Annotated in this window: 49 protein-coding genes and 1 riboswitch (1 of these 50 cut by a window edge); of the genes, 14 read left to right on the top strand and 35 right to left on the bottom strand. The window is 55.2% G+C overall.

The window, feature by feature from the left end; all coding sequences use genetic code 11:
- Positions 1 to 1,033: 1,033 nt before the first annotated feature.
- The 13 genes from bioB to AAC086_RS17610 form a co-directional block, all read right to left on the bottom strand.
- A complete protein-coding gene (gene bioB / locus AAC086_RS17670; RefSeq protein ID WP_339780670.1) occupies positions 1,034 to 2,038 on the bottom strand; it encodes a biotin synthase BioB in 1,005 nt (334 codons plus the stop codon).
- On the bottom strand, positions 2,038 to 2,637 hold the full coding sequence (locus AAC086_RS17665; protein ID WP_339780664.1) for a biotin transporter BioY: 600 nt from the start codon (positions 2,635 to 2,637) through the stop codon (positions 2,038 to 2,040). Before AAC086_RS17665 ends, bioB begins: the two co-directional genes overlap by 1 nt.
- A 274-nt stretch (positions 2,638 to 2,911) precedes the next feature.
- Positions 2,912 to 3,562: a GntR family transcriptional regulator gene (locus AAC086_RS17660; protein WP_339780663.1), complete on the bottom strand. Its 651-nt coding sequence runs from the start codon at positions 3,560 to 3,562 to the stop codon at positions 2,912 to 2,914.
- An 86-nt stretch (positions 3,563 to 3,648) separates the two neighbouring features.
- On the bottom strand, positions 3,649 to 4,395 hold the full coding sequence (locus AAC086_RS17655; RefSeq protein WP_339780661.1) for a proteasome-type protease: 747 nt from the start codon (positions 4,393 to 4,395) through the stop codon (positions 3,649 to 3,651).
- Between the two features lie 17 nt (positions 4,396 to 4,412).
- Positions 4,413 to 5,234 (bottom strand): transglutaminase family protein, encoded by an 822-nt coding sequence (locus AAC086_RS17650; RefSeq protein WP_339780659.1) that lies wholly within the window; start codon positions 5,232 to 5,234, stop codon positions 4,413 to 4,415.
- 1 nt (position 5,235) lies between these two features.
- A complete protein-coding gene (locus AAC086_RS17645) occupies positions 5,236 to 6,195 on the bottom strand; it encodes an alpha-E domain-containing protein (protein WP_339780658.1) in 960 nt (319 codons plus the stop codon).
- A 15-nt stretch (positions 6,196 to 6,210) separates the two neighbouring features.
- Positions 6,211 to 7,614 carry a circularly permuted type 2 ATP-grasp protein gene (locus AAC086_RS17640; RefSeq protein WP_339780657.1) on the bottom strand — a complete coding sequence of 468 codons (1,404 nt, stop codon included), beginning with the start codon at positions 7,612 to 7,614 and terminating at the stop codon, positions 6,211 to 6,213.
- Between the two features lie 174 nt (positions 7,615 to 7,788).
- Complete coding sequence (gene cobM, locus AAC086_RS17635) at positions 7,789 to 8,559, bottom strand: precorrin-4 C(11)-methyltransferase (protein WP_339780655.1); 771 nt, start codon at positions 8,557 to 8,559, stop codon at positions 7,789 to 7,791.
- A 3-nt stretch (positions 8,560 to 8,562) separates the two neighbouring features.
- Positions 8,563 to 10,494 carry a precorrin-3B C(17)-methyltransferase gene (gene cobJ / locus AAC086_RS17630; protein WP_339780653.1) on the bottom strand — a complete coding sequence of 644 codons (1,932 nt, stop codon included), beginning with the start codon at positions 10,492 to 10,494 and terminating at the stop codon, positions 8,563 to 8,565.
- Positions 10,491 to 11,240 (bottom strand): precorrin-2 C(20)-methyltransferase, encoded by a 750-nt coding sequence (cobI, locus tag AAC086_RS17625; RefSeq protein WP_339780651.1) that lies wholly within the window; start codon positions 11,238 to 11,240, stop codon positions 10,491 to 10,493. The genes cobJ and cobI overlap by 4 nt, the downstream gene beginning before the upstream one ends.
- On the bottom strand, positions 11,237 to 12,526 hold the full coding sequence (gene cbiE, locus AAC086_RS17620; RefSeq protein ID WP_339780649.1) for a precorrin-6y C5,15-methyltransferase (decarboxylating) subunit CbiE: 1,290 nt from the start codon (positions 12,524 to 12,526) through the stop codon (positions 11,237 to 11,239). Before cbiE ends, cobI begins: the two co-directional genes overlap by 4 nt.
- Complete coding sequence (locus AAC086_RS17615) at positions 12,519 to 13,217, bottom strand: precorrin-8X methylmutase (RefSeq protein ID WP_339780647.1); 699 nt, start codon at positions 13,215 to 13,217, stop codon at positions 12,519 to 12,521. Before AAC086_RS17615 ends, cbiE begins: the two co-directional genes overlap by 8 nt.
- A gap of 32 nt (positions 13,218 to 13,249) precedes the next feature.
- Entirely contained in the window at positions 13,250 to 14,311 is a 1,062-nt protein-coding gene (locus AAC086_RS17610; RefSeq protein ID WP_339780645.1) for a sirohydrochlorin chelatase, read from the bottom strand.
- Between the two features lie 233 nt (positions 14,312 to 14,544).
- Here AAC086_RS17610 and cbiB point away from each other — a divergent pair, with 233 nt between their 5' ends.
- A complete protein-coding gene (gene cbiB / locus AAC086_RS17605) occupies positions 14,545 to 15,600 on the top strand; it encodes an adenosylcobinamide-phosphate synthase CbiB (RefSeq protein WP_339780644.1) in 1,056 nt (351 codons plus the stop codon).
- Positions 15,601 to 15,614: 14 nt separating this feature from the next.
- On the top strand, positions 15,615 to 16,205 hold the full coding sequence (locus tag AAC086_RS17600) for a nucleotidyltransferase family protein (protein WP_339780642.1): 591 nt from the start codon (positions 15,615 to 15,617) through the stop codon (positions 16,203 to 16,205).
- 23 nt (positions 16,206 to 16,228) lie between these two features.
- Here AAC086_RS17600 and rfaE1 read toward each other — a convergent pair whose 3' ends face one another.
- Both rfaE1 and AAC086_RS17590 read right to left on the bottom strand, forming a co-directional pair.
- Positions 16,229 to 17,701, bottom strand: coding sequence for a D-glycero-beta-D-manno-heptose-7-phosphate kinase (gene rfaE1, locus AAC086_RS17595; protein ID WP_339780641.1), 1,473 nt, complete (start codon positions 17,699 to 17,701; stop codon positions 16,229 to 16,231).
- Between the two features lie 76 nt (positions 17,702 to 17,777).
- The gene (locus AAC086_RS17590) at positions 17,778 to 18,359 is read right to left on the bottom strand and encodes a D-sedoheptulose 7-phosphate isomerase (protein WP_339780639.1); all 582 of its coding nucleotides are present in this window, start codon (positions 18,357 to 18,359) and stop codon (positions 17,778 to 17,780) included.
- Positions 18,360 to 18,742: 383 nt separating this feature from the next.
- Here AAC086_RS17590 and AAC086_RS17585 point away from each other — a divergent pair, with 383 nt between their 5' ends.
- Positions 18,743 to 19,978 carry a hypothetical protein gene (locus AAC086_RS17585; RefSeq protein ID WP_339780637.1) on the top strand — a complete coding sequence of 412 codons (1,236 nt, stop codon included), beginning with the start codon at positions 18,743 to 18,745 and terminating at the stop codon, positions 19,976 to 19,978.
- A gap of 168 nt (positions 19,979 to 20,146) precedes the next feature.
- Here AAC086_RS17585 and cobT read toward each other — a convergent pair whose 3' ends face one another.
- Positions 20,147 to 21,250, bottom strand: coding sequence for a nicotinate-nucleotide--dimethylbenzimidazole phosphoribosyltransferase (cobT, locus tag AAC086_RS17580; RefSeq protein ID WP_339780635.1), 1,104 nt, complete (start codon positions 21,248 to 21,250; stop codon positions 20,147 to 20,149).
- 50 nt (positions 21,251 to 21,300) lie between these two features.
- On the opposite strand from cobT, the gene cobS reads away from it, so the two are divergent.
- Both cobS and AAC086_RS17570 read left to right on the top strand, forming a co-directional pair.
- Positions 21,301 to 22,191, top strand: a complete 891-nt coding sequence (gene cobS, locus AAC086_RS17575) for an adenosylcobinamide-GDP ribazoletransferase (RefSeq protein WP_339780634.1) — start codon at positions 21,301 to 21,303, stop codon at positions 22,189 to 22,191.
- A complete protein-coding gene (locus tag AAC086_RS17570; protein ID WP_339780632.1) occupies positions 22,191 to 22,847 on the top strand; it encodes a histidine phosphatase family protein in 657 nt (218 codons plus the stop codon). The genes cobS and AAC086_RS17570 overlap by 1 nt, the downstream gene beginning before the upstream one ends.
- A 160-nt stretch (positions 22,848 to 23,007) precedes the next feature.
- Here the strand turns inward: AAC086_RS17570 and AAC086_RS17565 are convergent, their stop codons facing one another.
- On the bottom strand, positions 23,008 to 23,679 hold the full coding sequence (locus tag AAC086_RS17565) for a hypothetical protein (protein WP_339780631.1): 672 nt from the start codon (positions 23,677 to 23,679) through the stop codon (positions 23,008 to 23,010).
- Positions 23,680 to 24,137: 458 nt separating this feature from the next.
- Positions 24,138 to 24,347: riboswitch (cobalamin riboswitch) on the top strand.
- A gap of 65 nt (positions 24,348 to 24,412) precedes the next feature.
- Between AAC086_RS17565 and cobU the strand changes: the two genes are divergently transcribed.
- The 9 genes from cobU to AAC086_RS17520 all read left to right on the top strand — a co-directional run bounded on the left by cobU (position 24,413) and on the right by AAC086_RS17520 (position 36,074).
- On the top strand, positions 24,413 to 24,940 hold the full coding sequence (gene cobU / locus AAC086_RS17560) for a bifunctional adenosylcobinamide kinase/adenosylcobinamide-phosphate guanylyltransferase (protein WP_339780630.1): 528 nt from the start codon (positions 24,413 to 24,415) through the stop codon (positions 24,938 to 24,940).
- 49 nt (positions 24,941 to 24,989) lie between these two features.
- The gene (gene cobW, locus AAC086_RS17555) at positions 24,990 to 26,030 is read left to right on the top strand and encodes a cobalamin biosynthesis protein CobW (RefSeq protein ID WP_339780629.1); all 1,041 of its coding nucleotides are present in this window, start codon (positions 24,990 to 24,992) and stop codon (positions 26,028 to 26,030) included.
- Positions 26,031 to 26,144: 114 nt separating this feature from the next.
- The gene (gene cobN, locus AAC086_RS17550; RefSeq protein ID WP_339780627.1) at positions 26,145 to 29,930 is read left to right on the top strand and encodes a cobaltochelatase subunit CobN; all 3,786 of its coding nucleotides are present in this window, start codon (positions 26,145 to 26,147) and stop codon (positions 29,928 to 29,930) included.
- Positions 29,917 to 30,753 carry an endo alpha-1,4 polygalactosaminidase gene (locus AAC086_RS17545; protein WP_339780626.1) on the top strand — a complete coding sequence of 279 codons (837 nt, stop codon included), beginning with the start codon at positions 29,917 to 29,919 and terminating at the stop codon, positions 30,751 to 30,753. Before cobN ends, AAC086_RS17545 begins: the two co-directional genes overlap by 14 nt.
- A gap of 319 nt (positions 30,754 to 31,072) precedes the next feature.
- Positions 31,073 to 31,753: a hypothetical protein gene (locus AAC086_RS17540; protein ID WP_339780625.1), complete on the top strand. Its 681-nt coding sequence runs from the start codon at positions 31,073 to 31,075 to the stop codon at positions 31,751 to 31,753.
- A gap of 220 nt (positions 31,754 to 31,973) precedes the next feature.
- Complete coding sequence (gene cobO, locus AAC086_RS17535; protein WP_339780623.1) at positions 31,974 to 32,627, top strand: cob(I)yrinic acid a,c-diamide adenosyltransferase; 654 nt, start codon at positions 31,974 to 31,976, stop codon at positions 32,625 to 32,627.
- A gap of 71 nt (positions 32,628 to 32,698) precedes the next feature.
- Positions 32,699 to 34,402, top strand: coding sequence for a cobyric acid synthase (locus AAC086_RS17530; RefSeq protein WP_339780622.1), 1,704 nt, complete (start codon positions 32,699 to 32,701; stop codon positions 34,400 to 34,402).
- A 185-nt stretch (positions 34,403 to 34,587) separates the two neighbouring features.
- On the top strand, positions 34,588 to 35,262 hold the full coding sequence (locus tag AAC086_RS17525) for a glutathione S-transferase family protein (RefSeq protein WP_339780620.1): 675 nt from the start codon (positions 34,588 to 34,590) through the stop codon (positions 35,260 to 35,262).
- Entirely contained in the window at positions 35,259 to 36,074 is an 816-nt protein-coding gene (locus AAC086_RS17520; protein WP_339780619.1) for a class I SAM-dependent methyltransferase, read from the top strand. The genes AAC086_RS17525 and AAC086_RS17520 overlap by 4 nt, the downstream gene beginning before the upstream one ends.
- A 154-nt stretch (positions 36,075 to 36,228) precedes the next feature.
- On the opposite strand, the gene AAC086_RS17515 is transcribed toward AAC086_RS17520, so the two are convergent.
- The 18 genes from AAC086_RS17515 to AAC086_RS17430 form a co-directional block, all read right to left on the bottom strand.
- Positions 36,229 to 36,888 (bottom strand): transposase, encoded by a 660-nt coding sequence (locus AAC086_RS17515; RefSeq protein WP_339780618.1) that lies wholly within the window; start codon positions 36,886 to 36,888, stop codon positions 36,229 to 36,231.
- 323 nt (positions 36,889 to 37,211) lie between these two features.
- A complete protein-coding gene (locus tag AAC086_RS17510) occupies positions 37,212 to 37,493 on the bottom strand; it encodes a YciI family protein (protein WP_339780617.1) in 282 nt (93 codons plus the stop codon).
- A 111-nt stretch (positions 37,494 to 37,604) separates the two neighbouring features.
- The gene (locus tag AAC086_RS17505; RefSeq protein WP_339780615.1) at positions 37,605 to 38,087 is read right to left on the bottom strand and encodes a rubrerythrin family protein; all 483 of its coding nucleotides are present in this window, start codon (positions 38,085 to 38,087) and stop codon (positions 37,605 to 37,607) included.
- Between the two features lie 268 nt (positions 38,088 to 38,355).
- Positions 38,356 to 38,793, bottom strand: a complete 438-nt coding sequence (gene irrA / locus AAC086_RS17500; protein WP_339780613.1) for an iron response transcriptional regulator IrrA — start codon at positions 38,791 to 38,793, stop codon at positions 38,356 to 38,358.
- A 220-nt stretch (positions 38,794 to 39,013) separates the two neighbouring features.
- On the bottom strand, positions 39,014 to 40,408 hold the full coding sequence (locus AAC086_RS17495) for a nitronate monooxygenase (RefSeq protein ID WP_339780669.1): 1,395 nt from the start codon (positions 40,406 to 40,408) through the stop codon (positions 39,014 to 39,016).
- 108 nt (positions 40,409 to 40,516) lie between these two features.
- Positions 40,517 to 42,640 (bottom strand): polyribonucleotide nucleotidyltransferase, encoded by a 2,124-nt coding sequence (gene pnp, locus AAC086_RS17490; RefSeq protein ID WP_339780611.1) that lies wholly within the window; start codon positions 42,638 to 42,640, stop codon positions 40,517 to 40,519.
- A gap of 213 nt (positions 42,641 to 42,853) precedes the next feature.
- On the bottom strand, positions 42,854 to 43,123 hold the full coding sequence (gene rpsO / locus AAC086_RS17485; protein WP_085578370.1) for a 30S ribosomal protein S15: 270 nt from the start codon (positions 43,121 to 43,123) through the stop codon (positions 42,854 to 42,856).
- A gap of 17 nt (positions 43,124 to 43,140) precedes the next feature.
- Positions 43,141 to 44,067: a tRNA pseudouridine(55) synthase TruB gene (truB, locus tag AAC086_RS17480; RefSeq protein WP_339780610.1), complete on the bottom strand. Its 927-nt coding sequence runs from the start codon at positions 44,065 to 44,067 to the stop codon at positions 43,141 to 43,143.
- Entirely contained in the window at positions 44,067 to 44,489 is a 423-nt protein-coding gene (gene rbfA / locus AAC086_RS17475; RefSeq protein WP_339780608.1) for a 30S ribosome-binding factor RbfA, read from the bottom strand. The genes truB and rbfA overlap by 1 nt, the downstream gene beginning before the upstream one ends.
- Before the next feature lie 17 nt (positions 44,490 to 44,506).
- Positions 44,507 to 47,299, bottom strand: a complete 2,793-nt coding sequence (gene infB / locus AAC086_RS17470; RefSeq protein WP_339780606.1) for a translation initiation factor IF-2 — start codon at positions 47,297 to 47,299, stop codon at positions 44,507 to 44,509.
- Between the two features lie 80 nt (positions 47,300 to 47,379).
- Positions 47,380 to 47,970, bottom strand: coding sequence for an RNA-binding protein (locus AAC086_RS17465; protein ID WP_339780604.1), 591 nt, complete (start codon positions 47,968 to 47,970; stop codon positions 47,380 to 47,382).
- A 19-nt stretch (positions 47,971 to 47,989) separates the two neighbouring features.
- Positions 47,990 to 49,549 (bottom strand): transcription termination factor NusA, encoded by a 1,560-nt coding sequence (gene nusA / locus AAC086_RS17460; RefSeq protein WP_339780602.1) that lies wholly within the window; start codon positions 49,547 to 49,549, stop codon positions 47,990 to 47,992.
- A gap of 9 nt (positions 49,550 to 49,558) precedes the next feature.
- The gene (rimP, locus tag AAC086_RS17455; RefSeq protein ID WP_339780600.1) at positions 49,559 to 50,098 is read right to left on the bottom strand and encodes a ribosome maturation factor RimP; all 540 of its coding nucleotides are present in this window, start codon (positions 50,096 to 50,098) and stop codon (positions 49,559 to 49,561) included.
- Between the two features lie 164 nt (positions 50,099 to 50,262).
- On the bottom strand, positions 50,263 to 50,871 hold the full coding sequence (locus AAC086_RS17450) for a biliverdin-producing heme oxygenase (protein ID WP_339780598.1): 609 nt from the start codon (positions 50,869 to 50,871) through the stop codon (positions 50,263 to 50,265).
- 152 nt (positions 50,872 to 51,023) lie between these two features.
- On the bottom strand, positions 51,024 to 52,418 hold the full coding sequence (locus AAC086_RS17445) for an HlyD family type I secretion periplasmic adaptor subunit (protein ID WP_339780597.1): 1,395 nt from the start codon (positions 52,416 to 52,418) through the stop codon (positions 51,024 to 51,026).
- Positions 52,415 to 54,202, bottom strand: a complete 1,788-nt coding sequence (locus AAC086_RS17440; RefSeq protein ID WP_339780596.1) for a type I secretion system permease/ATPase — start codon at positions 54,200 to 54,202, stop codon at positions 52,415 to 52,417. The genes AAC086_RS17445 and AAC086_RS17440 overlap by 4 nt, the downstream gene beginning before the upstream one ends.
- A gap of 133 nt (positions 54,203 to 54,335) precedes the next feature.
- On the bottom strand, positions 54,336 to 55,070 hold the full coding sequence (locus AAC086_RS17435) for a calcium-binding protein (protein WP_339780595.1): 735 nt from the start codon (positions 55,068 to 55,070) through the stop codon (positions 54,336 to 54,338).
- Between the two features lie 182 nt (positions 55,071 to 55,252).
- On the bottom strand, positions 55,253 to 55,489 hold the final stretch of the coding sequence (locus AAC086_RS17430) for a TonB-dependent hemoglobin/transferrin/lactoferrin family receptor (protein ID WP_339780594.1). 2,478 nt of this gene lie beyond the right edge of the window; 237 of the gene's 2,715 nt are visible here — the last part of the coding sequence; its start codon lies off the right edge, out of view — the gene reads right to left on this strand; it ends in the stop codon at positions 55,253 to 55,255.

Below are 55,489 nucleotides of genomic sequence, written 5' to 3'. Positions count from 1 at the left end.
AACGACACGCCAAAAACAAACAAAATGGGTCATATTAAAGGAAATGTGCTTTAAACATTCAGGTTCATGCGCCAGCGGGCAAGTAACCATTATATGCTGCCAGTCGCACCCTTCCCCTTTTTCTGATCCACGGCCCCATTATACGCTAACCCGCCTGTATTTTAGCTTGGGCGGGTCTTTGCTGTTTAACGGGCAGTCTTGCTGTTGTGGTGCCGGGAAAAGGGGCTAAACGCTGTTGATAAATTTGGGTCGGTTTGAGCCATCAGGCGGGATTTTTGCAGATTTTTTCCATCTGCGTGATGTGATCTAAAAAAACACCCAAAAACAGTGATTTATTTGTGTGAGTGTAGAAATTACTTCAAAAATTGAAACAATTTTCGCGCACAGCCCAAAATGCCGCACAGGCCGGTTTTGCTATGACGCTATGACAAAAAATGGTTTTTGCAGGTTGGCGAACCGGGCGTTGATGCCGGTGAAATCCGACAAAACATCGCCATTAATATAGGAGAATTATACTTTTTAATCAAAAACCTATCCGATTATCTTTGGTGGAGACTTTAAGGCAATAAAGTAATTCAAAACTTAAAGTAATTTCTCAATTATTTCCGATAACGATTCCGAAACGGCCTGTTGCGCGGTTGTGCGACGGGAACGTGCAAAGACCCGGTTTTCGTGAAAATTGCGGCTGCGGCGTGTCTGGCGGTTTTTGCCATTTTTCATATCGCGGTCTTGCGGGGCTGGCCTCGGGGACATTGTTCAAATTTTGTATTATTCTCAAGGTGATGATCCAGTTTTTTAAACAACTGGATTTTAAATTTCGCCTTAAAGCGGGGCGCATCGTCATTCTTTCGATCTGTTGTTTACAGAAACCACGCCCTGTCAGATGATCTGGAAGGGTGGGACAACAATCACGCTCACCACCCTGCCAAACCCTCCTTATCCCCTGCCCCGTCTCCCCGCGAAAAAGCCGCCTTTGGTCCCGATGCTCCGGCATTTTTCATTGGGTGGCGCAGGTTCGGGCGGGGAACGATGATCAGGCAGTCGTAACCGAAGCTTGAACCGGAACAGGTCCAAGGGCGGCAAAAAGGGCGGCATCGCAATCTTTTTCCGGGTTTGGCGTGGTCAGAAGTTTTTCGCCGTAAAACACCGAATTAGCCCCGGCCAACAGGCACATGATTTGGGCATCGCGGCCAAGATCGGTCCGCCCGGCTGACAGGCGCAGGGTGGATTTTGGCATGGTGATGCGCGCGGTTGCGATCATGCGGACCAGCTCAAGCGCATCGACGGGGGCGCGATTGGCAAGCGGTGTTCCGGCCACCGGCACCAGCGCGTTGATCGGCACACTTTCGGGATGCGGGGCAAACCTGGCCAGAACGTGAAGCATTGATGCACGGTCGCGGATGCTTTCGCCCATGCCAATAATTCCGCCACAGCACAGATCAATCCCGGCGCCGCGCACGGCGGCAAGGGTATCAAGCCGGTCCTGATAGGTGCGGGTCGAGATGATCTGGCTGTAATATTCCGGGCTGGTATCGAGATTGTGGTTATAGGCTGTCAACCCGGCCGCAGCGAGGCGTTCGGCATGGCGGGTTTCAAGCATGCCAAGGGTTACGCAGGCTTCCATGCCAAGATCGCGCACCCCGCGAACCATGTCGATCACCGCATCAAAGGCGGCCCCGTCACGCACGTGCCGCCACGCCGCTCCCATGCAAAAACGGTCCGCCCCGGCGGCTTTGGCATTTGCGGCCATTTTTAAAACGGCACCAGGGTCCATCAATTGTTCTTTGCCCGGTTTGACCTCGCGGTGGTGGGCCGATTGCGGGCAATAGGCGCAATCTTCGGGGCAGCCGCCGGTTTTGATCGACAGCAGGCTGGCCTTTTGCACCGCATTGGGGGCGTGATGGGCCCGATGGACCGCGCTGGCGCGGCCCATCAGTTCCAGCAGCGGCAGGCGATAAATCGCCTCGATCTCGTCCACGCTCCAGTCGTGACGCAGGGTGTGATCAATTGCCGGGTTTTGTGCGGGGGCACGGGTCATCATGCATTGCCCCCTTTGTTGTGTTTGACAAGGCGGGCGCAGGCTGCACTGCCAAGGGCAACAAGGGCGATTTTCAGGGTGTCGCCGAAAATAAACGGGGTAAAGCCATATTCGGCAACCTTTTCAAGCGGGACAAAGGCCGTAAGCCATGCCAGACCCAGAATATAGACCGGGATCATGCTGGCCATCATGATGCCAAAACGGGCCAATATACCGCGCCCTTGCGCAAGGCTTCCGACCAGCCAGGACGCGATGAGATAGCCCAGCAGATAACCGCCCGTCGGCCCGACCATATAGGAAAGCCCGATACCGCGTTCTGGCGTTCCGGCAAAAACCGGCAGGCCAACCGCACCCGCCGCCAGATAACCGAGAAAGGTTGCGCAGGCAATGCGCGGCCCGGTCGCCAGCGCAATCGCCATGATTGCCATGGTTTGCAGGGTCATCGGCACCGGCCAAAACGGAATGCTGATCTTCGCACTTGCAATCAGTACGGCAATCCCGGCCAGAACCATCAGGCTGTATTTCAGACCTGCTTTTGTTTCCGGTTTTGGTCCTGTCGTGATGTGGCTTTTTGCCGGGTTGGAAACGGTGTTGCTCATGGTGATTTTCATCCTCCGCTCAAGTCGGTTTAAAATTATAGATAAAAACGAATCTCATCTATTAATTACGCCGTGACGGAGGGTTAAAATCAATCTCAAAATAGATGATCGGGCTAAATTGGTGGGATTTTGCAGGGTAATCTTATTAGTGCATTGATTTATATGATTTATTTTTATCTATAAAATTTGCAATTTGCGCACAAAAAAGCCCCCGCACAGCCAGCAGGCAGGCAGATTTAACATCGGAGCGGAATTTCAGAGGCTAAAAAGGAGGTCAGGAGAGGGTTTTCAGGCGGGTTTTGGCACCCGGTTTGGTGCCAATCCATTTAACGTGGCGGGCAAGGGTTGCGGCGGCGACGTCAAATTGCCTGTCACGCAGGGCTTTCAGGATGGCGCGGTGATCCTGATCGGTCGGGGCACCCCATTCCATGCGAAAGCCTGAAAACAGAAAGCGCGCACTGGCGGCATGAAGGTCGTCAATTGTTGCCAGCAGGCGCGGCATGGCACAGGGGGTCAGGATCAGGCGGTGGAAAGCGCGATTGGCTTCTTCCCATGCCCGGACATCGACGGCATTTTCTCCGGCGCGATTAATCGCCTCGGCCTCGTCCAGAATGGCGGTGGTCAGGTGCGGGGCCGCGTGGCGCAGGGCAAGAACTTCGAGGGATGCGCGCATTTCCGCAACTTCGCGGACTTCGGCAATGTCAAAGCTTGCCACCCGAACCCCCCGGCGTGGTTCACTCACCACCAACCCTTGTGCTTCGAGGCGGCGAAAGGCTTCGCGCACGGGCACGTGGCTTGCACCGAATTCCTCGGCGAAGTAATCCTGTCTTAACTTGGTGCCCGGTGCGATGTGCCCGGCGATGATCCGGTCCGCCAGTGCGCGGGTGATCTTGCCGGTAATCGTATTGTCTTTGTCGTTTATCATGATTTTATAGATAATTTGCGCGCCCGAACTTGTCGAGCGCGCATATCGGTATCGGGTAAATTAATCGTGTGATAGCAGAAGGCGTGTTACCCCTCCGGCGGGCAATGTTCATCGGGCATACCGGCGAATGCTTCGCGCAAGGCCTGTGACCAGGCATCAGACAATGCTTTAAACCCGGCATCTTCGGCTTCGATGCGACGCCGTTCGGAAAACTGGCATTTGCCTTCAGGTAACACCGCCAGATCCAGCGGCATCCCGACCGACAGATTGGACCGCAGGGTCGAATCCATCGATAAAAGGGCGGCTTTCACCCCTTCTTCAATCGGGGTTTCTTGTGTAATCACCCGGTCGAGAATGGGTTTGCCGTATTTGTGCTCGCCAATTTGCAAATAGGGGGTGTCTTCGGTGGCTTCGATAAAGTTGCCCGCCGCGTAAATCAGAAACAGGCGCTGCGCCCCGCCTGCCCGCTGGCCCCCCAGAATAATACTCGCCCCGGAGCTTTCTTTGCGCTGCTCCAGGGTGTCGTGGTATTTATGCTGAACAGACTGCATGGCTTCGCCGACCAGTTCGGCAACGCGAAACATGGTCGGCGCGGTCAGAATGCTGTCATTGTCAGGCGTATCGGGGTTGTCGATGGCTTCGTGCAATACGCTGACGACAGCCTGGGTAATGGCAAGGTTACCCGCTGTCAGCATAACGATCGCGCGTTCACCAGGCACTTCCCAGTTAAACATTTTGCGATAGCGTGAAATGTTATCAAGGCCCGCGTTGGTGCGTGTGTCAGACAGGAAAACCAGCCCTTCATCAAGCATCAGGCCTACGCAATAGGTCATTGTTCTCTTACGTCCCGCTATTGTTGTGATTGCGCGACGATAACGGTTACATCCAAATCTTCGTCGGCTCCACCAGAATGTATGCCACGTATAGGTGAGGCGTCTCTGGCGTCAAGTCCAGACCCAAGGCGCACATAAAAATCTGTCGGACAACAGCGATTGGCCGGGTCAAACCCGATCCAGCCAATACCATCAATATAAAGTTCGGCCCAGGCATGGGCGGCTTCGTGCGAAACCCCGTCAGAATCGGCAAAAAGATAGCCCGATACATAGCGCGCCGGAATATCTATAAGCCGGGCGGCCGCTAACAGAACATGGGCGTGATCCTGGCAAACGCCCTGCCCGGCGGCCAGGGCATCGGCGGCGGTGGTGTGGGCGTGGGTTGAGCCAGGCACATAATCAATTTCGTCGCGGACGGCCTTGGCCAGGGCATGTGCCGATTCCAGAAGGCTGGCATTGGCGCCGACTGATTTGGTTGCCGATATGGCCAGTTTGCGAATCGCGGCACTGGGTTTGGTCATGGCTGTGGAACGTAAAAAAACCTGCGGCGATGCCTTTTCGCGATGCCCGGAAAGAACACCGGCCATATCGACGGTTTCGATCAGGCCGTGTACCACAATTTCAACTTCATCAATCGGCCCGTTGCAGGTCAGGGTACTGACGGTATCGCCATAACCATCGATGAATTCCGATGTGATGGCGCAATTTTCCGCCGTGATCGACCAGTCAATAATCCGTTGCCCGTCACATAGGGACGGGGTCAGTTTCAGGCTTTGGGTAACGTAACGTGCGGCTGGCGCATAACGATAGCGGGTTCTGTGTTCAATTGTCAGGCGCATGTTACTGCCCCCCGAAATAATAGGTTTCGGCAATCGCCGAGGACAATGCCTGATAGCGTCGCAGGCAGTCACTTAGAAATTCGTGCAGACCACGGCTGAAAATTTCGTCCATGTCGCCCTGGGTCAGAATGGAATAGGTATCGACCGCCAAACTGTGAACCGCGCGGCGTTGGCCATATTGCCGGGCCAGCCGTTCGAGGTGGGCAGTGATATTTTCCACACAATGGGCCAGCGACCGGGGGCTGAACGGGTTTAAAATCAGGAAATGGGCAATGCGCCACGGCGAATAATCATCGCGGTAAACCCAGTGAAAGGCCCGCATCGAGGAGGCAGCCCGTAACACCGTGGTCCATTGGTAATTATCCACCCCGTCACCCACCATGCTGGTTTCGGGCAGCAGCACGTAATATTTCACATCGAGCAGACGGGCGGTGTTATCGGCCCGTTCCAGGAATGTGCCCAGACGGATAAAATCATAACCGTCATTGCGCAAAATGGTGGAATCGGTCGCCCCGCGAAACAGCGCCCCCTGGCTTTTGACCCAGTCGATAAAACCGGGCAGATCGGTTTTGGCCAGGTTGCGCATGGCGGTGCGGCGCAGTTCCATCAATGCGCCATTTAAGGCTTCCCACATTTCCTGGGTGATGGCGGTGCGCATGGCACGGGCATTGGCACGGGCATATTCAAAACAATTAATGATCGATGACGGATTGTCGCGGTTAAAAATCAGATAATCCGACACGGTGGCCTGGGTCAGTTCGGTGTTATCGGTGTTGGCGGCATCAAACCCTTCGGCACAGCCTGCCGCCGACAGGACCGATCGCCATTCCGACCGGTTGCCATTACCCGCAGCAGGCATTAAGGCCATGCGATAGCCCATTTCCAACAGGCGGGCCATATTTTCTGCGCGTTCTACATAACGCGACAGCCAGAACAGATTTTCAGCAGTACGACTAAGCATGGTCTGTCTTCCCGTTTATTCTGCCATGATCCAGGTGTCTTTGACACCCCCGCCCTGGGATGAATTGACCACAAGCGATCCTTCGCGCAATGCAACCCGCGTTAGTCCGCCCGGTGTCAGGCGAATATCATCGCCGACCAGGCAGAAAGGACGGAAATCGACATGGCGCGGGGCGATGCCGCTTTCAACAAAGGTTGGGCAGGCCGAAAGGGCCAGGGTGGGCTGGGCAATGAAATCCGACGGGTTGGCTTTAATGCGTTCGGCATAGGTCGCGCATTCTTCTTTGGTTGAGGCCGGGCCGACCAGCATCCCATACCCGCCAGAGCCGTGAACTTCCTTGACCACCAGTTCGGGCAGATGCTCCAGCACATATTTCAGATCATCCTGACGGGCGCATTTCCATGTCGGCACATTGTTCAGGATCGGTTCCTGACCCAGATAAAACCGGATCATGTCGGGGACATAGGTGTAAATTGCCTTGTCATCGGCCACACCGGCCCCTGGTGCCGAACAAATGGCAACCCCGCCAGAACGATACACATTCATCAGGCCCGGCACCCCCAGGACCGAGTCGGGGCGAAAGCATAGCGGGTCGATAAAATCATCATCAATGCGGCGATAGATAACATCTACCCGTGCCGGTCCGCGTGTTGTGCGCATGTAAACCCGGCCTTCAGAGACAAAAAGATCCTGCCCTTCAACCAGTTCAACCCCCATCTGGTCGGCCAGAAAGGAATGTTCGTAATAGGCGCTGTTCATGGCGCCGGGGGTTAGCACGACAATATTGGGGTCGTTTTCACATTTGAGCGGCGCAATGCTTTTTAACGTTTTCAAAAGCAGGTTGGGGTAACTGTCGACCGGTTCGATCCGCAATTTGGAAAACAGTTCGGGAAACATCCGCATCATGATTTCGCGGTTTTCCAGCATGTAGGAAACGCCCGATGGCGTGCGGCAGTTATCTTCCAGCACATAAAATTCATCGGGGCCAACACGCACCACATCCACGCCCACAATGTGGCTATAGACACGGCGGGGTGGATCAATGCCGATGACGGCGGGTTCAAAGGCGGCGTTGCGGTAAACCAGATCGGCGGGGACAATCCCGGCGCGAATGATTTCGGCATTGTGGTAAACGTCATACAGAAACGTGTTGAGCGCCCGTGCCCGCTGTTTGACACCGCGTTCAAGCTTGCGCCATTCGGTGGCGGTAAAAATGCGCGGGATCAAATCAAACGGAATAAGTCGTTCCGGGTCGCCGCCTTCGCCGTAAACGGCAAAAGTAATGCCAATTTTGCGAAACAGCGTTTCGGCTTCCAGCCGTTTCTGGGCCAGGATTTCCGGCCCCGTGGCATCCATCCAGTCAACCAGCGCGCGATAGGGTTCGCGCACCTGATCGTTCATTTTCATCTCGTTGAACATGCGCCATTCCCTTCTTTTCCGGGTCGTTTTCCGACCTTGGTATAGATTAAAGGCAGCGGATCAGGCGGGGGTCAAGGATGTTTGGGGGTAAAGTGAATGTTTTTTATACGTTTTGGCCGGGTGATGAAAAATTATGCTGCATCTGCGAAAAGTCTGGGCAAAAACCGGTGGTTATTATTTGGCCGCCGGTTTTTTGGGGCGCAGCACATGATGATGATCGGCGGCATACAGCCGGGAATCGGTAAAATCGTGGCGGCCAAAAACTTCGCCAACCATAATCAGCGCGGTGCGGGTAATGCCGCTGCCCTTCACCCTGGCGCGGATATCGCCGAGCGTGCCATACAGGTATTGGGCATCGGGCCAGGTGGCGCGATAGGCAATGACAACCGGGCAGTCGTCGCCGTAATGCGGCACCAGATCGCGCACCACATTTGCCAGGTTATTGATCGATAAATGAACCGCCAGGGTCGCGCGCGATTTGCCCAGTTCGGCCAGACTTTCCCCATCGGGCATAGAGGAAGATCTCATGGCGGTACGGGTCAGGATCACCGTTTGCGAAATGTCCGGCAGGGTCAGTTCAGCGCCGATTTCAGCCGCAACTGCGGCATAGGCCGACACCCCTGGCGTAATGTCATAAGGAATATCAAGCTCTTCAAGGCGACGGATCTGTTCGGCAATGGCCCCGTAAATTGACGGGTCGCCGGAATGCACCCGCGCCACATCCTGCCCGGCATCGTGGGCGGTTTTAATTTCGGCGATAATTTCGTCAAGGTTCATCGGCGCGGTGTCGATCACGCGGGCATTTTGCGGCGCGCTGGTAACGATTTCTTCGGGCACTAGCGACCCGGCATACAGGCAGACCGGGCATTTTTCGATCAGGCGTAAACCCCGCACGGTAATCAGGTCGGGCGCGCCGGGGCCTGCACCAATAAAATGAACAGTCATGTTTTAGTCTTTCGTTGTCGTGGCGGTTTTGCCTGAAGGGGTGCTGCTATGAACCGGGGCCTTGGCAGCATCGGCACCCTTTTTGGCATAGCCGCGCGGGGTATACACCCATTCTTTCATGCCGCGTTTAATGTGCTTGCTGTTGCTGGACCCAACCAGAACGGTGGTCAGCATATCGACCATGTCGACTTCAAGTTTCGATAACGGAACGACCGTTATTTCCTGGTCCGGGCGACCCAACTGGCGGCCCAGAACAACCGGGGTATCGGCCGGGCGGTTCCCCAGCAGCATGTCGCGTGCCGTTGCCAGCAAATCGCGGCGGCGTTTGGAAACCGGGTTATAAAACGCAATCACAAAATCGCCCGCTGCCGCCGCAGCAATGCGGCGTAAAATATCGTCGCGCGGGGTTAACAGGTCGGACAGGGAAATGGCGCAAAAATCGTGCCCCAATGGCGCACCAATGCATGATGCCGCTGCTTGCAGGGCCGAAATGCCGGGCGATACCTGTATGGCGACCCGGTTCCAGGCGGCTTTGTTTTCGCGGTCCAGCAATTCAAATACCAGTGTTGCCAGCGCATAAATCCCGGCATCGCCTGACCCGATCAGGGCCACATCGCGCCCCTGGGCGGCCAGTTCCAGGGCATGGCGGGCGCGGGCTTCTTCAGCACCCAGGTCTGAATGATGCAATTTCTTGCCGGTAATCAGATCGCCCAATAAATCCAGATACATCTGATAGCCAACAATGTCGCTGGCGCGCGCGATTAACTGGCTGGCTTCGGGGCTGCGCCAGCTGGCCTGCCCCGGGCCAATGCCAACGATGGAGAGTTTGCCCTGCCCGCGCCCGGTTCGGGCCGGGGCAATGTCGGCACGCGACTGGCCAATGGCGCAGGTGGCGCGTTTTGATTTCTGTTTCGCAACGACCAGCGATCCATCTGCGCCAACTGTCGCAAGGGCCGCCCCCTCGGCAACACCATGGCAGCCGGTTTCGGCAAAGACGATGTCGGACGGGTTTTGCAGGCGGGGTGCCTGTGCTTCCAGCTCGTCGGCGGTAAAAAACCGGGCCGGAACCGCCAAATGTGCGGCCAGCGCATGAACAGCGGGTTCATCGGCCTTAAGGTCAATCGAGGTTACACAGGCAACTGCCTTGGCGCTTAACCCGGCATCGGCCAGGGTTTTTTCGGCTAAACTTATCAGTTCTTCCGGGTCGCAATTGCGTTCACAACCCACACCCAGTGCCAGCACCGGCGGATGGAAGGTGACCGGGGCCAGATCGCCGCTATGCTCGGCAATGTCGGCTTTAGGGGCGTACGGGGTGATGTGCAGGGCCACGGTGCCATTGTCATCACGGGGAATGGCGCTGTTGGTCAGCCAGGCGGCCGATCCGGCATCAATGGTTATTTTGGCACTGGCCCCGGCCAAAAGGGCGGCGGTGGCCGGTTTGACGGCGGCTTTATCGTCCAGTTTCCATCCTGCCGGGGGTTCGTCCAATGCCAGACCAAGTGCGGCATCGCCCGGCGTGGTAATGGCGGCGCGCGCACCCAGCCTTTCGGCCAAATCGCGGGCCAGTTTGTTGCCGCCATGATGCCCGCCCAATAGCGGAATAAAGGTTTCACCGGCTTCATCAACGGCAATAACGGCGGCGTCCTGCCATTTGCCCGCCAAAAGCGGGGCCAATGCGCGGATCAGAATGCCACTGGCACACACCCCAATAATCACGTGGTCGGCAGCAAATGTTTGTTGCAGATGCGCAATGGTATCGTCAAAGGCGACATCAACGTCGCGGGTGGAAACGCGGGTGCGCAACCCATGCAGGCTGGCCCCTTGCAGGGCCGATGCAATGCGCTTTGCCGTGGGCAGGGCCCGCTGGGTTAAACAGATCACCGCAATCGGGGCAATCGGGTCGGTCGGCAGGGGCGATGTGGTGGGGGTGCTCATTTCCATGCGTCTCCGCGACGGTGGATCAGGATCATTGAAAAATAAGGCGCGGTGGCATCATCGGGCAAGTCGCCCAAAGGCACCATTTTTTGGCTATCAAGGGTGGCCCGTTCGATATAGCGCGCACGGTCTGTCAGGCCCAGTTCGGCGATGACCTGGCGCACCTTGGCAAAATGGCGGCCCAGCTTGATGATGGCGGCGGCATCGGTGTCGGCCAGTTGGGCTTTAAGTCTTTCAGCCGGTAACGGGCCGGGAATAACCTGCAAAACATCGTTTTTGGCGGCCAGCGGCGCGCCCAGTTGGGCGGCACAGGCCATCATGGAACTAACGCCGGGCACGGTTTGCACCGGAAAGCCTGCTTTGGCCAAACGGCCATATAAATACATAAAGCTGCCATAGAAAAACGGGTCGCCTTCACACAATACCGCCACGGTACGCCCGGCGCGCAAATGTTCGCCAATTTCCAGGGCCGCGGCATCATAGATGCGGTCTGCGGGGCGGCCCATGGGAATGCGAATGGCAATTTCCGTGCGGCCTTCTGGCATATGCGGGGCAATAATCTGCCGGGCCAAACTGGCACCGTCTTCCAGTGCCGGATAGGCAATGACGTCGGCTTCTTGTAAGATCTTATAGGCTTTTAACGTCAGCAGATCAGCCTCGCCCGGGCCAATGCCAAGCCCATAAGCGGTGCCTTTTGTGGTGACGGGCGCGCTCGCGTTCGCGTTCGTGCTTTTGCTCGCGGTCATGATTTAACTCCGACATAGTGGGTGACCGGGGCCAGGTTGTGCCAGCCGGTAAAATTGCCGCGCGCCGCCAACCGCGAAACTGTTAGCCGCGACAGCGTGCCCCCAAATTTATTGTAAAACCGAAACAGTTCCTGTTCGCCTTCCAGCGTCACAGTATTGGCCACCAGCCGCCCATGGGTCGATAGCAGGTCCCAGCAGTGTTCCATCAGGTTGGGCGTGGTAATGCCCCCGCCAATAAAAATGGCATCAGGTGCGGGAAAATGGTGGAGGTCGGGGCTTGTTTTTGCTTTGTCCAAGGCATGGTCGATATTGGCGTGATGCACAATCAGATCCGGGGTGCCCAGCCGGGTGGCATTTTTACGGATCATGTCGCAGCGTTTGCCATCGCGTTCAATGGCAATGGCCTGCCCGCCCAGACGCATCCATTCGATGGAAATGCTGCCACATCCTGCCCCGACATCCCACAAAACCGCCCCTTTCCACGGGCCAAGCGAAGATATGGTTTGGGCACGAATTTCGGATTTCGTGATCATGCCGTCATGAACAAAAGCATCGTCGGGCAAGCCGGGGCCAAGGGGCAGGATGGTTGCGCTGGCATCGGCAACCAGATCGATCAGGATCACGTTAAGCGGGTCGATCAGGCAGTTTGCATTGGCACCCATGGCTTGACTTTGCCATTCACGGGCGGTTTGGGTGGTGATCTTTTCATGATCGCCGCCCAGCCTCTCGCAAACGGTGATGTTGCTGTCGCCGTATCCGGCCTCATACAGCATGACGGCGGCCAAGGCGGGTGTTGTGCCATCATGCGACAGGGCAATGATTTTGCCGCGCGGGCGTAAATGCGCCCGTAATTTTTCCGGGCTGCGGCCATGTAATGTCACCACATCGCACTCTGCCAGCGCCCAGCCGGTGCGCGCGCAGGCAAGCATGATTGACGAGGGTGCGGGGAAAATCGATATATTTTCGAAACCGAAATGATCAACCAGGGTATTGCCAACGCCAAAATACATCGGGTCGCCACTGGCAAGGATAACCGGGTTTTGGGTTATTGCGCTGGCGATGAGGGGCATATTGTCGTTAAACGGGCTGATCCACGGGGATTTTTGGGCGGAAATCTCGCCAGGCAGCATGGCCAAATGCCGTTTGCCGCCAAAGATTATCCTGGCCTGTTTTATGATGCGGCAGGCAGCCGGCGACAGGCCGGAAAAACCGTCTTCGCCAATGCCAATAACCGTGATTTTGCCGTTTTGGCCCCGGATTTTATTGGTGTATGCAGGTTCAGTCATGGGGGATGTGTCCGTCCGTGACCCTGACGGGGGCGGTGCCATCGGCATTTTCAGCGGGTTTGGCGATGCGGGCCAGGGCATTGACGGTGGCCGCTGTGACTGCACTGCCGCCAAAACGCCCGCGCAGGGTGATAAAGGGAATATCGCTATCTTGCGCATGGCGGATCAGGGCTTCTTTACTTTCCACGGCACCGACAAAACCCACCGGCATACCAATGATCAGGGCCGGTTTGGGTAAACGGCCCGATATGACGGCTTCTAGCAGATGAAACAAGGCAGTCGGGGCATTGCCAATGGCGATGATGGCCCCGCTTATCACATCGGTCCAGGTTTCAACGGCTGCGGCAGATCGGGTCGTGCCGATTACGCTGGCAAGGGCAGGAATATTTTCGTCATTTAACCGGCAAATAACCGGGTTTTGCACCGGAAGCAACCGCGCAATAATGCCGTTTTTCACCATTTCGGCATCGGTCAAAACCGGTTTTCCTGCCAGAAGTGCCGCGATACCGGCCTTGATGGCGTTATCGCCAAGCACAATATTATCGGCCATTTCCACCATGCCACAGGCATGAATGATGCGTATCGCAACGGGCCGCACTTCGGGGGAAAAACGGGCGAGGTCGGCTTCGGCTTCGATGGTGGCGAAACTTTGCCGGTATATGGCCTGCGGATCGCGCAGATAATCAAACATGACCCCGCCCTTTGGCTTGTCTTCGCTCTGCTTTATTTACCGGTTTTTTCGGCCGTATCGTGGCTATGACCATGATCGTGGGCATGGTTATGGCTGTGATCTTTATGACCGTGGTCATGGTCATGGTCATGGTCATGCGAATGACCATGGTCGCCATGGTGCCCGTGAGAATGGCCGTGGCTGTGGCCATGCCCGTGATCATGGCTGTGCCCGTCGGTGCCAATGCCCATCACATGGTGATGATGGCCGACCTGCGGGGTGGCGACATCGCCTTCATAACCAATGATCTGTTCGCGGTATTTGCATAGCTGGCAGTTCATATTGTTATCACCGGTATCAATTTCGGCCAGCCGTTCGGCAAAACTTTCCAGAACCAGCGGGTGGTCAGCCAGATAGGAGGCCTTGATAAATTCAATATCAGGGAACTCGGCGCTAACTTCGTCGGTATGGGTATAAATCCGGTCGACCAGAATGCCGACAAACAGGAAATACGGAAAGACAACAACCCGCTTATAGCCCAGCTTCATCGCTTCGCGCAGCCCGGCATTGACGCGCGGATGTGCAACCCCGGAATAGCTGACTTCAACCCGGCCAAAGCCCATGCCTTCTTGCAGTATGCGCGCCACTTTATAGACATTGGAATTGGCATCAGGGTCGTTGGTGCCCCGCCCGACAACCATCAAAAGCGTATCTTTGCGGGCAATGCTTGTATCGGCGGTTGCCAGCGCTTCTTCAATGCGATCGGCACTGGCGCGCAGCAATTTCGGGTCAATCGCCAGGTCACGACCGAATTTTACGATAATATCGGGGTTTTCACGATCAAAATTATTGACCTCGCTGGGCAGGTCATTTTTGACATGACCGGCGGCAAACAGCATACCTGGCAGCGCGTAGATCTTTTTATGGCCCAGGGCTTTGAGTTTTTCAAACCCGTCGCGCAAAATCGGGTGGGCAAATTCCAGAAAACCGCTTTCGACATCGTAATCGGCGAAATGGGTGTGTTTCATCTGTTCAACCATGTTGTTGAACTGTGAAACGGCCCGCTCGTCGCGCGAACCGTGGCCGCAAATCATTACCGCACCTTTGGGGGACATAAAGGCTGCTCCTTTTTCTCTCTCTCGCCAATGCGGTCTGAACCTGCCCTTATGGACATGGTGCCGCTCGATGTTCCTCACGTTTTCCCTGATTGAACACCCGATTGCAAGCAGCAGCTTTGGAAATTGTACTTTTGACTGTACAGGTTTTTTACAGGATGCTGGCTAAGTTATGAAAAATATTGAAAAATTATGAAAATAGTTAAGGGTGTGATCATCAAAGTCATATTGACGTGATCTCGCAAGCACCGCATCTTGCGGCGATGGAGCAGGCATTTTTCAGTTTTTTGGTCCCGGTACCGGGCATTTACGATTTTGGCGTTATTGTCATCATTCTGGGTTTGGCCCTGGATGGGCTGGCAGGCGATATGCCGTGGCTGTTTTCGCGCATTTCGCATCCGGTGGTCTGGATCGGCAGGCTGATTTCCTTTTTTGAAAAACGCCTGAACCGCCCGGAGCGCAGCGATGGTGACCGATTGTTTCGGGGTGCTGTTACCGTGCTGATTGTGTTGGCCGTTGCCGGTTTTTTGGGCGGGCTGGTGCAGTTTTGGGCGTTACAGGTGCCATCGGGTATTGTGGCGGAAATTTTTCTGTTAGGGGTGCTGATTGCGCAAAAAGGCCTGTATCAGCATGTTGCGATTGTGGCCGACACGCTGGAGCATGACGGGCTTGTCGCCGGGCGCATGGCGGTTTCCATGATTGTCGGGCGCGACCCGGCCAGTCTGGATCATGCCGGGGTGAGCCGGGCGGCAATTGAAAGCTGTTCGGAAAACTTTTCTGACGGGGTGGTCGCCCCGCTTTTCTGGTTTGTGGTGGCCGGGCCGATTGGCCTTTGTCTTTATAAGGCGATTAATACCCTGGATTCCATGATCGGCCATCGCAACCGGCGTTATCTTTATTTTGGCCGTTTTGCCGCCCGGCTTGATGATGTGGTTAATTTTATTCCCGCCCGGTTGGCAGGGGCGCTTGTGTGTTTGGCGGTGTTGATTTCACTGGGGTTTGGTGCGGGTAACCGTGCATGGCGCACCATGTGGTGCGATGCGCGCAAGCATAAATCGCCCAATGCGGGCTGGCAGGAAGCGGCAATGGCGGGGGGATTGGGTCTTTCATTGGCCGGGCCGCGCCAGTATGGCCGCGAAATTGTCCAGGACCCTTATATTGGGGATGGACGGCGCAATGCCTCGCCCGATGACATTCGTGCGGCCTTGCGGGTGTTTGTGCTGGCGTGCGTGCTAAACGGGTTATGGCCAGTTCTGATCTGGATGGCGCTGAACCGTTCGGTTTCGTGATCGGGGTATGCAGGATGCAACAGATAGAAAGCCGATTTTTGGCAATGGTGCGCCAAAACCCGAACAATGACGTGATCCTGAACCGGATGGCGACATTCGGGCTGGCGGACTGGTGGTTAACTGCAGGCTGTCTTGCGCAAACGGTATGGAACCTTCAGGCCGGGTTTGCGGTCGATGCCCATATTGCCGACTATGATCTGTTTTATTTCGATGACGATACATCCTTTGAGGCCGAAGATCGGGTGATTACGCAAATCGCCAGGCTGTTTGCCGATCTGCCGGTCCGGGTTGAAATTCGCAATCAGGCCCGGGTGCCGATCTGGTACGCGCCGAAATTTGGCTTTCCTTATGGGCCAGTTACCTGTGCCGCCGATGGCATTGGCCGGTTTGCCTATCAGACAACCGCGATTGGTGTTTTACAAAATTCGGCAGGGGAATGTTGTGTTTATGCGCCATTTGGTTTGGAAAATGTGATGGCGGGCCGAATTGTGCCTAATCCATTATTGCCGGTTGGCGATGTTTACCGCCAGAAAACCGGTCGCTGGGGCAAAATCTGGCCGCAACTTTCCATCCAGCCATGGCCGGACGATGGGTCGCTAAATTAATTCGATTTCGAAATAACCTTGGTTTAATCTGGCTTGCGGTTCATGCGCGCGATGGTTGATGTGGTTGAAAAACCATCGGCCAGTTGGGCTAAAAACACCTTGCCGCCATAGGCTTGGACGATATCGGCACCGACCACGGTTTCGATGGTGTAATCCGCCCCTTTGACCAGAATGTCTGGTTTTAAGGCCGAAATAACATCGCGCGGGGTATCTTCATCAAAAATGACCACGCCGCTGACGGTTTCAAGCGAGCCCAGCACGGCGGCACGGGCGGCTTCGGACTGGACAGGGCGGGTTTCGCCCTTTAGCCGCTTGACCGAGGCATCGGAATTAAGACCGATCACCAGCCGGTCACATTGTGAACGTGCTTGTTGCAGCAAACTGATATGGCCGGGATGAAGCAAATCAAAACAGCCATTGGTAAAGCCAACCTTGTAGCCCTTGCGCCGCCAGCGTTCGATCCGGTCCACCATGCGGTCCAGCTTCATCAGTTTGGCTTCACCAATCATAAGGTCATGGTGATGCAACAGCGTGATCAATTCGTCGGGGTAAACAATGGCAGTGCCGATTTTACCCACCACAATACCGGCAGCAACATTGGCAATGCGGGCGGCATCGGCAATGCTGCTGCCTGCAGCGATGCTGGCGGCAAGGCAGGCAACAACGGTGTCACCGGCCCCTGAAACATCAAAAACTTCGCGGGCTTCGGTGGGAAGGTGCAAGGCATCGCCATGGGCAGGCACAAGGGTCATGCCGTCCTGGCTACGGGTAAGCAGTACATTTTCAATACCGCAATTTTCAATGATGTGGCGGGCGGCGCGAATGGCGTCTTCATCATTATTCACGGCAATGCCGGTGGCGGCTTCGGCTTCTGCGCGGTTGGGGGTCACCAGTGTGGCCCCGCGATAGCGGCTGTAGTCATTGCCTTTGGGGTCAACAATAACGGTTTTGCCCGCCGCACGGGCCGCAGCGATGGTCGCGCTAACGATATGGGCATCGACCAGTCCCTTGCCATAGTCCGACAGGATAATGGCGTTCACATCCGGGGCAAGCTGTGCGGCCAGTTCGCCAACATGGGTTAATGTTGTGGCAGACGGCGGAAGAGTTGTTTCATTATCAGACCGTAATAATTGCTGTCCGCCGGCGATGAAGCGGGTTTTGATCGTGGTTGGGCGGTTGCGTTCGATCTGGATATAGGGTTCGACCAGTTTGTCGCCTGCGATAAATTCCATCACATCGCGCCCGGGTAAATCGTCGCCGACCATGGATAGAAATTTGACCGATGCACCAAGGGCGGTTGCATTGCGTACCACATTGCCCGCCCCGCCCAGCATGGCACTTTCGCGTTCGACCCGAATGATCGGAATGGGGGCTTCGGGCGAAATCCGCATGACAGAGCCATAAACAAAACGGTCAAGCATGACATCGCCGATGCACAGGATTTTGGCATTGCCTAAATCTTCGATCAGACGGGCAAGGTGGCTAAGATCGCTCATGGGGGCACTTTCGATGGCTATTGGCGGCTTGGTATGGCAGGTGACGCGAAGCAGGTGGAAATTGGCGGTGCGCAAACTAGTCGCGCAGGCCCAGCCGGTATTCCAGGATACCCACCAGCATCTGACCCAGCATGATGTGCATTTCCTGAATGCGCGCGGTGGTCTGGCTTGGCACGATCATGACCGGATCGCACAATGCGGCCATGTCACCGCCCGAACGCCCGGTCCAGCCGGTGGCAATCAGGCCCATTTCGCGGGCTTTTGTCAAAGCCAGATTGACGTTTTTGCTGTTGCCCGATGTTGAAATGCCAATGGCAATATCGCCCGGCTTGCCCAAGGCTTCGATCTGGCGTTCAAACAAATGGTCAAAGCCAAAATCATTGCCGATCGCGGTAAGGGCCGAACTGTCGGTCGTGAGTGCGATGGCCGGAAGGGCGCGCCGGTTATGGACATAACGAACCGTAAATTCGGTCGCGATATGCTGGGCATCGCCCGCTGAGCCGCCATTGCCGAAAAACAGCAGTTTGTTGCCAGCGTTAAAGGCATCGGCACACAGGTCAACCAGCTTGATAAAGGGGGCGCGGGTGGCCTCGCGGGTTTTGTTGACCAGGTCAAAATGCTCGTCAAATTCGGCATCAAAAAACGTGTTAATGTCCATTTTTCGGCTCATATCTTAATTTATGAAAGTTCGGCCACATCACGCGATCAGGCCACGGAAACAGTTCTGGATCAGGATGATCAAATGGCGGACGTCTTATGGGGGACCAGGATGGCGGCATGCCAGGAAATTTGACAGGACCGGTTATCAGGATGCACTTGCGTCGCCATATATCAATCCACAATCTCTCACGGTTATGATCGCGGCGAAACTAGCACTTTGATTTCTGTGTGGCTATGGCTTATCAGGCCGAACGTGATGGCAGAATTCAAGAAAATATTCGACAATTTGCGGGTGTTGGATACATATGCTGTTAATGATGAAACATTATGTTAATTCAGAATCCGTATTTTCGGATCAAATGTGCAAACAACCGGGTAAATATGTCTGATAATTCACTGCCCTCACCCGAGGCGTTTCTGGTTGATTATGTCCGGCGGCTGGAACGTCGGCGACAGGGTGTGGGTGCTGTACATGTGCATATTTCAAAATTGCAAAATTATAACCGTCGCGACCACCACATACGCACCTGCCTGACGGCGTTCGAGGAACTGGTGCCGGTTGCAACGGGGCGGCTGTTTTTCCTGTCCAATCAGGATATTATTTTTATTTATGACCAAACCCGCGTTGATGAAGTCAATGCGGCCATTTTTCGCCTGAAATTTCTGTTTAACGATGATCCGTTGTTAAGCGATGGTATCGACCCTGACGGCCAGCCCGGCAGTTTCACAGATTTTTTTGATGTTGATAAGGAATACAAGGACTTCCTGCATCTGACTCAGCGTCTGGTGCGCAGCAATGCGGGCCGGGAAAAGGTTGTGAGCGAAGCCGCACAGCGCCACAATGACGCCCCGGATCAGAATCAGGACGGAGCGCCGCTGACACCCAAAATTCTGAGCCGGATTGACGAAGCCCTGCGCCGGGCCGATTTATCGAACCTGATGCGTCGGCAGGCCATTTGTGCTGTGGTTGGTGATGCGCAACCGACCCCGGTTTTTCACGAGTTGTTTATTTCAATCCGCGATTTGCAACATACCTTGTTGCCGGATGTAAATGTGACATCCAATCGCTGGTTGTTTCAGCATCTGACCGAAATTCTGGACCGCCGGATGCTGGCATTGCTGTCACGGACCAATGACACCAGTGTTTCCGGCTCTGTCAGTATTAATTTGAATGTATCAACCCTGCTCTCGCCCGATTTTTTGACCTTTGACAGCAATGTAAAGGCCGGGCAGCGCGGAACGATTGTTCTGGAATTGCAGAAGATCGACATTTTTGCCGATCTTGGGGCCTATTTCTTTGCCCGCGATTTTTGTCGGGATCGGGGATATCGCATCAGCATTGATGGCATCAGCCACTTGTCCCTGCCCTATATCAACCGCAACAAGCTGGGTGTTGATACCATCAAACTGATGTGGGCACCGGAAATGGCCGCGCTTTCGACCGAAAAAATTGATGAAATTCGCGATGCCATTAATGTGGCCGGGGATACCCGCGTTATCATGTGCCGCTGTGATGACAAGGCGGCCATCGATTTTGGCCATTCGGTCAATATCACCATGTTCCAGGGCCGCTATGTTGAACAGCTTTTGAACGAATATGCACGGCCTAAAAAATAGGCCAGGATCTGGCCATGCGGCCTGTCCTGGCGCGGGCTGTAAAATGAAAACACCGCCAGAACAGGATCTGGCGGTGTGAAAATTCCCAAAACCTGACGATGTTTTTGTCGAACGTTTCGGGCTGGGGTTTTTGCCCAAACGCGGCCAAAGGCCGATTATGAGTTGCGATCAGTTATCTTCGCGCGGGCTGACATGGGCGGTTTCAAACGTTGCCATACCGTTATGACATTCGGCAGCTGCGCGCAGCAGCGGCAATGTCAGGGCCGCTCCGGATCCTTCGCCAAGGCGCATCCCAAATTCCAGTAACGGTTTTTTACCCAGTTTTTCGATCAGGTTTTTATGGCCCGGTTCGGCGGACATATGCCCGATCAGGCAATGATCCAGGGCGTCTTTGCGCATTTTAAACAAAATGGCCGCCGCCGCACAGGACACATACCCGTCCAGCACCACGGGCACGCGCAGGAACCGTGCTGCCAGAATTGAACCGGCCATCGCCGCAATTTCGCGGCCGCCCACGCAGCGCAACACATCCAGTCCGTCGTGCATCTGGTTGCGGTGTAAAATAACCGCATCGCCAACCACGCGGGTTTTGCGTTCAAGGGTGGCATCATCTATGCCGGTTCCCCGCCCGGTCCAGTCAGCCGGGGTGCCATCAAACAAGGCGTGGGCAATGGCGGCCGCCGCAGTGGTGTTGCCAATGCCCATTTCGCCGGGCACAAAAATATCAATGCCGGTTTCAACCGCACTCATGCCAAAGGCCATGGCTTCGGCGCAGTCTTCGTCCAGCATGGCGGCTTCGTGGCTGAAATCATTGGTCGGAATTTCCAATGCCACTTCCATAACCCGCAATTCGGCATCAACCGCCTTGCAAATCTGATTGATTGCCGCACCGCCATTGATGAAATTTTCTACCATTTGCTGGTTTACACTGACAGGAAAGGCCGAAACGCCCTGGGCGCAAATACCGTGGCTGCCGGCAAAAATGGTCACACGCGGGCGGCTGGCACGCGGTTTGGCATTTCCCTGCCAGCTTGCCAGCCACAGGCTGATTTCCTCCAGTCGCCCAAGGGACCCTTCCGGTTTGGTCAATTGGGGTTCGCGCGCCAGAACAGCGTCACGCGCTGTTGTATCAGCCGCAGGAAGATCGGCCATCAGGGTGCGAATATCGTCCAGATTTTGCGGCGGTTGTTTGGGATCGAACATGAATTTGGTCTCCGGGCGGCAGGAAATGCCAAGGGTGAGGCAATGGGGCTTGGCTTTGGTGCGCACCATGATTAGTCTGCCGATAGCCAAATTGCCAGTTTGAAAATCGGAAATGACCGGTGCCCCAAAATCAGCCTTCCCATGAGACTCGCCCAAAAAACGATGCCGCACCCGATTCCGCAACGCCGCAAATGCAGGCCGGTGACGAGATCCAGGATCAAGAGACCGCTGAAAACGCGGGATTGTATGACCTGGTTTGCGGTGATTTTGGCCGCGCCCTGATGTTGTTGTCGCGCGTCCCTTGGGTGGGATCGATTAATTTTCAGCCCGCGCTTATTGCCCGTTCGGTCTGGTGTTGGCCGTTGATTGGCCTGTTTTTGGCCGGGATTGCGGCTCTGCCTGCTCTGGCTATCGGATGGTTAAGTGGAAATAACGGTCTTGCCAGCGTTTTTGCCATTCTGGCAATGGTGATCCTGACCGGGGCCTTGCATGAAGATGGCATTGCCGATTGCGCCGATGGTTTTGGTGGCGGAACAACCCGGGAACGCAAACTTGAAATTATGCGTGATAGCGCGATTGGCAGTTACGGGGTTGTTGCGCTGGTTCTGGTGTTTGCGACACGGTTATTTGTTGCCCTTCAGGCGTTTGAGATCGGCATTTTCCTGTCGGCCCTTATGATCAGCGCGATGTTTTCGCGCCTGGCGATGCCGGTTTTAATGATGGCGCTGCCCCCGGCCCGAAGCGACGGTTTGGGGCGCAGTGCGGGGCGTCCGGCCCTGATACCGTTTTTACTGGCCTTGTTTGCTGTTGTGATCGTGACCATGCTCCTGGGGGGGCCGGTGATGATGTTGGCTGGGTTGCTGGCCTTGATCTGTGCATGTCTGATGGTTGGGTTTATTGCCAAATGGCAAATTGGCGGTCACAGTGGTGATGTTTTGGGAAGTGCCCAGATTATCGCCGAGTTATTTGTTGCGATAGCGATCCTTTCTGTGGCGTCGCGGGGGATTTGATGAGCGGATTTGCCATAACCCGCTGGTGGATTATCCGCCATGCGCCGGTCGATAATCCCGGTGGGGTGATTTATGGCCGTACCGATTTGCCAGCCGTTTTCGCCGATAACGCTTTATTGGCACGCATTGCCGCAACCTTGCCAACCGATATTGTGCGGGTTGCCAGCAATTTATCGCGCAGTATTGAGACGTTAAAGCGGCTGGATGGATTGCGCGATGCCGACGATGAATGTGCGCGCGCAAGCGATGGCGCCGGTTTGGCGGCTGTTCCCGATATTCAAATTATTCCGGCTTTGGCCGAACAGGATTTTGGCGCCTGGGAAGGGCTGCGATGGGCCGATATTCCGGCCCGTCAGGTCGAGATATTTTGGGATGATTACGCCAATGCCGTGCCACCGGATGGTGAAAGTTTTAGCCAGCTTGCCGTGCGTGCGGGCACGGCCTTTAAAAGCCTGACCACAGAACATGCCGGACGAAATATTGTTGCTGTGCTGCACGGGGGCACGATCCGTGCCATTCTGGCATCAATATTGGATATTCCGCCTGCAGCAGCATTGACGTTTGATGTTGCGCCGTTGGGCATGACCCGGATCGATTATCTTGAGGCACCCGATAATCCCGGCTGGCGGATTGGCAGCGTTAATCTGACCCTGTAAGATATTTGCAGATGTTGCCGATTGTGCGCGCCCCTTTTGTTTCTGGCGGCACACTTTGTTTTGATATCGCTATGATTTTTGGGGCGGAAGGCCTGGTGTGAATGGCCCGCACGTGGCCCCGGACATTGCCCCGGATTATGGCAATGACCGGGGTGCCTGATCAGGCAGATTTGCGGTTTTCAGTCACATTATTATTGGCAATGAATCCTGACAAAAAACGATCAAGATTGTCGTGGGAAATGTGATGTTTGGTGGCGTGTTCGTTCAGGTCTGCCAGATAGGCTTTGTAATAGTCAAGCGGGCGGCTGCGCGCTTTGCCGCGCAAGCGATTGGTACGGGGGAAATCTTCGGCGAATTCGGTGCTTTCGATGACATTGGAAATGGCATCGTCAAGAATGGCTGCCGGGATACCGTTATATTTTTTTCCACAGGCAGACAGCATTTTGCTGGCGGTTGGCACCGAAATACCTGGCTGTCCCAATAAATGGTTCAAGGCTTCGTCGTCGAAATCGTCGCATTCGAATAAATTGACCAGGGATGGCAAGTCGCGGGCCAGCAACGACAAGGCGTTTACGCGAATGCCTCTGGCATGCGTCCATATGATGGCGGCAACCATGCCCCGTGCCGGGTCTTCCTTGTAAAGCGCACGCACCTGACGTCGACGCAGAACGACCTCGTGATCGTCTGCGTGCTGTTCCAGAAAGCTGACAAAACGCGATGTATCGTTTTGCAGTCGGTCGAGCAGTTTTGTCCACATGTCGCGACGCGACGTGGTTTGCCAGATCAAAAGTTCCTGAGCACGAATCTCATCGACATATTTTTCTAAAGCCATTGGGATAAACAATTTTGTTGTTATCTGGAATGATGGTTACAGACAGCGCTCGGACCCTCGACACCCGGGTTTTCCCGGTGTGTTTGATATCGGCAAGTTCCATTCCGTATTTTTGTTGGCTCAATGTTCACTCAAAGGGAACCGGCCCTCAATATATCAATTCTTACAAATACTGACCTTTCGTCTAGGAAGCCCTTATTCTTTAAGTGAAAATACTGAGCGCCTGTTTTTTTGAATGATGCTTAGACGCGGTATGCTTTGCGTGAAGTCCTTGGGAATGGGCCGGTTTTTGTGTTTTTCGCGGTTTTTGTTTTTGAGCGCGCGCATTGGCCTTGCTATTGCGGTTTGTCATTTCTCTAAGACGCTGATTTTATTGTAAATATCAACCTTTACGTTCTCTGTGATTCCAGTTCTCTCTTAATGGGGGAAAATTGTATCAACAAAGCGGCCTCTTCTAATCCAGAGTCTTTTGAGTTAGTGTCGCGTCGCTGTTTGGTGATGGGAAATCCGGTGCAAGGCCGGTGCTGCCCCCGCAACTGTATCGGGTCGGGTTATTTATGGCAGGACGTACCTGCCACCCACTGAAGGATAGGATTTGAAATCCTTTGGGAAGGGAAATAACCAACATGCCCGAAGCCAGGAAACCTGCCAGAAGCGGTCCCCGTGCGATAGCACGCAGGATCTATGCAACCGGGTCTCGGGTGGAGACCATAGCGCAAGGAAACGACGGGCCATGGCCCCAACTGTAATTGAAAACGGCGTTCACCTGATATTGGGGGGCGCGCGGTCTGGCAAAAGCAAATTTGCCGAAGACATGGTCATTGCTGCTGGCGGGGGCACCTATATTGCCACCGGTCGCGCGTGGGATGACGAAATGCGCGATCGCATCAGCCATCATAAACAACGCCGCGGCCCGCTTTGGGCCACAATCGAGGAACCGCATGACTTATGCGGGGTTTTGTCGCGGTTAGATCAGGACAGTGAAGGACCGGTACTGGTCGATTGTCTGACCCTGTGGCTGACCAACCTTATGATCAATGAAAACGACATTGATCAGGAAATTGATCAGCTGTGCGATCTGTTACCCCGCCTGGCTTTGCCGGTATTGCTGGTTTCAAACGAGGTCGGTTTTGGCATTGTGCCCGAAAATGCGATGGCACGGGCCTTTCGCGACCATGCCGGGCGTTTGCATCAGCGCATTGCCGCCCTTGCCAGCCGGGTGACTTTGGTGATTGCAGGCATTCCGATGGCGGTTAAATAATTTCATATCCGATGTTTGAACATCCGATTTTATCAAGGATTTAAAGACTATGGCGCATTTGGGTAAAATCCCCGCGACCGTGATTACCGGCTTTCTGGGCGCGGGTAAAACCACCATGATTCGCAACATGCTGCAAAATGCCGGGGGCAAGCGCATCGCCCTGATCATTAATGAATTTGGCGATGTCGGCGTTGATATGGAAGTCATCAATGGCTGTGGCATCGAAGGCTGTGCGAAAGAAGACGTGGTGGAGCTGGCCAATGGCTGCATTTGCTGCACGGTTGCCGATGATTTTGTCCCGACCATGCAAAAATTGCTGGATCGCGACACCCCGCCCGATCATATCGTCATCGAAACTTCTGGTTTAGCCCTGCCCAAGCCGCTGGTAAAGGCCTTTAACTGGCCGGAAATTCGCTCGCGCGTGACGGTTGATGGCGTGGTTGCCGTGCTCGATGCCGCGGCCCTGCGCGACGGGTTATTTGCCCATGACCATGCCGCCGTGCAGGCCCTGCGCGAAGCAGATGATAATCTGGACCATGAAAGCCCGCTTGAGGAACTGTTTGAAGAACAGCTCCATTGTGCCGATATGGTGGTTCTTAACAAGATCGACCTTTTAAGCAGCGACGAGCTGGCCAAGGTGGAAGCCGACATTCGGGCAGAGCTGAAACGCCCGTCGGTCAAGATCATTTCAACCGACCATGCGCGCATTGAAAATGCGGTTTTGCTGGGCCTTGGTGCGGCTGCCGAGGATGATCTGGAAAGCCGCCCGTCCCATCATGATGACGGGCATGAGCATGATCATGATGATTTTGAAAGTTTTGTCGTGACGCTGGATGACGTTAGCGATCCGGCGGCACTGGAACAACGCCTGATCGCGGTTGTTCGTGATTTTGACGTGCTGCGCATCAAGGGGTTTGTCAATGTGCCGGGCAAGGCCATGCGCCATGTGGTGCAGGGTGTTGGCGAACGGTTTCAGCGTTATTTTGACCGTCCGTGGCAGGAAGGCGAAACCCGCCAGTCGCGTTTGGTGGTGATTGGCTTGCACGATATGGACCAGGCCGCGATTGCCAAGGCCATTCTGGCCGCCTGAGAAAGTCAGAACGGGCGGGGAAATGCCATTGCATAACCCTGTCCTGTTTTTTGACCGGCAGGGTTTTACCTTGCCGGTGTTTCTGCGCCCATTTTACCAGACAGGTTGCGTTTTATGCATTTACTTGCCGCACAGCCGGGCACGATCACGGATGGCAGCGAAGCCGTCGATCTGGGGCAAAGCCCCGGTGATGTTGTTATTCTGTCGGCAGCAGAATCCGAGCTGGCCTGCCTGGCATCGGCGCAAACCGGTTTACACGCGGAATTTGAGGACAATATTCCGTCGCTGCGCCTGGCGAGTTTGTTGCAGCTGGGCCATAACATGTCGGTTGATCTGTATCTCGATGATGTGGTGTCCCATGCCCGGTTTATCATTGTCCGGGTGCTGGGCGGGCGCGGTTATTGGGAATATGGCATTGAACAACTTGTTGCCCATGCGCGCGAAAATGACATTCCGCTGGTTTTGTTGCCCGGCGATGATCAGCCCGACGGAGAAATGCTGTCGCTTTCAACCCTGAAAGGACAGGCATGGCAACAGATCTGGCGCTATCTGGTCGAAGGCGGGCCGGGCAATGCCAACAATTTGTTGCGATATGTTTATGAATACCTGACGCCTGATCGTGACTGGCACTGGCAACCGCCGGCTCCGCTGGTTAAGGCCGGTCTCTATTGGCCCGGCACAACCGGTTTGTCGCTGGCCGACATTGGGGCTAAATGGCACGCAGATCGCCCGGTAGCGGCAATTGTGTTTTACCGTGCGCTGGTTCAGGCGGGCAACCTTGATGTGATTGACGCCGTGATTGGCGCGCTTGATAAAGCCGGGATTAACGCCCTGCCGGTTTTTGTTTCCAGCCTGAAAGACCCGGTGGCCGCTGCCCTGGTGGCAGAATGGCTGGCGCAATCGCAATCGGACCTGATTTTAAATACCACCGGCTTTGCCCTTGCCGTGCCGGGTGTTGTGCGCGGTGAAAGCCCGTTTGATGCGGTGGATGCACCGGTGATGCAGGTGGTGTTATCGGGTGGTAGTGCTGCGGCATGGCGCGACGGGGTGAACGGGCTGGCCGCACGCGACATCGCCATGAATGTCGCCCTGCCCGAGGTGGACGGGCGGATATTTTCCCGCGCCATTTCGTTTAAGGGATCTGCCGGGCGCGATGCGTTAACGCAAATTGATCTGGTTAAATATATCCCGGTGGCCGACCGGGTGGGTTTTGTTGCCCAACTGGCGGCAAACTGGGTGCGGTTGCGCCAAACCCCGGTGGCCGAAAAACGGGTGGCCATGGTGATGGCCAATTACCCCAACCGCGATGCCCGTTTGGGCAACGGCGTGGGGTTAGATACGCCAGCAGGCATGATGGAAACCCTTCACGCCCTGCAGGCTGCTGGCTATGACATCTGCGACCTGCCCGACGATGGTGCTGATTTGATTGCCCGGGTCAAGGCCGGGCCAACCAACGATTTTAAATCGCTTGATCAGCGTGTTGTGCGTATCACCCTGCCCATGGCCGATTATCAAGCGGCATTCGCGGCTTTGCCCGTTGCCCTGCAAAATCAGGTCACGGATCGTTGGGGTGCCCCGGAAAAAGACCCGTTTTATCGCGCGTCACAGGGCGGGTTTGTTTTATCGATTGTGCCCATGGGCAATGTCGTGATCGGGCTGCAACCGGCACGCGGCTATAATATCGACCCGCTGGAAAGCTATCATTCCCCCGATCTGGTGCCACCGCACAGCTATTTTGCCTTTTATATCTGGCTGCGGCACAGCTTTGATGCCCATGCCATTATTCATTTTGGCAAACATGGCAACATGGAATGGCTGCCGGGCAAATCGCTGGCTTTGTCCGAAAATTGCTTTCCCGAGGCTGTTTTTGGCCCAACACCGCATTTATACCCGTTTATTGTCAATGATCCCGGCGAAGGCACACAGGCCAAACGCCGCGCCCAGGCCGTCATTATCGACCACCTTACTCCGCCCTTAACCCGTGCCGAAAGTTACGGCCCGCTGAAGGATATGGAGGCTCTGGTTGATGAATATTACGATGCCGCGGCCGTTGATCCGCGCCGGTTAAAGCTTTTAAAGCGCGATATTCTGGAACTGGCCGTGCGCATCGGGCTGGACCGCGATTGCGGCATTGCCCCGGGCGAAGACGAAGAATCGGCCCTGGCAAAACTCGACAATTATTTGTGCGAGCTGAAAGAACTGCAAATCCGGGATGGCTTGCATATTTTTGGCAAGGCCCCGGAAGGTCGCCTTTTGACCGACTTGCTGGTGGCCCTTGCCCGTTTGCCGCGTGGCAAGGATGCCGGGGCAACGGCGTCACTGCACCGTGCGCTGGTGCGCGACTTGTTGCCAGACCCTGAAACGGCGTTTGATCCGCTTGATTGTGTGATGGGCGATGTGTGGCAAGGCGACCGCCCGCAGGCCTTGCGCGATTATGACGCGGTCTGCGGCGCATGGCGCACCCATGGCGACACGGTCGAGCGGCTGGAATTGCTGGCAATGGATTTGGTGGCGGGGGAAAAAGCCGCCCCAGGGGATTGGATTCAGACCATCGATGTTATTTACGATATCGAAACATCCCTGCGCCCGGCGATAACCCAATGCGGGGCTGCCGAGATTAACGGGCTTTTGCGCGGGTTGGCGGGCAAGTTTGTCGAACCGGGGCCGTCAGGCGCGCCGACACGGGGCAGACCCGATGTTTTGCCGACCGGGCGGAATTTTTATTCGGTCGATACCCGAACCGTACCGACCCCGGCGGCGTGGCAATTGGGCTGGAAGTCGGCCGAATTGTTATTGGAACGCCATGTGCAGGAACATGGCGAATGGCCAGCGGCTCTTGGCCTGTCGGTGTGGGGGACCAGCAACATGCGTACAGGCGGCGATGACATTGCCCAGGCAATGGCGATGATGGGGGTAAAACCGACATGGGATTCCGCATCGCGCCGGGTGACCGGGTTTGAAATTATTCCGATTACGTTATTGGGCCGCCCGCGCATCGACATTACCCTGCGCATTTCCGGTTTTTTCCGCGATGCTTTTCCCGGCCTGATCGATTTGTTTGACAGTGCCGTGCGCGCGGTGGCTGCCCTGAACGATGAACCGACCGATATGAACCCGATTGCCCGACGGGTTCGCGCCGAAACAGCCAAGCTGACAGCCGATGGTGTGGATGCCGTTTTGGCGGCGCGACAGGCGGCGTTTCGTGTTTTTGGCTCCAAACCGGGGGCCTATGGGGCCGGTTTGCAGGCGATGATCGACGAAAAATTGTGGGAAAACGAGGCCGACCTGGCCGATGCCTATCTGGCATGGGGCAGTTATGCCTATGGCAACGGGGCCAGCGGCGAAGCGGCCCGCGATGTTTTTGAAACCCGGTTGGGGGCGGTGGATGCCATTGTTCATAATCAGGATAACCGCGAGCATGATGTGCTCGATTCCGACGACTATTATCAGTTCGAAGGCGGAATGACATCGGCGGTGCGCCATATATCGGGCCAGCAGCCGGTGGTTTATCATAATGACCATTCCCGCCCCGAAAGCCCGAAAATCCGTACTCTGGACGAAGAAATCGCCCGGGTGGTGCGGGCGCGTGTGGTGAACCCCAAATGGATCACGGGTGTTATGCGCCACGGCTATAAGGGGGCTTTTGAAATGGCGGCAACGGTGGATTATCTGTTTGCTTTTGCCGCCACCGCGCGCTGTGTCGCCAACCATCATTTTGATCTGGTCTATGACGCCTATCTGGGCGACGATGCGGTGCGCGATTTTATCGCCACCCATAACCCTGATGCCCTGAAAGACATTCGCGACCGGCTGGCCGAGGCGATTGACCGCGGATTATGGCAACCAAAGCGCAACAGCGTTGCCGCCAATTTAATGGAGGGGCGCGATGAAGCCCGGTAAAGCAATGTGGGTGGGAAAAATTGCCTTTTTTGCAAGGTCGTGCCTGATTTTATCAACTCTGCTGCTAATGTTGCCTGCAATTGCCACGGCTGCACCCCAAACGGCGGCGGCAACGTGGTCACCGGTCCCCAACGGGGCGCTGCATTGGCAATTGCAGGGCGATGTCGTGCCCGCGCCGGGAACAAAGGTTATTGATAGCGATGTGTTCGACACGCCCGCCACACAGGTGAAAAAATGGCGCGATCAGGGGCTTTATCCTGTGTGTTATGTCAATGTGGGGGCCTTTGAGGACTGGCGCGATGACGCCATTGATTTCCCCGACGACGTGATCGGGGCGGCTTATGATGGTTGGCAGGGCGAAAGATGGCTTGATATCAGCCATTTTAAGGCCCCTGCCCCGGTGATGGAAGCAAGGCTGGATTTATGCGCCGACAAAGGGTTTTTGGCCGTCGAACCCGATAACATTGACGGGTACGATAATGAAACCGGGTTCGATATCACCCGCGATGACCAGGTGGCATATCTGCACTGGTTGATTGGGCAGGCCCATAAACGCGGTTTGGCGATTGGGCAAAAAAACGCCCCTGATCTGATCAGTGATCTGGTTAACGAGATGGATTTTGCCCTGCTTGAATCGGCATGGCGGGATAACTTTTTAGCAGATTTCACGCCGTATCATCAGCAGAACAAGCCGGTTTTTGCGGTGGAATATCGCGAAGACGGGGCCGATTTGGCGGCGGTGTGTGCGGATATAAAGCAGTATGGCTTTATCGGTATGGTGGCAAATTATGACCTGGCCGGACAGGTTGAAAACTGCCGCTGACAGGCAATGTCTTTGAAGATGGTGTCAACCGATGCGCGACTGGCGGCACGGACAGGCCGGAATTTGAAATTTGGATCGATACAGAAACAACCCTGCTGTGCCTGTGCCGCACCTGTATATTGTAGCAGATTCGTTAATTGACCCCAAAAAGTGGTATTTTTGACCATTTTGGTAAAGTTTAACGTTTCGAAACCGGGTAATTTATGCGTTAATACATTATTAACCCTTGGTTGGGCGAAGAGTCACCCCATTTGGGGCCGGGACGCATCGGCGATAACAGCCGGTAAAAAATGCGCCAGGCCCAAGGCAGGAGGCCGCGATGGAGACTTTAAAACAGGTTCGTTTGCCCCATTATGCGCAAACACCGCCCCCCGCCCATAGCGGGCATGCGGAAATTATCGATTTTCTTTTATCCGGGCAGGATGTGCCCCAGTGGTTGCGCCATGACTTGCACGGTAAAGGCAATACGCGCCCGGCCCGTGGGGCGATTGGCGCGGTTTTGGCCTTGCGCGACCATTTCAATAAATGCCATCAACCGGTTAGCCAGGACCTGTTTCATGAAGGTTTATGTGAATTGGGCGGCCATTTCCCCCTGCCTGCAAACCAACACATCAAATCGCGCGAACGCATTTACTGGCGTTATTTGCAAGGCGTTGAAAAACCGGTGTGGCAGGCAACGGTGTCGCTGGCACATATTCGGCAAAAAACATTCCCCGTGGTGCGCGATCTCCGCAGCCTGATTGCCGCTGTGGTTGCCAGCCGCAACTGGGCCGAACGCCGTTTGGAACAGATTGAACAAAGTTTTCAAAAACCGGCAACAGCACCTAATGCAGGCATGGCAAAGGCGTTGGTGCGGTTGCGGCAAATGTCGCCCGGCGACCGGCTGCAATTGTTTAACAAGGCCCGGATGCGCCGCCCCGAACTGGCCAATACCGACATGCGCGAACCGGCAAAATGGGCCGATCTGGTCGCCGCCGACCTGGGTGTGGTGTCGCGTTAGGGACAGGTTAACGCGTGCTGATTGCTGTGTTTATACCGAAACGGTACGCCGTTGTGACATGGCGTACCGTTTTGCGTTTGTGCATGTCACGGTCGCCGGGCGGCAAGAGCCTTGTGCGGAAAATTGACAATCCTTCTTGATTGTCATCGGGCTTTGGCCGACTTTGGCATCATAAAAGGGACGCAAGATCGCCCGTATTTCAGCAAGGATGGAAAAGCCAATGACGGATCGTACCCAAACGATTGCAACGCCGACAGCGGCAACCGCCATAGACGACCAAAATGCCCGCCACGATGAAAAAATGAAAAAAATCAAAGCCGCGCGTGACCGCATGATGGCCGAGAAAATCGACAAAAAAGGCCTGGTGATTGTCCATACCGGCAAGGGTAAAGGTAAATCATCCTCGGCCTTTGGCATGGCGATGCGGTGTGTGGGGCATGGCATGAAGGTCGGTGTGGTGCAGTTTATCAAGGGCGGCTGGGAAACCGGCGAGGCAAAGTTGTTGGCACAATTCCCCGAGCTGTGCGAATTTCACGCCATGGGGGCCGGGTTTACCTGGGAAACGCAAAACCGCGCCCAGGATATTGCCCTGGCCCGCCAGGCATGGGAAAAAGCCCGCGAAATGATGCGCGATCCGTCTTATGCCATGGTCATTCTTGACGAATTGAACATTGTTTTGCGCTATGATTTTGTGCCACTCGATGATGTTCTGGCCGCCCTTGTTGACAAACTGCCTGATCAGCATGTGGTGATTACCGGGCGCAATGCCCCGGAAAAACTGATCGAAGCGGCCGATCTGGTGACTGAAATGACGATGGTCAAACATCCGTTTCGCGAACAGGGGATCAAGGCCCAGATCGGGGTCGAGTTTTAATAGGCAGCTTTCATCAGGCCGTTTTGATCGGGGCGTTTTGACCCGTCAGCACAGAAAGTTTCGGTTTTACAATGAAATTGCCAGGCGGTATTGCGGCGACCAAGACCACCACCCCGGCCCTGATGTTGCAGGGCACGGGGTCGGATGTGGGGAAATCCTTGCTTGTCGCGGGTCTGTGCCGGGCCTTTGCCCGGCGGGGCCTGCGGGTGCGCCCGTTTAAACCGCAAAATATGTCCAATAATGCTGCCGTCACTGCCGATGGCGGCGAAATTGGCCGTGCACAGGCCTTGCAGGCCCGGGCCTGCGGGGTGGATACCAGCGTGCATATGAACCCGGTATTGTTAAAACCGCAAAGCGACATTGGTGCGCAGGTGGTGGTGCAGGGACAGGTGTTAACCAACGCCCTGGCGCGCGATTATTACCGCCTGAAACGCGATTTGCTGCCCCGCGTGATCGACAGTTTCAATATTATTGCCAGGGATGCCGACCTTGTAATTGTTGAAGGGGCCGGGTCGCCGGCAGAAGTGAATTTGCGTGCGGCCGACATTGCCAATATGGGCTTTGCCGAGGCGACAAAAACCCCGGTGGTGCTGGTCGGCGATATTGACCGTGGCGGTGTGATTGCGTCAATCGTTGGCACCCATGTTTTGCTATCAGACAGTGATCGTCAGTGGTTAAAGGGCTATATCATCAACAAGTTTCGCGGCGATGTGTCGCTGTTTGAACCCGCACTTGATATTATTGCCGACCAGACCGGGCTTAAAAGTTTTGGTATTGCAACGTTTTGGCCAGGCGCGGCAAAATTGCCACCCGAAGACGGCGTGGCACTGGGCCAGACGGAACGGTATCGCCGGTCGGTGCGTACCGATTTGGCACATAGCGGTAAAAAGAATGGTTTGCGCGCGACGCGCGACGATATCGATGCTCATGCGGGTTCTGGTGCCGAGACTGGCGCGCCGTATACGGGCCATGTGCCTCTGGTGCGGGTTGCCGTGCCGCATTATCCTCAGATTGCCAATTTTGACGATCTTGACCCCCTGCTGGCCGAACCGGGCATTGATCTTGTTTTGGTGAAACCGGGCGAAGTGATGCCGGTGGATTGCGATCTGGTGGTGCTGCCTGGCAGCAAATCGACCTTGGCCGATTTGCGGTTTTTAAAGGCACAGGGCTGGGACATTGATATTAAAGCTCATTGGCGTAATGGCGGCCATGTCATGGGCATTTGCGGTGGCTATCAGATGTTGGGCAATATGGTCTGCGACCCTGACGGGGTGGAGGGCGCGCCGGGTGACGAGGCCGGGCTGGGTTTGCTCAATGTGGAAACCGTGATGGCGGGGCGCAAAACCCTGCGCCAGGGCAAGGCTGTGGTAGCGGGTAATGCCCCCCTATGCCCGGTGCCCGATGGCACAGCCCTTAGCGGATATGAAATTCATATGGGCCAAACCACCGGGGCGGACTGCGCGTTTGGCTGGGTTGTGACCACAGGCAATGAAGGTGGTTCTGTCGCCGGGGGTAAAAGTGCCGGTGAAGCAGATGGGGCAATTGGTGGTCTGGGCCGGGTGATGGGATGTTATTTACACGGCATTTTTGCCAGCGATGATTTTCGCAGGGCCTATTTGGCCGCGATTGCCGGGCAGGAAATATGGGGGCAAAGCATTGCCTTCGAAGCCGAAATTGAGGCCACACTGGATGGTCTGGCCGATCATTTGGAACAATGCCTGGACCTTGATGCCCTGTGGGCACTGGCGCAAACACGCAATAATGCGATGATTTAATTCGTTTTGTTAACGATTAGGCGTCATAATGGTGACATGTTAAACCGGCATGGCGGTCAGGCGCAGGGATAGCTTTACATCACACCCTGACACATGTTTTTTAAAACCATTGCAAATCGATCCCAAACCGGGTCAAAAGCCGTGAATTTGTCACATCTTCATTCTTGATCGGTAAGCTGCTGACCATGCGTCTATTATATCATTTCTGGCTGTCTCCATTTTCGCGCAAGGTACGGTTGGTTCTTGCGGAAAAGAAACTGGATTTTGACCTGGTTTCCGAACCGGTATGGGAGCGGCGCGAGGAGTTTTTGCGCCTGAACCCGGCCGGTCAAGTACCGGTCTTGCAGGAAGAAGACGGCACCGTCATCGCAGACTCGACGGTTATTTGTGAATATATCGATGAAGTTTACAACGATGATCCGTTGATGGGCAAAACCCCGGTGGAGCGCGCTGAAATTCGCCGCCTTGTGGCGTGGTTTGATGGCAAGTTTAACACCGAAGTCACCGATAATCTGTTGGGCGAAAAATACCTGAAACGTTATTTCGCCAAGGGGTCCACCCCTGATACCGGCTGCCTGCGGGCGGGCCGGGTCAATGTCGGGCATCATCTGGATTATCTGGGCTGGTTGTTTGAACGGCGTAAATGGCTGGCGGGCGACCGTTTGACGATGGCCGATATTGCCGCTGCGGCCCAAATTTCGGTTATCGACTATATGGGCGACATTAAATGGGCGCGCCATGAACGGGCCAAGGAATGGTATATGCGGATTAAAAGCCGCCCGTCGATGCGCGACATTCTGGCCGATCGCCAGGTTGGGTTTCCGCCCGCAGCACATTATGCCGATCTGGATTTTGAATGACCCCTGCCAACCCGTCAAAACAGCCCGGTTTTTACCCCGCTGGCGGGTTGAATGTTGCCAGTTATGATTTGCGCGCCGAACTGGACCGTAAACTGTTTGACGATCCCCTGCCCTTTTACCGTGATCAGGCGTTAAAATCCGGTGGTCCGGTGCTGGAGCTTGGCTGTGGCACCGGGCGGATCTGTGCTGAAATTGCCCAAAATGGCATTGCCGTTGAGGGGCTGGATTTATCCGAGGCGATGCTGGCCATCGCCCGGCAAAAATACCCTGCCCAGCGTTTTCACCATGCCGATATGTGCGACTTTGATCTGGGCCGTCCGTTTGCCCTGATCATAATTCCGTTTCGGGGCTTGCAGGAAATTGTTACCGCCCGCGGTCAGCGCGCCGCCCTGGAGCGCGCCTTTGCCCATTTGATGCCCGGTGGCAGGCTGGTATTTGATTTGATCGACCCTGATTTGCGCTATTGCCTGCCAGAAGGCGACCCGGAAATTGTGCCATTGCCGTTGTTTCCCATGCCCGAAAATATCGGCTCTGCGGGTAGCAAATTGCGCATTACCGCGATGGAGCGCACCAACAATCCGCTGACCCAGCAGTTTTCCGAACATTGGCGGTTTGAGGAAATCACCTCCGACGGGCATGTCTTGCACCGCGAGGATAACTGGCATCACATGCGCTGGGTGCACCGCGCCGAAATGGCCCTGATGCTGGAGCTTTGCGGGTTTGTTTCGATTTCGGAATATTCAGGATTTAACGATGAGCCGCCCAAATATGCCACCAATCAGGTGTGGATGGCACAACGCCCGCATCAATAATGTTGAGCTAAAGCATATTTCCTTTAATATGCTTTAAAACGAATGGTGACGATGGCCGACATATAAAGCGCCCGGCGGACGATAGCCCTTCCGCCCGTCACAAAGGCGCGTCCAGTCCTGCGTCATGACTGGCGGGTCATTGGCGCAAGGTCGCTTAGGGCTCGGCGGCCTTCTCGTCAAGCTCTCCAAGTTCCGGGATTTCAATGAGAAGGGCAAAGGCAGTGATCTGCGACAGCCCGGGAATAGAGACGAGAATATCGTATCTGGCCTTCAGGGTCTGATCGTTGCTGACCAGTGTCATAATCGACTCGGTGACGGCCTTTAACTGGCTTTCAATTTGTCTGAGGCGGGCGGCATTCTGCTTTTTAAGCAGCGGATTGACAAGGTTTTTGCTTCTGTTTTTGGCCGCCGTCCTGTCTTTGACAAGGGCTTGCCGTGCAGCATGCAATTCCTTCAACTCGCTGAGGATATGCGTTTGGGTTTGCAATATGCGTGGTTGCAGCAATTGGCCATAACGGGCCAAAAGTTCCGCATCGATCCTGTCTGTCTTGGCTGCCTCGCAGAAGCGCCTGGCAAAACGGGGATTGACCTTGGAAAGCCGCAATCCTTTTGTCATCATAAAGCATTCAAACGCTTTGTGATAAGGGCCGGTCGGCTCGTAAACAAGGTGGTCCAGGGTCGCGCTATCGATCCATTTGACAATGGCGGCAAAACCTTTGCGATCATTGCTCACATGCAGTCTTTCGCCGTCCGGCAGCCTGTGAAGATCAATATGGTCTTTCGAGATGTCCGCACCGATGATAATCTCAGTCATCTTTTCCGTCTCCTATGCTTGTCATCAGAGCCTTAAAGTATATTTCCTTTAATATGCTTTAAAGCACTTTTCCTTTAATATGACCCATTTTGCCAGTGCAGTCTGCCGCCTGGCAAGGAGAAGTCCGCAGGGCGTAATGGGTTTACGGACAAGGATTTCGACGCGGCCAGGCGGCAGACTGCGCTGGCCCACAGGGTTTGATTTTGGCGGTGTTTGGCGGCGTTACACCGCTCGCCCGATGCGCCGCATCGCGCAGCGCGCTGTGCCTTGCCAAACGACACGCCAAAAACAAACAAAATGGGGCGTATTAAAGGAAAAGTGCTTTAGAGCAATGTTTCCAGTCCATTGGCCATCATATTTGGCTCAAATTCGATGATGTCATAGCGGGCATATCCCTTTTGCCAAAAAGGATCAGCTTCCAGGCAAAGATCCAGATTTTCGCGCGAACACCGCGCCAGAATAATGCCGCCCTCGCGCGGTTTTTTCGGGCCCGATGCAATGAAATTGCCTGTGCCATAACACTGCTTCAGCCATTCCACATGTGCGGGCAGGTCGGCATCAATTTTCGCCAGATCGACAAGATAGGTCAGGTTAACAATGAACATTCACAACATCATCCGGCAATGGAGACACATAAAACACAGGCCGTTGCACAATAACCTGCCAACACACACTCATAAACGACACACGCCCGTTGCAATTATTGGATCTTGCCTTCAGAGCGAACCTTTGGTCCGCGCCGACGCCGCAACGTCCACTGTTGCGGCACCGCCATCAACAGGCTCGCCAATGTCGCGCAAGGCCCGTTCAAAGCGGCTGGCATGCTGGGCTTCAACCCGGGCCAGAGTTTCAAACCAGGCGGCAACATCGTCAAGGCCTTCGTCGCGGGCCACACGTGCCATTTCAGGATAGGAATTTTCACCTTCGTCACGTTCGCCCATCAGGGCTGCGCGCAGATTTTTGCGACTATTGCCAATCGGCAACCCGGTTTGCGGGTCGCCACATTGCTCAAGAAATTCCAGATGACCAAAGGCATGGCCGGTTTCGGCTTCGGCAGCACTGCGAAACAGGCCGGCCAGTTGGGTCATTCCTTCGATATCAGCCTGTTGGGCAAAATAAAGATAACGCCGGTTCCCCGCCGCTTCAGCCGCAAAGGCTGCCCGCAGGTTTTCCTCGGTACGTGTTCCCTTTAACGCCACATGGGCCCCCTGTTTCTTTTACGATAGGAATTAAAAAGGACGGCACACGGAACCCCGCATTGCCGTCCTTCTATTTGTGCCAATATCGATGCGCGTCAAGAACCAAAGGGGCGTTTGGCAACGCGCCGGTTCATTTTCATCACCCTGTCATAGCAACGACCAAAATGTGAAAGGCATAACATGCACTTGCACGTTGGGCATTATGCCGTCAAATAACCAGCGGCTTACATCAATGATGAAAACCCGATGTTATCACGTCTATTATTGCTTAGGCAGCAACGTGGCGTTCCTGCTGGCGGCGCAAACGAAAAACCAGATCAACCGATGAAAGTTCAGTGCCACGCGGCATATTGGGAATGCGCGCCAGATGCACAGCATCGGCAGGAATATCCACCAGGCTGCCGTCATCTTCGCAATAAAAATGATAATGCGGTGCGACATTGGTGTCGAAATAGGACCGACCGGAATCTACGACGATTTCACGGATCAGACCGGCATCGGTAAACTGGTGCAGGGTGTTGTAAACCGTTGCCAGCGAAACTTTCACATGCTGCGCCATGGCTTCGGAATGAAGCTGCTCGGCAGTGACATGCCGGGGACCGGCATCAAACAGGAAACGGGCCAGTGCAAGGCGCTGGCGGGTCGGGCGCAGACCGGCTTCTTTAAGACGGTTGAGCGCGTGGGTGTAAGGCCGCTGGATGGTCATGATGGTGCCCCTTCGATGAAGTTTCGAACCGGCGGTTGAAAGACAACTGCCCTTTGATTTCGAGGCTATATTAGGCGAACCTTAATGGCGTTTTCTTTGATTTTGATCAACTATAATTATTCTTGTGATCATTTGGCGCCTTAGTGGAAAAATAAAGGGCCGGTCAATGACCAGCCCTTCACTTTTTCTATACAACGCGGGGTTGACCCGTGCAAACCGGTTAGTCGCCGGTCGCAATACGGTCAACAAGCTGTTTGACCGTCGGGACAAAACCGTTGGCATAAAACGGATCTTCGCCGAATTTATAGGCATTATGTCCGGCAAACATCAGTTCATGTTCAACCGGAAAACCATGCGCAATGTTTTGCAGGGTTTTCTGAATGCAAAAAGACCGGGGATCGGCACGTTTGCCGGTCGTACCTTCACCCTGCTGCCAGTTCGAAAACTGGCACTGGGACAGGCAGCCCATGCAATCGATCTGATCTTTCTTGATCTCAAGCGCGCTTTCGGGCGTGACAAAGACCATGGTGTCATCGGGTGTCGGCATGCCTTCGCTGTAACCAGCCGCAAGCCAGCCGCGCACCTTGTCGGCATCGTCTTCGCGGACATAAATCGGACGCCCGCGACGGCCCAGCGGAATCCCCACATGCAGATCGGCCTCGGCAGTTCGCGAATAACGCACCTGACGATCCGAGCGCTGATGCAGGTCTTCAAGAAACGCATTGCGCACCGCCGAGCTGTAAAAGCCGGTCGGGCTGAATTTATGGAGCGAGACTTCACCACTTTTCAGGGTCACAAGCCGCTTTTTCCATTCTTCGGAAATCGGGCTTTCCTGCGTCAGAAGTGGGCGCGTACCATACTGAAACGCCACCGGGGCCACTTCAGGATTGTCGATCCAGTCTTCATAATCGCGCAGGAACCACACACCACCAGCCATAATGATCGGAACATCATTAAGACCAACGGAATTCATAAATTCGCGCAGTGCCCGTACACGCGGGAACGGATCTTCCGGGACCAGCGGGTCTTCGGAATTTGACAGACCGTTATGTCCCCCGGCAAGCCACGGATCTTCGTAAACCACGCCGCCCAGCCACTCGGGAACCTTTTTATAGGCCCGCAGCCAAAGCGCGCGAAACGCACGCGACGAAGACACGATCGGGTAATAATAAACCCCGAACGATGCCGCAATTGTCGAAACCCGATACGGCATGCCTGCACCGCAGGTAACACCATGAACCAGGCCTTTTGTGCCCTCAAGCACACCTTCGAGAATCTCTTCGGCACCGCCCATTTCCCACAGCACATTCATGTGCAAACGGCCTTCGCCGTTGCGGGTTTCATGAGCGACCTGTGCCTGGGCGATACCGCCTGCAATGCCATATGAAATCAGTTCGTAATGACGTTCACCGCGGGTTTTGCCTTCATATGTCATCGGCACAATGTTGCCGTCCGCATCAAAGGTGTCGGCGTTGACAGCGGAAAAAGTGCCGATACCACCGGCCGCAGCCCAGGCGCCTGAGCTTTGACCTGTCGAAACAGAGATGCCTTTTCCACCTTCGACCAAAGGTAGAACCTCTTTTCCCGACATGACGAGCGGTTTAAGGGCTTTCAAATTTGTCTCTCCCATTCGGCTTTTCAGATGAGCGGGTCATCCGAATGCACGTGAAGAAAGGGCGGCGGCCTGTTATTGTTATCGCCGCCCACTCTCACATACCTTCAATCAGGCTTCAGCAGCATCAAGGTCCGCGCCGGTTTCCTGATCGACGCGCTTCATCGACAATTTGATCTTGCCGCGGTCATCGAAACCAATGACCTTGACCTTGACCTGATCGCCTTCCTTAACCACGTCGGATACCTGTTTGACACGTTCCTGTGCCAGTTCCGAAATGTGGACCAGGCCGTCACGCGCACCAAAAAAGTTTACGAATGCGCCGAAATCGACAGCCTTAACAACCTTACCATCATAGATATGATCCAATTCAGGTTCTGCAACGATCGATTTGATCCAGTCAACAGCCTGCTTGCCTTTTGCACCATCGGTATGAGCAACAGTGATCGAGCCATCGTCTTCGATATCGACCTTCGCACCGGTTTCTTCGCAAATCTCACGAATAACCTTGCCGCCAGAACCGATAACATCACGGATCTTGTCGCGCGGAATGCTGAACTGGGTGATGGTCGGGGCATTGCCCGAAACTTCACCACGGGCTTCCGGCAGGGCTTTGGACATTTCACCCAGAATATGCAAACGGCCATCGCGGGCCTGGCCCAGGGCGATCTGCATGATTTCTGCGGTGACAGAGGTGATCTTGATGTCCATCTGCAACGAGGTAATACCAACTTCGGTACCGGCAACCTTGAAATCCATGTCGCCAAGGTGATCTTCATCCCCCATGATGTCGGACAGAACGGCAAAATCGTCGGCTTCCTTGATCAGGCCCATTGCGATACCCGCAACCGGACGAACCAGCGGAACGCCGCCATCCATCATCGCAAGCGAAGTCGCGCAAACGGTCGCCATCGAGGATGAACCGTTTGATTCGGTCACTTCCGAAACGATCCGCACGGTATAAGGAAAAGCTTCCTTGGCCGGCATCAACGGATGAATCGCGCGCCATGCCAGTTTACCATGACCGATTTCACGACGTCCCGGCGACCCCATACGGCCAGCTTCACCAACCGAGTAGGGCGGGAAGTTGTAATGCAGCATGAAGCCTTCACGGTATTCACCATCCAGGGCATCAACGATCTGTTCGTCCTGGCCGGTACCAAGGGTGGCAACTGCCAGCGCCTGGGTTTCGCCACGGGTAAACAGAGCCGAACCATGCGCACGCGGCAGAACCGAAACTTCACCCATGATCGGGCGAACGTCGGAACCGCTACGACCATCGATACGCTTGCCAGTTTTCAGAATGGCACCGCGAACAATGTCTTTTTCCAGGTTCTTGAGGATCGAGGAAATCTTGCCTTTCAGGGCATCGGCGATTTCTTCGTCAGCCAGCTTGGCAAGGATTTCTTCCTTGGCAGCCGAAACAGCCGCCGAACGGTCCTGTTTGACAACATGGCCATAAGCAGCGGTCAGGCTGTCGGTTCCCAGGGCGGCAATTTTTTCGACCAGGGCGTCATACCCTTCCGGCAGACCAGCAATGTCACGCGGGTCTTTGGCGGCATCTTCAGCCAGATCAATGATCAGGTCGATGACGGCCTGGAACTGGTCATGACCAAATTTAACAGCCCCCAGCATGATTTCTTCCGAAAGCTCCGAGGCTTCGGATTCAACCATCATCACGCCTTCGCGGGTACCGGCAACCACCAGGTCCAAAGCCGACCCCTTAACGGTTTCGGTGGCCGGGTTCAGAACATAGGCACCGTCATTATAACCCACACGCGCCGCACCGATCGGGCCGAGGAAAGGCAGGCCGGAAATGGTCAGGGCAGCAGAGGCGCCAATCATGGCAACGACGTCAGGATCGTGTTCCATGTCGTGCGACAGAACGGTACAAACGATCTGGGTTTCATTGCGGTATTGCGGATGAAACAACGGGCGAATCGGACGGTCGATCAGGCGGGAAACCAGGGTTTCTTTTTCTGACGGACGGCCTTCACGCTTGAAAAAACCACCCGGAATTTTACCAGCGGCAAATGCCTTTTCCTGGTAATTCACGGTCAGCGGGAAAAAATCGATGTCCGGGCGCGGCGACTTGGCACCGACAGCAGTACACAGAACCACGGTTTCACCATAGGTGACCATAACCGCACCATCTGCCTGACGGGCAACCTTGCCGGTTTCCAAAACCAGCTTGGCATCACCCCACTGCATTTCCTTACGGACGACATTAAACATATTACTTCCTTCCAAACCTACTTGCGGACCAAGCAATTGTAACACGAGATCCGAACACATTAATTATGAGGCTTTTAAGTCAGGCAGCATAATTAATGGGTCCGGACAATCCGAGCGTGACCAGCCTTTCTGGCGTGCTCTCCCGTATCTCCCGATCCGCGGGACAATAAAAAACGACGGCGGAGGGTAAAACCGCTCCGCCGCGCGTCAAAATCAGCGGCGAATACCGAGGGTCGCGATAATCGCTTCGTAACGTTCAGTATTTTTGCGCTGCAAGTATTTCAGCAACCGGCGACGCTGGCCAACCATCATCAAAAGACCACGACGGCTATGGAAGTCGTGCTTGTGCTCTTTCATGTGTTCGGTCAGGTTTTTGATCCGTTCGGTCAAAATAGCAACCTGGACCTCGGGGGAACCGGTATCGCCTTCTTTCTGGCCGAATTCTTTGATCAGGTCGGTTTTACGTTCAGCAGTAATCGACATCAGGCATCCTTTCGCCTTTAAAGATTAAATACACGCACCGGGCGGATTTCGCCGCCATGAATCTCGGCCAGCGCAACAGCGCGGTCGTTTAACATGGCACAAACGATTCCGTCCTGGGCGACGGGAGTTCCGAGGTCACTTCGTTTCGCAACAGCCAACAGCCCGACAGGCTGCCCGCTGGCAAGACGTTGTGCCTCGACTTCGGTCAGGGCCAGCGCCGGGATGTCGTCCAGCGCGGTCTCGACCGGAAGCAGTTTTTCCATTACCGCCTCGGGGTCCATTTCGAGCAAAGTTTGCAACGGAATGGAGTCCCCTTCTGCAAAAGGCCCCGCCGATGTCCGACGGAGCGCGGAAATGTGGCCGACAGAACCAAGGCGCAACGCAATATCGCGCGCCAGCGACCGCATATATGCCCCTTTGCCCGATATTACATCGAACACGGCATGGTCGCGGTCAGGCATGTCAACCAGTCGAAGATCTTTTATCAAAATCGGACGGGCTTTTAAAACCACGTCTTCATCGCGGCGGGCAAGATCATAGGCACGCTTGCCATTTACCTTGATCGCCGAAAATTTTGGCGGTACCTGCTGAATTTCACCGGTGAATTCACACAACACAGCCTCGATTTCCTCGCGGGTCGGGCGATGGTCCGATGTGGCGTTTACCTCGCCTTCGGCATCATCTGTGGTGCGTGATTCCCCGAATTTCAGGGTAACACGATAACTTTTGCTGCCATCCATGACATAGGCAACCGTTTTGGTCGCTTCGCCAAATGCAATGGGCAGAACACCGGTTGCCAGCGGGTCCAACGTCCCGCCATGCCCGGCTTTGGCTGCATCAAGCAGACGACGCACCTGATTAACCACGGTTGAAGACGTGATCTCAAGAGGTTTGTCGACCGCAAGCCAGCCGCTTATGATTTTACCGCGACGCCGACGCGCCATCAGGTGTCCTCTTTATCATAATCGTCCGCGTCCTCATCGGACGACAGATCCTGTGCGACATGCGGATCGCGCAGCAAAGCACCAATATTATCGGCGATATCAAAGCTGGTATCTTCGAGAAACCGCAATGCCGGGACATATTTCATATGCACGCTATTGGCAACATGGCTGCGCAAAACACCCTTTTGGCGTTTCAAGGCATCAAGGGTTGGTTTGGCATCGCCCCCGCCAAGGGGCGTTACCGAAACCATTGCATTGCGCATATCCGGGCTTAAATCCACCTTGGTCACTGTGACCGGGCGGCGCGTCAGTTCCGGATCGTAAATGTCACCACGTTCAAGAGCGCGCGACAACGCCTGGCGGATTTCCTCCGCCACGCGCAACTGTCGCTGACTTGGTCCTTTGGCAGGTTGCTTCGGCATATCGTTTCATCGCCTCCTTAAAGCTGGACGGCGATTTCCTCCTGCTCGAAGCACTCGATAACGTCGCCTGCAACAATGTCATTGTATTTCGCAAATGACATCCCGCATTCATACCCCTCGCGCACATCCTTGACTTCGTCCTTGAAGCGACGGAGCGTCGAAAGTTCGCCGGTATGAATAACCACGTTGTCGCGCAGCAAACGAACACCGGCACCGCGCTTGACGGTCCCTTCGGTGATCATGCAGCCCGCAATCTTGTTACCCGAAATGGTAAACACTTCGCGGATCTGAGCATAACCCAGGAATTTCTCGCGAACTTCGGGTGACAGCATACCGCTGAGCATCGCCTTGGTGTCGTCGGCAACATCGTAAATGATCGAATAATAACGAATATCGACATTATCACGACGGGCCTGGTCACGGGCCTGCTGGTTGGCACGGACGTTAAAGCCAATGATCAGCGCGTTCGAGGCACGGGCCAGCGTCACGTCCGATTCGTTAATCCCGCCAACACCACTATGCAAAACACGAACACTGACTTCGTCATTGCCCAGTTTCTGCAAGGTACCGATAAGGGCTTCGACCGAACCCTGCACGTCACCCTTGATAACGATCGGCAATTCCTTGCTGCCGCCATTGGTGGTGAACATGTTTTCAAGCGCCGATTTTTTCATCGCTGCCGCCTGCGTTTCGCGGATGCGACGCTGACGGAAGTCAGAAACTTCACGGGCCTTGGCTTCGGTTTCGACAACAACAAAATCATCACCAGCCGACGGAACACCGTTAAGGCCGTTAACCTCAACCGGCATCCCCGGAAGGGCGGTTTCGATCCGGGTACCGTGATCGTCGATCAGGGCACGAACACGCCCCCATTCCGGACCGGTGACAAAGATGTCGCCAGTATTAAGCGTACCGCGCTGTACCAGAACCGTTGCCACCGGACCACGGCCCTTTTCCATACGTGCTTCAACGACAACGCCGTCAGCAACACGGTTGGGGTTGGCTTTCAGATCCAGAACTTCGGCCTGCAACAGAATGGCTTCTTCAAGATCGGTCAGACCGGTACCGGCTTTGGCCGATACTTCAATCGTCTGAACATCGCCGCCCATTTCTTCGACAACAACTTCATATTGCAGAAGGGCCGTTTTAACCTTGTTGGCATCCGCACCCGGCTTGTCCATTTTATTGATCGCAACGATCATGGGGACATTGGCCGCTTTGGCATGGTTGATGGCTTCAATCGTCTGCGGCATGACCGAGTCGTCAGCAGCAACCACCAGAACCACGATATCGGTTACCTTGGCACCGCGTGAGCGCATTTCGGTAAATGCAGCGTGGCCCGGGGTATCGATAAAGGTGATCTTTGAGCCGTTTGCCATCGTCACCTGATAGGCACCGATATGCTGGGTAATGCCACCCGCTTCGCCGCTGACCACATCGGTTTTACGCAACGCATCAAGCAACGAGGTTTTACCATGGTCAACGTGACCCATCACGGTGACAACCGGCGGACGTGAAATCAGCTGTTCATCGGTATCATCGGCAACAACCAGCGCTTCTTCAACGTCAGCGTCAGAAACACGCTTCATCTTGTGACCGAATTCCTCAACCACCAACTGGGCGGTATCGGGATCAAGGCTCTGGTTGATGGTGGCCATAACGCCCATTGCCATCAATGACTTGATCACATCGGCAGCACGTTCGGCCATACGGTTTGCCAGATCCTGAACGGTAATAACGTCCGGAACGACAACTTCACGAATGATCTTTTCTTTCGGCTTCTGCTGGCCCTGGTTACGGGCCTTGGTTTTAGCCTGCTGACGCTTGATCGATGCCATCGAACGGCGACGTCCACCTTCATCACCGGTCATCGCGGTGTTGATCGACAACTTGCCACGACGGCGGCTGTTGTCATCGGTTTTCGCACGCGCGCCACCACGGCCCGCAGCTTCGGCTTCTTCAGCCCGCTTGCGGGCTGCTGCTGAACGAACTTCTTCCTCGTCCAGTTCCTTGCGGCTTTTCGGCTTGGAGGCTGACGGGGCCGAACGACGGCGCTCTTCAGGGACCAGCGGTTCCGCCGGGGCACCGGGCATAATTTCTTCGGTTGCCTTTTTACGGACTTCAGGTTTCGGACGCGGCTGCGATTTCGCACGCGGTGCCTGGGCATCGCGGGCGGGTTCCGCATCCGCGTTTTTAGCTTTGGCAGCAGGAGCAGCGGCAGCGGCAGCAGGAGCAGCAGGGGCCGACGCTTCGGCCTTTTCCCTGGCGATACGCGCAGCTTCCTCGGCTTCAGCTTTCTTGCGTGCAGCTTCTTCCTCGGCCTTGCGTGCAGCATCCTTACGGGCCTGCTCGGCGGCGGCGGCTTCTTCCTGCTTGCGGCGTTCTTCAGCAGCTTTCAGGGCCGCCATACGAACAGCGCGTTCGCCCTGGGTCAGGTTGCCCTGTTCCTCATGAGCACGCGGACGCTGCTGTGCCGGCTTGGGCTTGTGCCGCTGGGCCGGGGCAGGCTTGGAAGGTGCCGATGCCGGTTTTTTCGGGGCCGCTGCCGGAGCAGGGGCCGACGTAGCGGGTGCAGCAGGAGCTGCCGGCGCGGCGTTTTCGCCCTCGACAGCATTATCCTTGTTCACTTCGCGAAAGCGGCCGGATTCGTTCTGTTCAAAAGTACGCTTCTTGCGCACCTCCACGGCCACAGATTTGGACCGTCCGTGCGAGAAGCTTTGACGCACCTGCCCAGCCTCGACCGTCTTGCGTAATTCAAGCTTCGATCGATTGAGGCTTAGCGGCTTCTTCTCCTGATCGCGATCACTCATAATCCGTCCAACTTCCTCATTTCCTGCGGGATCGGTCGCCTGGCGGCCAATCCTGTTCTTCCGTACGGCGCGGCCTGCCTTCAGGCTGCGCGGAATCCTTCAAGCCGCTGTAGTGCCCGGCTTAGGCGTTGCGCCAGACCACCTGGCGCAACTGCCGCATGTACTGCGTGATCGCGGCCAAAAGCCGCGGCAATCTCGGCAGCATTGAGAACGGAAAAAACCTGAAGACCGGCGGCTTTTGCCGCGATCCGTGCTTTTCCGTCCGCGGCACCGTCACGTGCCGCCAAAATCAGTTCCGCACCGTCATCAATTTGGGCGCGAACTTTCTCAAACCCGGCAACAGCCTGTCCGGCACGACGCGCCAGCGACAACAGATCGATGCACTTTTGTGACAGCATAACCTCGATCCTGTCAGCCAGCGCCGGGTCTACCACAACTTTTTGTCGCGCCGCCCGGGCAAAAGCATTTTTTGCACAGGCGGTATTTACCACATCCCGCGACGGGCACAACCATAATCCCCGTCCGGGCAAGCGTTCATCAAGATCAGGAACGACACTGTTATCCGGGCCGATCACAAATCTTAAAAGTTCTTCCTTCTCCCGGACCTCGCCGGTGACAATGCACCGGCGCTCCGGAACTTCTCGTTCCTTGCCGCCTTTGCGATGCGACATGGTCCCCTCCGATCAGCGATCAGGCGTCTTCGCCTTCCGCCCCGGCATCGCCGGTTTCTTCTTCCAGGTCATCAAACCAACCCAGACGACGGCGGGCTTCCATGATCATATCGTTCGCCTGATCAAGGGTAATGGTTTCAGTTGCACCGGCAAACTCGATCAGTTCGTCGCTGGCCAGATCAGCAAAATCTTCAAGATTTTTAACGCCATTCTCACCAAGCTGTACGGCGACTGCCAAGGAAATTCCGGGGAATTCAATTAAATCATCGGCAACGCCAAGTTCACCCCGGCGGCTCTGAAGACGTTCGGCTTCTTCGGCAAGATATGTGCGCGCACGTCCCCGAAGTTCTTCGGCAAGTTCTTCTTCGAAGCCTTCGATTTCAGCCAGTTCGGCGAGCGGCACATAGCCGACTTCCTCAATCGAGGTGAAACCTTCGGCGACAAGGAGATGGGCAATAACTTCGTCGACATCAAGGGCCTTGATGAACATTTCTGCCCGCTTGCGCGCTTCTTCCTGACGACGTTCGCTTTCATCTTCCTCGGTCAGTATATCAATATCCCACCCGGTGAGCTGCGATGCAAGACGTACATTCTGACCACGACGGCCAATTGCCAGGCTGAGCTGATCGTCAGGGACGACCACTTCAATACGATTCGATTCTTCATCAATCACAACCTTGGTGACTTCGGCCGGGGCCAAAGCGTTCACCACAAAGGTTGCCGGGTCTTCAGACCACTGAATGATATCGATTTTTTCGCCCTGCAATTCGGCGACAACAGCCTGCACACGCGAACCGCGCATACCGACACACGCACCAACCGGGTCAATCGAGCTGTCCGAGGACTGCACCGAAATTTTTGCGCGCGATCCAGGATCCCGGGCAACCGATTTGATCTCGATAATATTGTCGTAAATTTCCGGCACTTCCTGGGCAAAAAGTTTTGCCATGAAGGTCGGATGGGTACGCGACAGGAAAATCTGTGGGCCACGCTGTTCACGACGCACATCAAGGATCAGGGCACGAACACGGTCGCCCTGGCGCATGGTTTCACGCGGGATCAGTTCTTCACGGCGCAAAATGGCTTCGGTCCGGCCCAAATCAACCAGAACATTGCCAAATTCAACCCGTTTAACCGCCCCGTTGACCACTTCGCCAATACGGTCCTGATATTCATTATACTGACGTTCACGCTCTGCATCACGAACCTTCTGGACGATCACCTGCTTTGCGGTCTGTGCCGCAATACGGCCAAAATCAATCGGCGGCAGCGGATCAATCAGAAATTCGCCAAGTTCGACATTCTCGTCACGAATACGGGCCTGTTCCAGTGACATCTGGGTAAAATCGTTTTCGATGTCATCGGTAACTTCAATAAAGCGCGCCAGCCGGATTTCGCCGGTTTTACGGTCGATATGGGCACGAATGTCATGTTCATGGCCATAACGCGAGCGGCCAGCCTTTTGAATGGCCTGCTCCATTGCACCAAGAACCTCGTCACGATCAATGCCTTTTTCGCGGGCGACAGCATCAGCGACCTGCAAAAGCTCTGGCCGCGGCATTCCCGAAGTTGCTTCCATATCCAACCTCTATTCTGCGTTGTCGTCAGACCGGCGCTGGCCGGTGACATGCGCGATCAATTCATCCGTCAGCACGAGTTTCGCCTTTGCGATATCGGCTAACGGCAATACTTCACGTTCGCCATCCACTATCAGGGCGACCGCATCGTCTTCGAGTCCATCCAGCTTTCCGCTGAAACGGCGGCGACCGGCAACAGCCACCACCAGTTCGACCTTGGCGTCAAAACCGCGCCAAATCTCAAAATCCTTGCGCCGGGTCAGCGGCCGGTCAATGCCGGGCGAGCTGACTTCAAGATGATAAGCTCCGGAAATAGGATCATCAACATCAAGCAATGCTGAAACAGTACGACTGATTTCAACACAATTCTCAACGGTGATACTGCCATTTCCCTCGGGGCGATCCGCCATAATCTGCAGGATCTGGCTGTCTTTGCCCATCATGGACACACGTACCAGTTCAAACCCTAGTGCCTCTATCGACGGTGCGATAATTTCCGCGATCCGCGACAAGAGCGGGTCTTTCAACTGCTGTCCGATCAGTTCAGCCATATAAGATGCCATACCCCAGAATGCACAAAAGAGCGGGCCGAGGCCCACTCTTTGTTACGTTTTACAAAAAGCTTGCGCGCTTTATAACGCCAGTTTCCTCAGAAATCAAGTCACGATCCTGTCTCTAAGCCGCATTCAACCAAGGGATAGACCATGTTAAGCCTTTATGCGGCCACCTTGCGATCCGTGATCACAAGATTGTGGAAAAAACCGAACGCATCATGCGCCCCTTGCTGCACCGCGATTTCTTCATCGGCATTTAGCACAAGCCCATTAAGTTGCTCGACAAATTGCCGCCAATGCTTGCCCCGGCCTTCGTCATGGCCCGCCAGATGCCGTGCCCCGAACCCGTCATTCAGATCAAGACGGGCTGCCGCTTTTAACAAAAATGCCGCCCCAAGATTTGATCCCTCGCACACATAAAGCCAGCCTAAACGACCAGGGCCGGTTAACGGCGCAGATGTGCCGCTATGATCACGCGGTGTTGCCAAACCCAAATCACCAAGATCGGCACAAACACTGTCAAAACGGCTGCGTTCCGACAGGCCGGGGATCAGGGCATTAAGATCGTCGGCGTGGTAAAGCGGCTTCATCACAGCATGAAAGCAGTATTGCAGGGCCAGAAACCGGCCATAATTTTCCCGACTGTCAAAGGGCTTCATCGCCATGACCAGATCGTCAATCTGCTGATGATCTTCGCGGGTATTTGCTTTGATCCGTTCCAGCCGGGTCGGGGTTTGCTCGGTTAAGCGCGCTTTTATGTCCGTTGTCATGTGCGGGGCACCTTTTTTAACTGGTCCTGAAAATGGCGCGAAAACAGCGCCCGGGCACATCGGCGTGCCCCTTTGTTATCCATTACGAACCAGCGATCAAAATATCTGATCGAGACTGCGAATTATTCTGAAAACGACACCACATCTCGCCTCTATTCTTCCCGAAAGGCACGCGCAAACTGGTCTCGCAACGGTTTGGCAAAATAGCTTAGTGCTGTGCGCTCGCCCGTGGCGATAAAGGTTTCGACCGGCATCCCGGGGATTAAAGGATGGTCGCCCAGCCGCGACAGCTCGCCGGGTGTGATATGCATCCGCACCGGATAAAAACTTTCACCCGTCACCTCGTCGCGGGATAAATCGGCCGCCACAAAATCAACCGTTCCGGCCAGTTCCGGGGTGGTGCGCCGGTTAAAGGCGGTAAAACGCAATGTTGCCTTTTGGCCGGGATGGATCTGATCCACATCCTCCGGGCGGGCGCGCGCCTCGATCACCAGCGCATCCTGATCAGGCACAATCCCCATAATTTTCTCCCCCGCCGCAATCACACCGCCTTCGCTATGCACCTGCATCTGATAAATGGTGCCATCATAGGGGGCGCGAATGTCGGTGCGGCGCAGCTGGTCGACCAGTGCAATCTGCCTTTGTTTCAACTCGGCGAGTTGGCGGTCAATATCGGCAAGGTCGGTCAGAACCTCGGTCTGGCGGTCGCGTTCAAGCTGCAATATCGCCATTTCCGTTTCGGCGATCTGCATTTGCGCCGAGGCAATTTCAGCACTGAGTTCACCGCGCTGGCCTTCAAGATTGGCCTTTTCACGGCGCAAGGCCGCCACCCGGGTAATCGGCACCAATTGCTTGGCAAACAACATCTCCAGCCCGGCAAGTTCATCCATGATATGGCGATGCTGCTCGACATTGGCGGTTTTTTGGGCTTCCAGCCCGCCTATGCGTTCATGCAACTGATGGCGTTTTTGCTGCAATTGCTGTTTTTCGCCCAACAAGCTGCTTTGACGGGCCGCAAACAGGCGGGTCTGGGCACGCACAAGGGCAGAAATTTCAGGCTGAGCAATACGTGCGGCCAATAGGGGCGGCATAACGGGTGCCACGGCGTCATCACGCTCGGCAATCAACCGCATTTCGCTGGCACTTAACGCATCAATCTGGCTTTCAACAATGCCAAGGCTGGCGCGGGCCTGTGTTGCATCAAGGCGCACCAGCATATCGCCCGCGTGAACACGATCACCATCGCGAACGAAAATTTCACCAACAATGCCGCCATCGGGGTGCTGAACCACCTTGGCATTGCTTTCGACCACCATTTTGCCGTTGGCCACCACCGCGCCAGACAAACTGGCAAAGGAAAGCCAACCCATGAAACCGCCAAACAACAGCAACACCGTGACCGCGCCAAACACGATATGACGCCGCAAGGAATGCAGGGCCAGACTGCCAGCATCATCCTCGTTCCTGTCTGCCACATTCGGCCCCTGGAATCCTGGCACAGAAGATGAAGACGCCGCCACCACAAGACGCTGCAAGGGATTGATCATGCGCTTTCTCCCACCTGACGCAGGGTTTTACGCAAAATATCGTCGCGCAACCCCAAAGCAACCTGCTGCCCGCCCTGAATAACCATTGCCCGGTTCACGCAGGCAAGAATATTGGGGCGATGGGCAATCATGACGACAATGGCCCCGCGTTCGCGCAACCCGACCACCGCCTTTAACAAGGCCTGCTCGCCATCACTATCCAGACTGGCATTGGGTTCATCGAGAACCACCAGAAACGGGTCATCATACAAAGCCCGGGCCAAACCAATCCGCTGGCGCTGCCCGCCCGAAAGCACAACACCGCCCGGGCCAATCTGGGTGTCATAACCACCGGGCAGGGACTGGATCAAGTCATGAACGCCCGCCTGTTTTGCCGCCGCAATTACTTTTTGGGCATCGGGCCGGGCCTGAAGACGGGCGATGTTGCGTGCAATGGTATCGTCAAACAGTTCCACATCCTGCGGCAAATAGCCGATATACTGCCCCAGATCATCGCGCGACCAATGGCATAGCTCGGCCCCGTCAAGGCGAATGCTGCCCTGGGCACAATGGCCGATCCCAACCAGAGCGCGGGCAAATGTTGATTTTCCCGATCCGCTGGGGCCAATAACCCCCAACCCGTCACCCGCACGCAATTCAAGCTGGGCAATTTTTAACAAAGTGCGGCCCGCTGCGGCTTTCATCGGGGCCCGGCTGCCATTTCCTGCCTGGCGATGGGGGGCGGTTTGCATGACCAGCGACTGCACCGTCAGATTTTGATACGGCGCAGGCAATGCCAGCCGGGGGGTTGAGCGCGCCGACGAAGCCGGGTCTGCCGCCAGCAATTGCACCAGCCTTGCATAAGCCTGGCGGGCGGCAACAAAACCGCGCCAGTTGCCAATCGCCTGTTCAACCGGCGACAGGGCGCGCGCGGTTAAAATCGATGCCGCCACCATCGCCCCGGGCGATACTTCCTGCAAAATCGCCAGATAGGCACCAAGGGCCAAAACGCCTGACTGCATCGCCAGGCGGATGACCTTGATATAGGCCGAAAATGTTGATGTTACGTCACCTGCGGCAGTGTTGGTTTGCAAATAGCGGTCATTGATTATGGCCCAGCGCCGGGCAAAGGCCGGCACCATGCCCATGGCGCGCAAAACCTCGGCATTACGCCGTCCGGCATCAAGCAAGGCGGTGCGCCGTGCGGTTTGCTGGTTCATGCGGGACACATGGCGGCGCGACAGCATTTCGCTGATCAAGGTCAGGATCACCAGCACCAGCCCACCGGTCAACGCCAGCACGCCCAGCCAGGGATGCAACAAAAACACGATGCCCAAAAACAGCGGCATCCACGGCAAATCACAAATCGCCACCGGCCCGGCACTGCCTAAAAACTGCCGGATCTGGTCCAGGTCGTTAATCGGCCGGGCGTTAGAACCGGGGTGATCAAGGGGCAAGGACACGGCCCGGCGCAACACAAGCGGCCCGGTTTGTTCATCCACCCGCCAGCCCATGCGCACCAGCATCCGGGCGCGCAACGCATCTACCGTGCCCAAAAACAGATAAAGCCCCAATACCAGCCCGGTCAGCGCCAGCAAGGTGGGCACACTGCCGCTGGCCAAAACCCGATCATAGACCTGAAGCATAAAAAGCGGCCCGGTCAGCATCAAGATGTTGGACACGCCGCTAAGGGCCGCAACAACACCAAACACCTTGCGCAACGATGCCATAACCCCGCTGAGCGAAGCCGGGGCAGGCGATGACGGGGGGGAGGAATACGCAGCCGCACTGGAACGCCAAAGCATGACTATTGGTTATCCGCTGGTTTGTCGCTAGAATAGGGTGGGTGCCGCATTATGTGAAAAATGCTGCGGCACCCGGAATAAGACCATGCGCCCGTTCCGCGATTAGCCCTCTTGGAACGGGCCGTCTTTTGCCTTAGACAAAATCGTTCTGGTCAATATCGGCAAAATCAACGCCGGTCAGGGTCACGGTGCCATTGGCATGCGTGATCAGGGCATTGCCAGCGCCGTCATCGGCAATGGTGACATCGTTATAATCAAGAGCGATCAGGTCGCTGCCATCGGCAAAATCGGTGATGGTGTCATTGCCAAAGCTGGCACTGGCATCAAATTCAAACACGTCTGCGCCGCCATTGCCGGTCAAAACGTCGTTACCCGACCAGCCACCGATCACGTCCGCCCCAGCGCTGCCGTTAATGGCGACGCCCTGATCAGCGAAAGTACTTTCCAGAGTTGACACATCGCCCGTACGCAATTCGGCAAGGACAGAATTAGTATCGGCATCGCCAAGATTCAGGCCGGAAATATCAACCGACGAATCGGTGAATTCAGCAAGCCCTGAACCAGAGTCGAAACCCAGTGTGCTACCAAAGGAAACATCATCAAGATTGCCGCCAACGGTATGGTCGGACATATCATATTCGAACATACCAGTTCCGGTTGTTGCCAAAAATGCACCGGCATAGGAACTCCCGGTATCCTGATCTTCAAGCCAGAACTGATTTCCCATTTCTGTTGGCGACGTGCCACCCAGGAACGCCCCGTAATTACCAGTTCCACTTGAGAAGTTGTTGTCAAAATCTTCAAGAAAACCATGAAGATCAACGCCGTTGCCGGAACTGTCTGCGCTTAAGTCAATCGTGATCGTCATATTACAATTCTCCATTTGCATTTTTGCCTCAACCAGCGAGGCAACAATTCGATAATGACTATTAATATCACTAAGAGTCAAATGAAAAATTCGTTTAAAATCAAACAATTAAACTGAAAAATAGCATGCCGGGCCGGGGTTTCTCCCAGCCTGACACAACATCTGGCAATGACGCTTTTAGGTTAGAAATTACCGCTTAAAGTCATTATCGCTGTCCGCCCCGGCGCCAAAGTCAGGCCCCCAAGCGCGTCGACATATGCTTCATCCGTCACGTTATTAACTGCAAATCTGAATTTAAGATTCCGATTAAGCTCGTACGAACTGTACAGATCGTATGTGCGATAACGGAGGATACTTTGTGCGTCATCACCCGAAGTTCCTGTAATATTGTCTTCCGGATATACAAATGTCGCCCGTAC

Source organism: uncultured Thalassospira sp. (assembly GCF_963976115.1).
Taxonomy (GTDB): domain Bacteria; phylum Pseudomonadota; class Alphaproteobacteria; order Rhodospirillales; family Thalassospiraceae; genus Thalassospira.
This window is presented reverse-complemented; position numbering and strand designations above follow the sequence as displayed.

Excerpts from the sequence above, each read along its gene's own strand:
- bioB (WP_339780670.1), bottom strand. The coding sequence starts at position 2,038 with ATGACCCGTGCCCCCGCACAAAACCCGGCAATTGATCACACCCTGCGT.
- AAC086_RS17665 (WP_339780664.1), bottom strand. The coding sequence starts at position 2,637 with ATGAGCAACACCGTTTCCAACCCGGCAAAAAGCCACATCACGACAGGA.
- AAC086_RS17660 (WP_339780663.1), bottom strand. The coding sequence starts at position 3,562 with ATGATAAACGACAAAGACAATACGATTACCGGCAAGATCACCCGCGCA.
- AAC086_RS17655 (WP_339780661.1), bottom strand. The coding sequence starts at position 4,395 with ATGACCTATTGCGTAGGCCTGATGCTTGATGAAGGGCTGGTTTTCCTG.
- AAC086_RS17650 (WP_339780659.1), bottom strand. The coding sequence starts at position 5,234 with ATGCGCCTGACAATTGAACACAGAACCCGCTATCGTTATGCGCCAGCC.
- AAC086_RS17645 (WP_339780658.1), bottom strand. The coding sequence starts at position 6,195 with ATGCTTAGTCGTACTGCTGAAAATCTGTTCTGGCTGTCGCGTTATGTA.
- AAC086_RS17640 (WP_339780657.1), bottom strand. The coding sequence starts at position 7,614 with ATGTTCAACGAGATGAAAATGAACGATCAGGTGCGCGAACCCTATCGC.
- cobM (WP_339780655.1), bottom strand. The coding sequence starts at position 8,559 with ATGACTGTTCATTTTATTGGTGCAGGCCCCGGCGCGCCCGACCTGATT.
- cobJ (WP_339780653.1), bottom strand. The coding sequence starts at position 10,494 with ATGAGCACCCCCACCACATCGCCCCTGCCGACCGACCCGATTGCCCCG.
- cobI (WP_339780651.1), bottom strand. The coding sequence starts at position 11,240 with ATGACCGCGAGCAAAAGCACGAACGCGAACGCGAGCGCGCCCGTCACC.
- cbiE (WP_339780649.1), bottom strand. The coding sequence starts at position 12,526 with ATGACTGAACCTGCATACACCAATAAAATCCGGGGCCAAAACGGCAAA.
- AAC086_RS17615 (WP_339780647.1), bottom strand. The coding sequence starts at position 13,217 with ATGTTTGATTATCTGCGCGATCCGCAGGCCATATACCGGCAAAGTTTC.
- AAC086_RS17610 (WP_339780645.1), bottom strand. The coding sequence starts at position 14,311 with ATGTCCCCCAAAGGTGCGGTAATGATTTGCGGCCACGGTTCGCGCGAC.
- AAC086_RS17600 (WP_339780642.1), top strand. The coding sequence starts at position 15,615 with ATGCAACAGATAGAAAGCCGATTTTTGGCAATGGTGCGCCAAAACCCG.
- rfaE1 (WP_339780641.1), bottom strand. The coding sequence starts at position 17,701 with ATGAGCGATCTTAGCCACCTTGCCCGTCTGATCGAAGATTTAGGCAAT.
- AAC086_RS17590 (WP_339780639.1), bottom strand. The coding sequence starts at position 18,359 with ATGGACATTAACACGTTTTTTGATGCCGAATTTGACGAGCATTTTGAC.
- AAC086_RS17585 (WP_339780637.1), top strand. The coding sequence starts at position 18,743 with ATGTCTGATAATTCACTGCCCTCACCCGAGGCGTTTCTGGTTGATTAT.
- cobT (WP_339780635.1), bottom strand. The coding sequence starts at position 21,250 with ATGGTGCGCACCAAAGCCAAGCCCCATTGCCTCACCCTTGGCATTTCC.
- AAC086_RS17570 (WP_339780632.1), top strand. The coding sequence starts at position 22,191 with ATGAGCGGATTTGCCATAACCCGCTGGTGGATTATCCGCCATGCGCCG.
- AAC086_RS17565 (WP_339780631.1), bottom strand. The coding sequence starts at position 23,679 with ATGGCTTTAGAAAAATATGTCGATGAGATTCGTGCTCAGGAACTTTTG.
- cobU (WP_339780630.1), top strand. The coding sequence starts at position 24,413 with ATGGCCCCAACTGTAATTGAAAACGGCGTTCACCTGATATTGGGGGGC.
- cobW (WP_339780629.1), top strand. The coding sequence starts at position 24,990 with ATGGCGCATTTGGGTAAAATCCCCGCGACCGTGATTACCGGCTTTCTG.
- cobN (WP_339780627.1), top strand. The coding sequence starts at position 26,145 with ATGCATTTACTTGCCGCACAGCCGGGCACGATCACGGATGGCAGCGAA.
- AAC086_RS17545 (WP_339780626.1), top strand. The coding sequence starts at position 29,917 with ATGAAGCCCGGTAAAGCAATGTGGGTGGGAAAAATTGCCTTTTTTGCA.
- AAC086_RS17540 (WP_339780625.1), top strand. The coding sequence starts at position 31,073 with ATGGAGACTTTAAAACAGGTTCGTTTGCCCCATTATGCGCAAACACCG.
- cobO (WP_339780623.1), top strand. The coding sequence starts at position 31,974 with ATGACGGATCGTACCCAAACGATTGCAACGCCGACAGCGGCAACCGCC.
- AAC086_RS17530 (WP_339780622.1), top strand. The coding sequence starts at position 32,699 with ATGAAATTGCCAGGCGGTATTGCGGCGACCAAGACCACCACCCCGGCC.
- AAC086_RS17525 (WP_339780620.1), top strand. The coding sequence starts at position 34,588 with ATGCGTCTATTATATCATTTCTGGCTGTCTCCATTTTCGCGCAAGGTA.
- AAC086_RS17520 (WP_339780619.1), top strand. The coding sequence starts at position 35,259 with ATGACCCCTGCCAACCCGTCAAAACAGCCCGGTTTTTACCCCGCTGGC.
- AAC086_RS17515 (WP_339780618.1), bottom strand. The coding sequence starts at position 36,888 with ATGACTGAGATTATCATCGGTGCGGACATCTCGAAAGACCATATTGAT.
- AAC086_RS17510 (WP_339780617.1), bottom strand. The coding sequence starts at position 37,493 with ATGTTCATTGTTAACCTGACCTATCTTGTCGATCTGGCGAAAATTGAT.
- irrA (WP_339780613.1), bottom strand. The coding sequence starts at position 38,793 with ATGACCATCCAGCGGCCTTACACCCACGCGCTCAACCGTCTTAAAGAA.
- pnp (WP_339780611.1), bottom strand. The coding sequence starts at position 42,640 with ATGTTTAATGTCGTCCGTAAGGAAATGCAGTGGGGTGATGCCAAGCTG.
- rpsO (WP_085578370.1), bottom strand. The coding sequence starts at position 43,123 with ATGTCGATTACTGCTGAACGTAAAACCGACCTGATCAAAGAATTCGGC.
- truB (WP_339780610.1), bottom strand. The coding sequence starts at position 44,067 with ATGGCGCGTCGGCGTCGCGGTAAAATCATAAGCGGCTGGCTTGCGGTC.
- rbfA (WP_339780608.1), bottom strand. The coding sequence starts at position 44,489 with ATGCCGAAGCAACCTGCCAAAGGACCAAGTCAGCGACAGTTGCGCGTG.
- infB (WP_339780606.1), bottom strand. The coding sequence starts at position 47,299 with ATGAGTGATCGCGATCAGGAGAAGAAGCCGCTAAGCCTCAATCGATCG.
- AAC086_RS17465 (WP_339780604.1), bottom strand. The coding sequence starts at position 47,970 with ATGTCGCATCGCAAAGGCGGCAAGGAACGAGAAGTTCCGGAGCGCCGG.
- nusA (WP_339780602.1), bottom strand. The coding sequence starts at position 49,549 with ATGGAAGCAACTTCGGGAATGCCGCGGCCAGAGCTTTTGCAGGTCGCT.
- rimP (WP_339780600.1), bottom strand. The coding sequence starts at position 50,098 with ATGGCTGAACTGATCGGACAGCAGTTGAAAGACCCGCTCTTGTCGCGG.
- AAC086_RS17450 (WP_339780598.1), bottom strand. The coding sequence starts at position 50,871 with ATGACAACGGACATAAAAGCGCGCTTAACCGAGCAAACCCCGACCCGG.
- AAC086_RS17445 (WP_339780597.1), bottom strand. The coding sequence starts at position 52,418 with ATGATCAATCCCTTGCAGCGTCTTGTGGTGGCGGCGTCTTCATCTTCT.
- AAC086_RS17440 (WP_339780596.1), bottom strand. The coding sequence starts at position 54,202 with ATGCTTTGGCGTTCCAGTGCGGCTGCGTATTCCTCCCCCCCGTCATCG.
- AAC086_RS17435 (WP_339780595.1), bottom strand. The coding sequence starts at position 55,070 with ATGACGATCACGATTGACTTAAGCGCAGACAGTTCCGGCAACGGCGTT.